This window comes from Paenibacillus wulumuqiensis (assembly GCF_000971965.1).
Classification (GTDB): Bacteria; Bacillota; Bacilli; order Paenibacillales; family Paenibacillaceae; genus Saccharibacillus; species Saccharibacillus wulumuqiensis.
On the sequence record NZ_KQ040795.1, the window covers coordinates 230,685 to 288,355 of the forward strand.

The 57,671-nt window shown below is 50.3% G+C and carries 48 protein-coding genes, 1 pseudogene and 1 riboswitch (2 of these 50 cut by a window edge); of the genes and pseudogenes, 16 read left to right on the top strand and 33 right to left on the bottom strand.

From position 1 onward, the window contains the following. Window positions 1-915 carry the start of a copper amine oxidase N-terminal domain-containing protein gene (locus tag WH45_RS07765; protein ID WP_052723672.1) on the bottom strand. The gene continues 1,812 nt to the left of window position 1, outside the view, so 915 of the gene's 2,727 nt are visible here — the first part of the coding sequence; its start codon is at window positions 913-915; its stop codon lies beyond the left edge, outside the window. A gap of 429 nt (window positions 916-1,344) precedes the next feature. Further along, entirely contained in the window at window positions 1,345-2,298 is a 954-nt protein-coding gene (locus tag WH45_RS07770; RefSeq protein ID WP_046213822.1) for a CorA family divalent cation transporter, read from the bottom strand. Window positions 2,299-2,530: 232 nt separating this feature from the next. On the opposite strand from WH45_RS07770, the gene WH45_RS07775 reads away from it, so the two are divergent. Together WH45_RS07775 and WH45_RS07780 are read left to right on the top strand one after the other, a co-directional pair. Next, entirely contained in the window at window positions 2,531-4,267 is a 1,737-nt protein-coding gene (locus tag WH45_RS07775) for a glycoside hydrolase family 13 protein (RefSeq protein WP_082096600.1), read from the top strand. A 289-nt stretch (window positions 4,268-4,556) separates the two neighbouring features. After that, window positions 4,557-6,281: a glycoside hydrolase family 13 protein gene (locus WH45_RS07780; RefSeq protein ID WP_046213823.1), complete on the top strand. Its 1,725-nt coding sequence runs from the start codon at window positions 4,557-4,559 to the stop codon at window positions 6,279-6,281. A gap of 224 nt (window positions 6,282-6,505) precedes the next feature. Here WH45_RS07780 and WH45_RS07785 read toward each other — a convergent pair whose 3' ends face one another. The 7 genes from WH45_RS07785 to WH45_RS07815 form a co-directional block, all read right to left on the bottom strand. After that, window positions 6,506-7,753: a DUF445 domain-containing protein gene (locus WH45_RS07785; RefSeq protein WP_046213824.1), complete on the bottom strand. Its 1,248-nt coding sequence runs from the start codon at window positions 7,751-7,753 to the stop codon at window positions 6,506-6,508. Between the two features lie 273 nt (window positions 7,754-8,026). Beyond that, window positions 8,027-9,226 (bottom strand): DUF418 domain-containing protein, encoded by a 1,200-nt coding sequence (locus WH45_RS07790; protein WP_046213825.1) that lies wholly within the window; start codon window positions 9,224-9,226, stop codon window positions 8,027-8,029. A gap of 162 nt (window positions 9,227-9,388) precedes the next feature. Further along, window positions 9,389-10,798 (bottom strand): sensor histidine kinase, encoded by a 1,410-nt coding sequence (locus tag WH45_RS07795; protein ID WP_046213826.1) that lies wholly within the window; start codon window positions 10,796-10,798, stop codon window positions 9,389-9,391. Beyond that, on the bottom strand, window positions 10,789-11,451 hold the full coding sequence (locus WH45_RS07800) for a response regulator transcription factor (protein ID WP_046213827.1): 663 nt from the start codon (window positions 11,449-11,451) through the stop codon (window positions 10,789-10,791). Before WH45_RS07800 ends, WH45_RS07795 begins: the two co-directional genes overlap by 10 nt. A 41-nt stretch (window positions 11,452-11,492) precedes the next feature. Beyond that, on the bottom strand, window positions 11,493-12,263 hold the full coding sequence (locus WH45_RS07805) for a lantibiotic immunity ABC transporter MutG family permease subunit (protein ID WP_052723673.1): 771 nt from the start codon (window positions 12,261-12,263) through the stop codon (window positions 11,493-11,495). A gap of 1 nt (window position 12,264) precedes the next feature. Next, window positions 12,265-13,017 (bottom strand): lantibiotic immunity ABC transporter MutE/EpiE family permease subunit, encoded by a 753-nt coding sequence (locus WH45_RS07810; RefSeq protein ID WP_046213828.1) that lies wholly within the window; start codon window positions 13,015-13,017, stop codon window positions 12,265-12,267. Next, complete coding sequence (locus tag WH45_RS07815; RefSeq protein ID WP_046213829.1) at window positions 13,014-13,730, bottom strand: lantibiotic protection ABC transporter ATP-binding protein; 717 nt, start codon at window positions 13,728-13,730, stop codon at window positions 13,014-13,016. The genes WH45_RS07810 and WH45_RS07815 overlap by 4 nt, the downstream gene beginning before the upstream one ends. 205 nt (window positions 13,731-13,935) lie before the next feature. On the opposite strand from WH45_RS07815, the gene WH45_RS07820 reads away from it, so the two are divergent. The 3 genes from WH45_RS07820 (at window position 13,936) to WH45_RS07830 (ending at window position 15,522) form a co-directional block, all read left to right on the top strand. After that, window positions 13,936-14,445, top strand: a complete 510-nt coding sequence (locus WH45_RS07820; protein WP_052723674.1) for an antibiotic biosynthesis monooxygenase family protein — start codon at window positions 13,936-13,938, stop codon at window positions 14,443-14,445. A 257-nt stretch (window positions 14,446-14,702) separates the two neighbouring features. Then, complete coding sequence (locus tag WH45_RS07825; RefSeq protein ID WP_046213895.1) at window positions 14,703-15,050, top strand: TM2 domain-containing protein; 348 nt, start codon at window positions 14,703-14,705, stop codon at window positions 15,048-15,050. A 7-nt stretch (window positions 15,051-15,057) separates the two neighbouring features. Next, on the top strand, window positions 15,058-15,522 hold the full coding sequence (locus WH45_RS07830; RefSeq protein ID WP_235338316.1) for a TM2 domain-containing protein: 465 nt from the start codon (window positions 15,058-15,060) through the stop codon (window positions 15,520-15,522). Between the two features lie 175 nt (window positions 15,523-15,697). On the opposite strand, the gene WH45_RS07835 is transcribed toward WH45_RS07830, so the two are convergent. The 3 genes from WH45_RS07835 to WH45_RS07845 are packed head-to-tail and all read right to left on the bottom strand — an operon-like array spanning window position 15,698 to window position 20,191. Next, window positions 15,698-17,554 (bottom strand): ABC transporter ATP-binding protein, encoded by a 1,857-nt coding sequence (locus WH45_RS07835; protein WP_046213831.1) that lies wholly within the window; start codon window positions 17,552-17,554, stop codon window positions 15,698-15,700. After that, window positions 17,535-19,454 (bottom strand): ABC transporter ATP-binding protein, encoded by a 1,920-nt coding sequence (locus tag WH45_RS07840; protein WP_046213832.1) that lies wholly within the window; start codon window positions 19,452-19,454, stop codon window positions 17,535-17,537. The genes WH45_RS07835 and WH45_RS07840 overlap by 20 nt, the downstream gene beginning before the upstream one ends. 35 nt (window positions 19,455-19,489) lie before the next feature. Further along, window positions 19,490-20,191, bottom strand: coding sequence for an FHA domain-containing protein (locus tag WH45_RS07845; protein ID WP_046213833.1), 702 nt, complete (start codon window positions 20,189-20,191; stop codon window positions 19,490-19,492). Between the two features lie 228 nt (window positions 20,192-20,419). Here WH45_RS07845 and WH45_RS07850 point away from each other — a divergent pair, with 228 nt between their 5' ends. Then, window positions 20,420-20,647, top strand: coding sequence for a hypothetical protein (locus WH45_RS07850; protein ID WP_046213834.1), 228 nt, complete (start codon window positions 20,420-20,422; stop codon window positions 20,645-20,647). Between the two features lie 62 nt (window positions 20,648-20,709). Here WH45_RS07850 and WH45_RS24210 read toward each other — a convergent pair. Together WH45_RS24210 and WH45_RS07855 are read right to left on the bottom strand one after the other, a co-directional pair. After that, window positions 20,710-20,868: pseudogene (locus tag WH45_RS24210) on the bottom strand (hypothetical protein); the annotation flags it as partial. A 24-nt stretch (window positions 20,869-20,892) separates the two neighbouring features. Beyond that, on the bottom strand, window positions 20,893-21,138 hold the full coding sequence (locus tag WH45_RS07855; protein WP_046213835.1) for a DUF6953 family protein: 246 nt from the start codon (window positions 21,136-21,138) through the stop codon (window positions 20,893-20,895). Window positions 21,139-21,325: 187 nt separating this feature from the next. Between WH45_RS07855 and WH45_RS07860 the strand changes: the two genes are divergently transcribed. Together WH45_RS07860 and WH45_RS07865 are read left to right on the top strand one after the other, a co-directional pair. After that, window positions 21,326-21,772: a DUF6376 family protein gene (locus WH45_RS07860; protein ID WP_046213836.1), complete on the top strand. Its 447-nt coding sequence runs from the start codon at window positions 21,326-21,328 to the stop codon at window positions 21,770-21,772. Between the two features lie 223 nt (window positions 21,773-21,995). Continuing rightward, window positions 21,996-22,550 carry a GNAT family N-acetyltransferase gene (locus tag WH45_RS07865; RefSeq protein ID WP_046213837.1) on the top strand — a complete coding sequence of 185 codons (555 nt, stop codon included), beginning with the start codon at window positions 21,996-21,998 and terminating at the stop codon, window positions 22,548-22,550. A 247-nt stretch (window positions 22,551-22,797) separates the two neighbouring features. Here WH45_RS07865 and WH45_RS07870 read toward each other — a convergent pair whose 3' ends face one another. The 5 genes from WH45_RS07870 to WH45_RS07890 form a co-directional block, all read right to left on the bottom strand. Then, on the bottom strand, window positions 22,798-23,133 hold the full coding sequence (locus WH45_RS07870; RefSeq protein ID WP_046213838.1) for a magnetosome magnetite crystal formation protein family: 336 nt from the start codon (window positions 23,131-23,133) through the stop codon (window positions 22,798-22,800). Window positions 23,134-23,455: 322 nt separating this feature from the next. Continuing rightward, a complete protein-coding gene (locus WH45_RS07875) occupies window positions 23,456-25,885 on the bottom strand; it encodes a LamG-like jellyroll fold domain-containing protein (protein ID WP_046213839.1) in 2,430 nt (809 codons plus the stop codon). 467 nt (window positions 25,886-26,352) lie between these two features. Next, entirely contained in the window at window positions 26,353-27,000 is a 648-nt protein-coding gene (locus tag WH45_RS07880; protein ID WP_046213840.1) for an HAD family hydrolase, read from the bottom strand. 109 nt (window positions 27,001-27,109) lie between these two features. Further along, window positions 27,110-28,195, bottom strand: coding sequence for a C40 family peptidase (locus WH45_RS07885; RefSeq protein ID WP_082096603.1), 1,086 nt, complete (start codon window positions 28,193-28,195; stop codon window positions 27,110-27,112). A gap of 132 nt (window positions 28,196-28,327) precedes the next feature. Further along, window positions 28,328-28,774 (bottom strand): hypothetical protein, encoded by a 447-nt coding sequence (locus WH45_RS07890; RefSeq protein ID WP_152663510.1) that lies wholly within the window; start codon window positions 28,772-28,774, stop codon window positions 28,328-28,330. 408 nt (window positions 28,775-29,182) lie between these two features. On the opposite strand from WH45_RS07890, the gene WH45_RS07895 reads away from it, so the two are divergent. After that, entirely contained in the window at window positions 29,183-30,028 is an 846-nt protein-coding gene (locus tag WH45_RS07895; protein ID WP_046213842.1) for an AraC family transcriptional regulator, read from the top strand. Between the two features lie 76 nt (window positions 30,029-30,104). Here the strand turns inward: WH45_RS07895 and WH45_RS07900 are convergent, their stop codons facing one another. After that, window positions 30,105-30,884, bottom strand: coding sequence for a helix-turn-helix transcriptional regulator (locus WH45_RS07900; protein ID WP_046213843.1), 780 nt, complete (start codon window positions 30,882-30,884; stop codon window positions 30,105-30,107). A 300-nt stretch (window positions 30,885-31,184) separates the two neighbouring features. On the opposite strand from WH45_RS07900, the gene pyk reads away from it, so the two are divergent. Beyond that, window positions 31,185-32,600 (top strand): pyruvate kinase, encoded by a 1,416-nt coding sequence (pyk, locus tag WH45_RS07905; protein WP_046213844.1) that lies wholly within the window; start codon window positions 31,185-31,187, stop codon window positions 32,598-32,600. Window positions 32,601-32,850: 250 nt separating this feature from the next. Beyond that, entirely contained in the window at window positions 32,851-33,195 is a 345-nt protein-coding gene (locus tag WH45_RS07910) for an MGMT family protein (RefSeq protein ID WP_046213845.1), read from the top strand. Window positions 33,196-33,458: 263 nt separating this feature from the next. Here WH45_RS07910 and WH45_RS07915 read toward each other — a convergent pair whose 3' ends face one another. Both WH45_RS07915 and WH45_RS07920 read right to left on the bottom strand, forming a co-directional pair. After that, complete coding sequence (locus tag WH45_RS07915) at window positions 33,459-33,794, bottom strand: cupin domain-containing protein (RefSeq protein WP_235338318.1); 336 nt, start codon at window positions 33,792-33,794, stop codon at window positions 33,459-33,461. A 363-nt stretch (window positions 33,795-34,157) separates the two neighbouring features. Then, window positions 34,158-34,946: an SDR family oxidoreductase gene (locus WH45_RS07920; RefSeq protein WP_046213846.1), complete on the bottom strand. Its 789-nt coding sequence runs from the start codon at window positions 34,944-34,946 to the stop codon at window positions 34,158-34,160. Between the two features lie 379 nt (window positions 34,947-35,325). Here WH45_RS07920 and WH45_RS07925 point away from each other — a divergent pair, with 379 nt between their 5' ends. Beyond that, window positions 35,326-36,435 carry an HD-GYP domain-containing protein gene (locus tag WH45_RS07925; RefSeq protein WP_046213847.1) on the top strand — a complete coding sequence of 370 codons (1,110 nt, stop codon included), beginning with the start codon at window positions 35,326-35,328 and terminating at the stop codon, window positions 36,433-36,435. Here WH45_RS07925 and WH45_RS07930 read toward each other — a convergent pair. Both WH45_RS07930 and WH45_RS07935 read right to left on the bottom strand, forming a co-directional pair. Next, a complete protein-coding gene (locus WH45_RS07930; protein ID WP_046213848.1) occupies window positions 36,432-39,878 on the bottom strand; it encodes a DEAD/DEAH box helicase in 3,447 nt (1,148 codons plus the stop codon). The genes WH45_RS07925 and WH45_RS07930 overlap by 4 nt on opposite strands. Window positions 39,879-39,952: 74 nt before the next feature. After that, on the bottom strand, window positions 39,953-40,516 hold the full coding sequence (locus WH45_RS07935) for an MOSC domain-containing protein (protein WP_046213849.1): 564 nt from the start codon (window positions 40,514-40,516) through the stop codon (window positions 39,953-39,955). Between the two features lie 337 nt (window positions 40,517-40,853). Here WH45_RS07935 and WH45_RS23570 point away from each other — a divergent pair, with 337 nt between their 5' ends. Further along, the gene (locus WH45_RS23570; protein ID WP_156075153.1) at window positions 40,854-40,994 is read left to right on the top strand and encodes a hypothetical protein; all 141 of its coding nucleotides are present in this window, start codon (window positions 40,854-40,856) and stop codon (window positions 40,992-40,994) included. A gap of 126 nt (window positions 40,995-41,120) precedes the next feature. Here WH45_RS23570 and WH45_RS07940 read toward each other — a convergent pair whose 3' ends face one another. Next, window positions 41,121-41,741 (bottom strand): VC0807 family protein, encoded by a 621-nt coding sequence (locus tag WH45_RS07940; RefSeq protein WP_046213850.1) that lies wholly within the window; start codon window positions 41,739-41,741, stop codon window positions 41,121-41,123. Between the two features lie 228 nt (window positions 41,742-41,969). Continuing rightward, window positions 41,970-42,074, top strand: a riboswitch (TPP riboswitch). A gap of 287 nt (window positions 42,075-42,361) precedes the next feature. Between WH45_RS07940 and thiC the strand changes: the two genes are divergently transcribed. After that, entirely contained in the window at window positions 42,362-44,104 is a 1,743-nt protein-coding gene (gene thiC, locus WH45_RS07950; RefSeq protein WP_152663511.1) for a phosphomethylpyrimidine synthase ThiC, read from the top strand. 296 nt (window positions 44,105-44,400) lie between these two features. Next, the gene (locus WH45_RS07955; RefSeq protein WP_046213898.1) at window positions 44,401-45,654 is read left to right on the top strand and encodes an alkaline phosphatase; all 1,254 of its coding nucleotides are present in this window, start codon (window positions 44,401-44,403) and stop codon (window positions 45,652-45,654) included. Between the two features lie 109 nt (window positions 45,655-45,763). On the opposite strand, the gene WH45_RS07960 is transcribed toward WH45_RS07955, so the two are convergent. From WH45_RS07960 to WH45_RS07995, 8 genes are all read right to left on the bottom strand, one after another. After that, a complete protein-coding gene (locus tag WH45_RS07960; protein WP_407668018.1) occupies window positions 45,764-46,768 on the bottom strand; it encodes a proline dehydrogenase family protein in 1,005 nt (334 codons plus the stop codon). Between the two features lie 85 nt (window positions 46,769-46,853). Beyond that, window positions 46,854-47,660, bottom strand: a complete 807-nt coding sequence (locus WH45_RS07965) for a helix-turn-helix transcriptional regulator (protein ID WP_046213853.1) — start codon at window positions 47,658-47,660, stop codon at window positions 46,854-46,856. A 158-nt stretch (window positions 47,661-47,818) separates the two neighbouring features. Continuing rightward, window positions 47,819-48,427: an esterase/lipase family protein gene (locus WH45_RS07970; RefSeq protein WP_082096607.1), complete on the bottom strand. Its 609-nt coding sequence runs from the start codon at window positions 48,425-48,427 to the stop codon at window positions 47,819-47,821. A 281-nt stretch (window positions 48,428-48,708) separates the two neighbouring features. Continuing rightward, the gene (locus WH45_RS07975; RefSeq protein WP_082096609.1) at window positions 48,709-51,807 is read right to left on the bottom strand and encodes a beta-galactosidase, LacZ type; all 3,099 of its coding nucleotides are present in this window, start codon (window positions 51,805-51,807) and stop codon (window positions 48,709-48,711) included. A gap of 313 nt (window positions 51,808-52,120) precedes the next feature. Then, window positions 52,121-52,945: a carbohydrate ABC transporter permease gene (locus WH45_RS07980; protein WP_046213854.1), complete on the bottom strand. Its 825-nt coding sequence runs from the start codon at window positions 52,943-52,945 to the stop codon at window positions 52,121-52,123. Beyond that, window positions 52,938-53,867 carry a carbohydrate ABC transporter permease gene (locus tag WH45_RS07985; protein WP_046213855.1) on the bottom strand — a complete coding sequence of 310 codons (930 nt, stop codon included), beginning with the start codon at window positions 53,865-53,867 and terminating at the stop codon, window positions 52,938-52,940. The genes WH45_RS07980 and WH45_RS07985 overlap by 8 nt, the downstream gene beginning before the upstream one ends. 150 nt (window positions 53,868-54,017) lie before the next feature. After that, a complete protein-coding gene (locus WH45_RS07990; RefSeq protein WP_046213856.1) occupies window positions 54,018-55,301 on the bottom strand; it encodes an ABC transporter substrate-binding protein in 1,284 nt (427 codons plus the stop codon). 576 nt (window positions 55,302-55,877) lie between these two features. Continuing rightward, on the bottom strand, window positions 55,878-56,774 hold the full coding sequence (locus tag WH45_RS07995; RefSeq protein ID WP_052723675.1) for a stalk domain-containing protein: 897 nt from the start codon (window positions 56,772-56,774) through the stop codon (window positions 55,878-55,880). Between the two features lie 384 nt (window positions 56,775-57,158). Here WH45_RS07995 and WH45_RS08000 point away from each other — a divergent pair, with 384 nt between their 5' ends. Next, on the top strand, window positions 57,159-57,671 hold the 5' end (the start) of the coding sequence (locus tag WH45_RS08000; RefSeq protein ID WP_046213857.1) for a hypothetical protein. The gene runs 954 nt beyond the window's last position; the window shows 513 of its 1,467 coding nt (coding positions 1-513); it begins with the start codon at window positions 57,159-57,161; its stop codon lies beyond the right edge, outside the window.

Consider the following 57,671-nt stretch of genomic DNA (forward strand, 5'->3'; position numbering starts at 1 on the left):
GCGTCCGTCTCCGTTATCCGCTACATCGCTCGCTTTCACATCGCCCGGCGTCGCGGATGCGGATACGGTGCTGCCCAGATTGGTTACAGTCTGTGCCATGGTCAGCGCACTCGTATAGCCCGGGTTGCCGACCGCGAGTACATAGACACGATAGCCGACATTTTTCTGGATCAGCGCGCCGTCTGTATCCCGTGATTGCGGAAGCAGTGTAATGGTATAATTGCTGCTGCCTTTGGGTACAACCTGATAGTTGGCTGCAGGCACCGCCTGTGCGGACGCCAGACTGAACGAATTCATATTGGTAGATTTGACGACCAGAATACGATACTGGCTAACAGCGGATACGCTCGCAGAAGCCGGGAAAGCAATCTGCAGATCGCTGCCGTTGCCCTGCTGTCCAATTACGCTGGCATTCACATAGGACACCGGCGATACGGAGCCTGTCGATGGAGCAGGCGTTACCGGTGTGGTTTTGGTCGGTGTATTGGTGGTAATGCTTACGGTCTGCGTGGCTTTATTCCAGCCGACTTTACTGCCCATTGCTTCAGTCACAAAACGCAGCGGTACCATAACTCTTCCTTTGATGACTTTGGCCGGTACATCCATGGCGGTCAATTTGTCATTGATCGTCGCACGGGTGGAGCCTACCGGCAGCACAACGGTGGTTGCGCCTTTGACTGCTGTGACGGTTTTGGTGCTTTGCTTCCACAGTACTTTGGCATTCAGTGCTTCAAAAACGCCTCGCAGTGGTACCATGGTCCGAGAGCCGGACATTACCGGTGCCTGGTCGGTGACCAGCGGAACCCCATTCACGGTAATCTTGATAGGTGCTGCTGCATCTGCAGAAGGTGTATGTACGCCTCCACTGACTACTAATGCTGCTGCCAACAGCGCTGAACTGATTTGCTTTTTCACTTTGTCATCCCCTTGTCCCCTGATTAACTGTACTTGTCCCATTATCCCTGCCTATATATTAGACAGCCCCTGTGCGGATAAAGTTACTCTCCCGTTTATCTTTTTATTAGGTACGGGTTACCATTTTTGTCTCATCCATGATGTCCTGTAACTTAAGACTCCCAACATTGTATCGCCTGGATTCTGGAAATTATTCCTGTATGTCTGCCCAGACTATATGTACGTTACCATCTAACAAATGACTGAACAACTCGATAAATGTTACAAATGGCAACAATTTATTCATTATCGGAACAAGCAATGCAATTGTTTACAGCCCAGATGGAATTTGGAAAATGAGCATGCCAACAGGACGCCTTGGCAAAAAGCGTCTGAGACAGCTGCACCGGCTCCTCTCCAAAAAGCAGTCCTGCCGGGTAGTAAAACGATTTATTTGCGCAGGTCCTTGTTCTGCTCACGGCTCATATCCATATTGAGAATATCGCCGGTCAGACCGGTACTGCGCAGCCACAGATAAGTAACCAGCGTAAGTCCGAAAATTAGACCCAGCGCACCTGCATATCCCCACTGCCAGTCCAGCTCGGGCATATTTTTGAAGTTCATGCCCCAGATGGCGCCGAGAGCCGTCATCGGTGTCAACAGCACGGTGAACACGGTCAGTGTCTTCATAATCGTATTGGAGCGGTAATTGGCAATATTATCATCGACCTTCAGCAGGGTATCAATCTCATGCTCGTAATTTTGCTGGAGCATCCGGATGCGCTTGAGATAGATGCGCAGAATCCGGTAAGTCTCCGAGTGGTCAATAATCTCGGGAAACGTCTCTTCCACACCGTACTCTATCTCCCGCAGAGCCACAGTATGCAGATTCCAGCGGGTCAGCTGATTGCGCAGATCGATAATTTCACGCAGCAGGCGGCTGCCGTTGCTTCTTCGCATCCGTTCTTCAATATCGATCAGATCCACCTCGATCTCATCCATCCGTGCGAACAATGCCCTGATAAAGGAATTCATAATAAATAAAAATCCCTCTACCGGTCTGGGCATCCCGCCAATATATGCTTCCCATTCCTGCGGCTCCACCTGATGCACCAGCCAGCTCGTATCGCCTACCGTCACCAACTTGTCACCGGAAATATAATAATGAAGCAGCCAGCTGTCATGAGGCTCGTCCGTTAATTTGGCTGTCAGCGTACCGCTCATCATGCGAGTGCCCTCCATATGCGAACTGGTCGAAATGTGATTGTGACGGCACATCAGACTGTCGGATGCCCATTTCCGGATACGTTCGTCAAAAGCGGGATGTTCAATCAAATGACTGCTATCCTCCAGACGGTACCACTTCCACCCTTGTTCAGATGGAATGACTTCAGCTTGTATCATGATAGCGTTCCCCTTCCCTGTAACTCTCCCTATTCTATTACCCCGAACCGACAGCAAGTGACTGACCAGGGTGGTGCACGTTTTTTCACTTATCTTTTCCCAGTTGCGGGATTTCTGTAAGCACTATGCGGGTATGTATTATAGACGTTGTCTACAATCCTATATTACACAATCGAGATTTTGTCCCTTATAAATATAGAAATCATTCTTGCGTTGGAACAGGAGAACTGTTATGAAGAAAATCATGAAACCGGAATTCTGGAAAGAAAGTGTAATTTACGAAATTTATCCGCGCAGCTTTATGGATAGCAGTGGTGATGGTATCGGCGATATTCAGGGCATCATTTCCCGGCTGGATTATCTTCACGATCTGGGCATCGATATTCTCTGGCTGACTCCGGTCTACCCGACCAGCAACGCGGATTATGGTTACGATATTACGGACTATTATGATATCAACCCGGAATACGGCACGCTGGACGACTGGAAGCAGCTGCTGCATGAAGTGCACCAGCGGGATATGCGACTGATCATGGATCTGGTCATTAATCATACCTCGGACGATCATCCCTGGTTCCAGGAATCCCGTTCTTCCCGGGACAATCCGTACCGGGATTATTATTTCTGGCGTGATCCGGCACCTGACGGCGGTCCGCCGAATAACTGGACTTCCTTTCTCGGGGATTCCATGTGGCAGCTGGATGAACAGACCAGTCAGTATTACCTACATTCCTACGGGGTCAAGCAGCCTGATCTGAACTGGGATAACCCCAAGGTTCGGCAGGAGATGCACAAGGCGATGCGCTACTGGCTCGATCTGGGCATCGACGGATACCGAATCGATGCGGTCAATGCCATTTCCAAGGATACCAGCTTCCCTGACGCGACAGATACCGGCAAGATGCAGGCCAATTCCGCGGAATTTTATAAAAATGGTCCTCATATTCACGAGTATCTGAATGAGATGTATAAAGAAGTATTCTCGCACTACGATATCTTCACTACGGGTGAAGCATCCGACGTCACCCTTGATGATGTCAAAGCCTATACCAACCCTGCCCGGGAGGAACTGAATATTATTCTGATGATTGAAGCGTCCAAAATATGCGATGATCCGCAGGATATGTGGAAAAGCAAACCATGGGAGCTGCATGAGCTCAAGGAAATCATCGCCAAATGGCAAAAGGATCTGTACGGCGAAGGGTGGATGGGCATCTACCTGAGCAACCACGATCACCCACGTCTCGTCTCCTATCTGGGCGACGAAGGGCAATATCGTGAGGAATCCGCCAAAATGCTGGGCATTTTCCTGCTCACTCTGCGCGGTACGCCGCACATCTACCAGGGAGACGAGATTGGCATGACCAATGCGGAGCATCTGCACAGTATCGAGGACGTGACCGAACAGCAAGCCCGGATGTATTACAAGAAGATGATCGAACAATACGACGAAGATCCGGAAGTCATCATGAAGCGAATCCGGGCCAAAGCCCGTGACAATGCCCGGACGCCGATGCAGTGGGATGACAGCGAATATGCAGGCTTCTCCGCTCATCAGCCGTGGATGCCGGTGAACTCCAATGCAGCAGAGATCAATGTGAAGGCAGAGCAGGACAATCCGGACTCTATCTTCCATCTGTACCGCAAGCTGATTCATATTCGCAAGGAAAGCTCTGCGCTGATGTACGGCAAGTACGAATGTATTATTTCCGATCACAAGCAGATCTTCGCCTATACCCGAGAGTGGAATGATGAGCACTGGATGATCATCCTGAACTTCTCCCGTTCGGAGGCGAAGCTGGAGCTTACCGAGCAGCTGTCTGGCAGACTGGAGAACGCCGAGCTGATTATCAGCACACATGGCGATCATTCCCGGCAGGCTGCCGAGGATGCGAGAGCCAACCGTACGGTTACCCTGCATCCGTATGAGTCGCTCGTATTCCGCGGTCTGTCCATTTTGGATAACTAATCGGAATCGGGGAAACCACAGCCATGTCTTTGCAGAAAATGTACCAAAAATCATATGTATAGAACCTGCTTGCTCCGGCAATGGCAGGTTCTTTGCTGTGTTCAATACGCACTGCAGTTCTGACGGGGAAGCTATCAGTGTGTTGCCGAGCCACAGTGATTTTAACCTGGTATTCAATCCATTATTTTCCTGAATCCCTGTATAATCCAGTACGAGCCCGGTTATGTATTAATAAGTACTTGCCTTGCCTAACAAGATCTTATTACTTCTGATGAATAGGAGAACTCATATGAACACAGTGATTAATCCGGAATACTGGAAAGAGAGTATCGTGTACGAAGTATACCTTCGCAGCTTTCAGGACAGCAATGGAGACGGCATTGGCGATATCCCGGGCGTGATCTCCAGACTGGATTACCTCAAGGAACTGGGGGTTGATGTGGTATGGATCTCGCCGGTCCACCCTTCCCCCAATGCGGATTACAGTTATGACATCAAGGATTTTTACAGCATTGATCCGGTCTTTGGCACACTGGACGACCTGAAGCAGCTCATTCACGAGGTCCATAAGCGGGATATGAAAATGATTATGGATATGATCATCAACCATACTTCGGATGAACATCCATGGTTCCTCGAATCCCGCTCCTCGGTAGATAGTCCATACCGGGATTACTACTTCTGGCGCGATCCGGCGCCGGATGGCGGGCCGCCGAGCAACTGGATCTCCTATCTGGGTGAATCGATGTGGGAATACGATGAGACCACCAAGCAGTACTACCTGCATTCCTATCACAAGAAAGAACCGGATCTGAACTGGGAGAACCCGAGAGTACGCCAGGAGATGAAGGACATCATGCATCACTGGCTTAAGCTAGGCATTGACGGCTACCAGATCGATGCGGTGAACAGTATCTCCAAGGATACCCGTTTCCCGAATACGGATGATACCGAGCGGCGGCAGGCTAACGCCGAGCAGTACTTCAAGGAAGGGCCGCGGGTGCATGAGTATTTGCATGAGCTGTATGAGGATGTATTTGCCCATTATTCCATCTTCACAGCCGGTGAGCCTTCGGGGATCGGTACCGATGAAGCTGCGCTGTATACCCACCCCGACCGCCAGGAACTGGATATGGTATTGATGATGGAAGCTTCCAAAATCGATACCGTCACCAATGATCTGTGGCAGTACCAGCCATGGACGCTGCAGGATCTCAAAAAAATCATGGGCGACTGGAACCGCAATCTGTATGGCAAAGGATGGATCGGCGTCTATCTGAGCAGCCATGACCACGCCCGGCTCGTCTCTTATCTGGGCGATGCCGATAAGTATCACAAGGAATCGGCCAAACTGCTGGCCATGTTCCTCATGACCATGCAGGGCACGCCCTACATTTACCAGGGTGACGAGATTGGCATGACCAATGCGCAGCATCTGCGGACGATCGACGACTTTACTGAGCAGCAGGCCAAAATCTATTACCGGCAAAGGGTTGAAGAACATGGTGACGACGAGCAGGAGATCATGCAGCGTATCTACACCAAGTCCAGAGACCATGCCCGTACGCCGGTGCAGTGGGAAGATGGACCAAATGGCGGCTTCTCTACCGGCGAGCCCTGGATGCCGGTTAATCCGAATACGCGGGAGATTAACGTCCGGCAGCAGCAGGATGATCCGGATTCCATCCTGAACTTTTACCGGGAGATCATCCGTATCCGCAAACAGCACAAGACGCTGGTGTATGGCAATTATGAAGACATTCTGCCGGAGGATGAGCAGATCTACGCCTATACCCGTGCAGGCAAAGAAGACCGCTGGCTGATCGTGCTGAACTTCTCCTCTTCCCCGGCCGACTTCCGGCTGCCGGATGCCGATTCGCTGGCCAATGCCGAACTGATGCTGCACACCCATCCGGACCGGGGCGCCGACCCGTCAGCTATTCTGTCCGGCAAGCAGGTGCAGCTGCAGCCTTACGAAGCGCTGCTGTTCTCCCAAAAGCACTCGTCGAAGTGAAGCGACAATATACACTAAATACACTGACGCGAGGCTGGACAGCCGTGGAGCAGATCTGTATTTGTAAATAGCCCTATTTGTGAATAAATAAGACGAGATTCCTTTTGATGATATAAATAAATGGCACAAAAAAGGCACTCCATGATGAGATGGAGTGCCTTTTGGTATCGACGAATGCGAATAGTCTTCGATGCTTGAATGTGTAATGAGTACAAAACCTGCCGTTATGCCACCAGCAGCTGCACAATGGTCAGAATCAGACCGACGATAAATCCACAGATCGCGCCATTGACGCGAATCCACTGCAGATCGTTGCCGACTTTCTCTTCCAGCATATGCACCAGTGTATCGTTGTCCATCTGATCGAGATTTTCTTTGACCAGCTGGCCGAGACGGTAATGGTTGCGTCCAACGACACTGATAATTCCCTGCAGCAGACGTTCTTCCCAGGCATCGATCTTCTCCTGGTCCTTGCTCAGATCACGGATAATCGAGCGGTACATGATAAACAGATGGCGTCCACCGCTGTCGCGTTCCCGTTCCAGCATACCGACGATCATGCCGCGCAGCTCTTCCAGACGTTCCATCATGAATACGTTGGCTGCATCGCCTTCAAGTGTAGCCCGCGTCCAATCCTTGATGCGGTCCCAGTTGTTCTCTTCATCTACCACCTGGAACATCTGCACACGCACTTCGCGCAAAATGGACTCCCGGTATTCGCTGTCTTCCTGCTGCAGATTGCTGACGGTAGACAGCAAAATATTTTGCAGAATTCCGCCCAGGCTCTCGGCATTCATCATACCGGCAAACGCCTGGAAAGCAAATCCTTTGAGTCCGCCCAGATTAATATTCTCGAGCTGTTCGCTGGCGATCTCGCCCAGCTTGTCGCGGCTCGCCGGACGTAGCGCCCATTCATGTACCTGCTTCAGGATATGATCCAGCGCTTTCTCATCGTATCGCTCAGTCAGCGCATGGGTGAGTACTTTGTTGCCTGCCGCCTGCAGATCTGCTTTCTGGGCATAATCGGCCAGACCCGTCGCAATAAACCGGGATACCGGCTCCAGCGGAATACGGCTGATCGGCGGAATGACCAGATCAATCAGCTCGCGCCGGATCGTTTTTTTACCCAATTGGCGTGTAATTGCAGAGACGGCAAAAGGGAACAATTTGAAATGACGAAGCTTGGCTTCAATACTTTCTTTGTTCAACAGCTCATTCTCCATCGCTGAGATCAGCGAACGGATAATTTTGTCCCGGTTACGGGTCAGTAAGGATGTATGCGGAATAGGCAGACCGAGCGGATGACGGAACAATGCGGTAACCGCGAACCAGTCCGCAATCCCCCCGACGAGTCCCGCCTCAAAGCCTCCCTGAATAATCTTGACCAGCAGGGTATCCGGCAAAAACAGCGTGATAATAAATCCAACCGCCATGATTGCCAGCGAGATCCCCGCCAAATATCTGGAATTCATAGATTTCCTCCTTCAGTGCTTCATCCGGAACATGGATTTATTACTTCCAATACCGTGTTCTCTAATCGGTTTATTTAGTATAGCATATCATTCAGCACTTGCATGCCAGCCTATCGAGACCCCATTTGAATGCAAAAATGCATGACAGGTCATTCGATATCTTCTCCGACTATTTGTCACTTTATATCATAATTAAAGTGTAACCCAAAAAAAGTAAAACGACTAATTTCTGCGCATATTTTGTACGAATCATTCGGTTGTCCAATTATCTTTTTAAGTATGCGGTCTCGAATCCGCTGTTTCGCTCCTGCGTCTGCGCATCTGCGGAATATTCCAGTAGGTTCCGGCGCGCCAGAGCCATTCGACAGGACCATATGCAAAATGCTGCAGCCACAGCTTGCTGAGCCCAATCTGAAGCGCAAAAAAGAAAAGTCCGATTGGAACCAGTGCCGCGAACGGAATTGGGGGGACAAAAGAAATTTTTCCCAGCAAAGCCATACTTCCTCCCACGAAAATGGAAGAGAACACTACCGATTGCAGCAAATAATTCGTCAGGCTCATTCGACCAATCCAGGCAAAAGGTTGGACCATCCAGGATAATCTGCCCGAAGAAGAAAGAAACAGGAAGATGAATACAAAACCAATCGAAACCGAGAATTCCCAGAAAAGAGAGAGGTTTAACCACTCGAAATTATATGGACTGAATATTTGATACTTTCCCCATATTCCGATAATTAATAAGGACACACCGATGATCCCGGTGAGAATACCATGTCTGAAATGAAATAATTTGGCACGATAAGCCGACATACCGAACAAGAAAAAACTCAAATGCTGCATGGCATTGCCGAATTCGAAGGAAAAATCGGGATGCAGCCATATTAACGGTTTTAGAAACCATGGGCTCTTTGCAGCAAGATAAGGAAAATACGTCCACAGTTCCATATCCATCCCATCCACAAATACAGAAACAGGTACAGGTGCAGGTTGAGATAGGGAGACGGCCAGCAATCCAAACAAAAACAGTGGCCAGGCTGACATGGATATAAAAAGCAAAAGCATCAACCCGTCCATAGCATACATGAACAAAATATCTCCATCCCATATCCATACATAATGAGCTGTTCCAATCAACAGCAGAATCAACATTCGTCTGAATAAAATCAAATAGGGATTGATGTGACGCTGAACTGCATGATCATACATAATGACCATTGTGATACCAAACATGAAAGCAAAAAGTGGACGTGAGCTATTGCCGAAAATAATGTAAATCACTTCAAAAAAACGATCGGACAATGAAAAACTGGAGTAAGTCCAGAACATGGTATCCTTATTTATGCCGCCGAGCCGATTCAGATTAACGAGAAAAATAGCCAAGAGCGCAAACCCTCTGAGCTGGTCGAGGGCAGTAATACGCCCGGTATGTAGATGAAGCTTTTGTAGATCAGACTTTAACAGTGAAGAAGACATTTCGGTAGACACTCCTTAACATGGTTGTAATTACCAACAAATAAATGGTTTACCAAATTCTATTTGCTTAACATTTCTAAATATTAGCTGCTTACACTTGTGTACATTCCTGTTAGCAATACGTCCTGACTGGCAGAGAAAAGCAGTCCCTGCCTTAACTGCCTAATCCGCTATACTATGATCCGCGTTAGTGCTGTCCACCGGCAGGCTCACTATGACTCTGCCGCCCTTGGTTGTCAGATCATTTTGCAGCTGCAGTGTACCTTGGTGCAGCTTGATTACATAGTCGGCAAACGTTAATCCCATACCGTAGTGACCGCTGGTTGTACGGCTTTTGTCGCCGCGGTAGAACAGCTCTGTTGCCTTTTCCAGCGCTTCTCGGGTAAAGCCGGGGCCGCTGTCTGTGATGGTGAAGGTGAGCTGCTGACCTGTATAGTGAATCGTGAGATCCATACCGGTGCCATCGGGAGTATGATCCAGTGCATTGGCAATAATATTCATCAGGGCCCGATGCAGCAGCTGCGGGTCCAGGTAAACGGCCACTTTGGAGCAGTCGATCTGCTGCTGTACCCGGATATCCCTGCTGCCTGCATATGCTTCGGTATCATCAAGCAGCTCCCCGATCCATTCCTCCAGCGAGACTGCCTTTTTATTCAAAGTCAGCATATTCTCTGCTCTGGACATCATAATCAGCATACGCATATGCTGCTCGATCTTGTCGCCTGCACTCAGAATATAACGTGTATACATCTGCTGCTCCTCATCCTGCTCCGATAGTGACAATAGCTCGGCATTGCCTTTGATAATCGTGACCGGAATCTTGATGTCATGAGCAAGCGCGGCAATTTGTTCCTGCTTGGTTTTTTCCGTCTTCCACTGGGTCTCCAGCGATTGCTTGAGGGCCTCCCTCATATCTATCAGCGAGTGGGCCACATCGTCAAATTCCTTGATTCCAAGCGGCTTCTCTGTAAAATCCAGATTCTGATTCTGAATATGATGCGTAATCCGGGTTAACGCCCCGAGACTGCTTCGGAGCCGGTTGGCAAAGATCGTAGTAATGATAAAACAAACAAGCAGTATGGCGACGACCAGCAGCACATTGCCGGTCAACTCATAGTTGGGGAAATGGGTTCGCAGGTACGGTGAACGGAACTGTGCACGCAAGTCGGACTGCAGCACACAGTCATCATTTTCCCGCTCAATCAGCGTATACACTTTCTGTCTGTAATAGGCAGAGGACTGTCCGCTGACCAGCTGAACAGCCAGCCGGATCTCTGCATCATCCATATTGCCATACAGCGGTGCACGGCTTTTTTTGTCCAACACTACATATTTGGAGCCTATCGGGAGCATGTCCGCACTAATCGAATCTGCTGTCTGCAGCCTGTCCCGCTCCTGCCTGATCATCTGCTCGCTATAGTTGGCCGGCAGCACCCAACCGGCCTGAATCGCCATCGAAGTCAGCAGCATATACAGGGCGAAAATAATAATGACGCTGCTGCCCAGAGAAGTCAGGTATTTAAATAGTTCACGGCGCAGCGTGGTTTTTCTTTTCTGACGAGTTATTGCCATCGGTACCCTACACCCCAGACTGTGGTAATCGGCATCACATCGTGTTCTTTGCATTTTTTGCGGATCGAGCGGATGAATTCGGTAATGGTGGAATGCAGGGCCTGACCATCCATACCGTACACCGCATCATAGATCTCTTCTCTCGTAAATACACGATTCCGGTTGCGCGCCAGATACTCGCATATTTTATATTCATTTTTGGTCAGAGGAAGAAGATTCTCCCCCAACCAGATCTGCTTCATGTCAAAATCAAAGTCAAGGCTGCCGATCTGCTGCCGGGAGGGGTGCTTCTCCCGTCGTTCCCGGCGCAGATGGGCATTCACCCTGGCGCTTAGCTCCCTGACGCCGAATGGCTTGGTCAGATAGTCATCCGCTCCGGTCAGCAGCCCTTCCACGATCGCTTCCTCTTCCGAGCGGGCCGTGAGGAAAAGAATCGGACAGTCCACGGCACTGCGAATCAACCGGCAAAATTCAAACCCGTCCAGCTGCGGCATCATCACATCAAGCAGTATCAGATCATATCCCTGCACATCCTCTACCGTCAGCTGATGGGCTTGATCCCGCACACTGACCAGATGCTGATCGCGCTGCAAAATATTGCGAATAAGCGCCAGAATATCACGATCATCATCGATCGCCAGTATTTTGAACATGATAATCCTCCTCTCTACTGTAATGAAGTATCCAGCGATTCTCATTCCGCATGTCTGCTGCCCTGCCAGCTGTGGAACCAGATCAGGCTCATTATGCCTATGACAGCGGTGGACAGGATGATCCATAACCAGCCGATCTGTACATCACCCTCCACATACGTTCTCATCTCGCCGGTGAGCGTACCTAGTCGAAGCAGTGCGGTACTGTCCACCATACGCACTCCCCATCCCCATGGGATGTAGTGCCAGACCGCATCGCCAACGCTCGTAATCATCAGTGCAGCAACGAGTGTACCCACGCCTCCGATGATCATACATGCCCCTATACCGAATGTAAAACCGGCCCATAAATGGATTATATAGAATATAACACTGCTGACCGATAGATAGACGGCTCCCCATAGGAAAGTATCATAAGGCAGCCGCTCCATCCTCAATACAAACGTCGCACCGACTCCCAGCAGCACAGCTGCCAGCAGAATCGCCAGGCTGCCGCTTCCCCATACAAACAGCAGCTTGCTCAGATAAGCCGTCTCTTTGACCGGGCTGCTCACCAGCATATTCTGAAACTGCCCGGCCTGCTCTTCCTGCATGCTTACCATCCCGCAGATGATACCGGACACCAGGGGCATAGCCACACCCAATATTTCCATATAGCCGGTATACAGGCTGACCAGCACCGGAGAACGCCCGTGTACATACAGCAGATAGACGATCGCCCATACGAGCGGCAGACCGATATGCATCCACAGAAATGGGGTATGTCTGGATTTGTAATAATCGGCATACAGGCAGCGCCATAATGCAGCCATCTCAGCTCACCTCCCGTTGTACAGCAGCAGTACGCCCCTGTCCGGCAAAAACAGATCCGGTCCATAGCAGTAGAATCAGAAAAAAACCTACAGAAAGCAGCAGTCCTGCAGGAATAACCGCCGCATTCCATAGCGGATCACCGGCAGTCAACGGTACACCGTTCGGATGCACTCCGATCACAGGACACATCATACGGATCGACCAGCTCCATGGATTGAGCCACCACCAACCCAGCGGTGCTGCATAGATACCCAGCACCAATCCCACCATCACATGGACCACCAATGTACCGATCCATCCCCATCTGCGTGACAGCCAGAGGCAAAATGGAATCTGCCATAAACTTCCCATCCACAGCAGCCCTACCGCCAGCAGCGTATGGGACAACCGGATAGCCGATGGAAAAATCAGCTGCAGAATGAATAACAGCATTTCAAAAACCAGCAGCATCAACAGCATATAGATAGCGATCACGAATACCTTGCCATACCAGATACGTGACAGCGATACCGGAAGCGAGAAAATCCGGTTATAATTGACTGCCCGCTGCTCCTTCTGGTGGGACAATCCGCATAACAGCGCCGCCGTTAACGGTATAAAGAAAATGGACCACCAGTTGAACGTATTGGTCACTATATAAATCGGGTTCATCAAAAAGGAAACGAGCAGATTGAGCACAGGAATAAGAAGTAGTAGTTTACGTAAAAAGGACCGTCTGAACTTGAGATGTTCGGAGCGCAGGCAGCGGATCATAATACCGCCTCCCTGTTCATACGGACAGACTGCACCACCTGCATAAATAACTGCTCCAGATCCTGTCCCGGATCAATCTCCCCCTGGTATCCCAGCTGCCCGTCGCTAATAATACCGATATGGTCTGCAATCAACTCCACTTCAGACAGGATATGGCTGGATAAAATCACGGTGATGCCCGCCTGGGGGAACGATCGAATCAGTTCTCGCAGGTCCTGGATACCAATCGGGTCCAGCCCATTGGTCGGTTCATCCAGAATAAGCAGCCGGGGATGGTTGAGCAGAGCCATAGCGATGCCGAGTCTCTGTTTCATCCCCATCGAGAATTGGCCGGCTTTTTTGCGGCCGGTGTTTTTCAAATCCACAATATCCAGTACTTCATGGATGCGTGTATCTTCAAGACCCAGCAGAATGCTTTGCACTTTCAGATTTTCGTAGGCGGTCAGATTCGTGTACAGCGGCGGTGATTCAATCAGCGCACCGATCTGGGCCAGATCCCTGCGGCTCCATGGATGTCCGTCAAAGAGAATCTCTCCGGAAGTTGGAGTCAGCAGACCGGTCAGCATTTTGAGGGTTGTCGATTTGCCTGCGCCATTGGGGCCGAGCAGACCGTACACACTGCCATACTTAACGTTCAGGGAGACATCCCGGACTACCGTTTCCCGGCCGAACTTGCGAGTCAGCTGCCGGGTAGCCAGCATATAATGATTCATATTCACCAATCCTTTATACTAGAATGATCATGCCGTCTTATCTGGGTAAGCCTGCTCTGGTTAGATGCCCGGTTAGCCTGTATAATCGCCGGGTATGTAGATAACAGGCTTGTTTTACAGTGATCTGTAAAGGTGGTATCTATGCTACATTGGAATTATCAAGTTTTTATCAGGATTCAGTCATTAACTGTGGAAGGGTGATTCGATGTACATTTATCTAAGCTCACGCAATATTCATGATCAATTTCCCGAGGCTGCCCATCTGCCAAATGCGGTGGAGATGCACCATAATGGCGAGACCCGCTATGTAATGGAGATTGACGAGATTCTGCCTGTTGATATTCCTTCTGAAAATACATTCCGCTATGAAATACTCGACAGCAGCGGCATTATTGGCGGCGGTTATGCCGTGCTCAACAATATCCCGGTGACCGCTGACGGACGGTCCGCTTTTGAAGCACGCTTTATGAATCGGGCACGTAAAGTGGAGGACGAACCGGGCTTTGTCGGCATTCGTGTACTGCGTCCGCTGGATGATGATACGTATGTGATTTTGACGCTTTGGGATGCAGAGGAGAACTTTACTGCCTGGCAGGAATCGCAGGCCTACAGTCACGCCCATCGCAAACGGAATACCGAAGAAGGCATTGATGTGCAGCAGCCTTCCATTTTCCCAAGACCTTCGTTTGTGAAGACATATGTAATCGAGAATTAACTAAATACTGAACCTACCTGCCAGAATCCGCAGAAGTATTGCTTTTGGATTCTGGTTTTTTTACGTCCATATAAATGAATAACGGCTCCGTTTCAGCGGCCAGACAAATATATATAGGTTGATTTTTACAAATTTGTTGTAACCTGATTCCAGCTCATCCCGTAGAAGATGGTAGATTATATTTCATATTGTTGTTAAAATGTCATTGTTATTGGAAGGCGCTACTACATTTAGAAATCGAGGGGTTACGTATGGGAATGAGTTATAACATGCAGCGCAAAAGTCAGTTGGACGCACGCGAACTGATGCTGCTCGAGTCGGAAGTAAAAACGTACGGCAAAAACATGGTTGTTGCCTATGTACTGTGGTACTTCCTTGGTATTTTTGGCGGTCACCGTTTCTACATGGGTAAAATCGGAACAGCGGTAACCCAGTTGATTCTGTCGCTGACAGGTGTAGGCATGATCGTAACAGGCGTATGGTGGGTTGTGGATGCATTCTTGCTGCATACCTGGGTAAAAGAACGCAATGCTTATGTAGAGAGCAATATCATCGATCAGATTCTAATTCAAAAGCCAATCTCGCCGCCAAGTTACAACTACTGATTCCGATATGCTGACAAGATACGAACTATCACCGCAGGAACTGATGCTGCTCAACTCGGAACTACGGCCCAGGGAGAAATCTCTGGCATTATCCTACCTGATGCTAATTGGCGGACATCTGGGGATACACCGTTTTTATCTGAGACGCACAGTCAGTGCAATTATCCAGCTTGTTTTATTCTTACTGGCGATGGCTGCTTATTTCGGCCTTGTATTCACTTCAGAGTTCAATAAAGATGCAAGCGGACTGTTTCTTGGTCTGACACTGCTAACCGGTTTTCCTTTGTTTGTCTGGATTGTGATTGATCTGTTCCTCATTCCGCGTATGGTACGCGACTGGAATCAGCAAGCTGAACATGATGTAATGCAACAGATCGAGTGGCTGAGACAGAATCCTCCACCAGCACGTGAACCTATGGCTTCTCCTACACCGGCTGTGCAGCCTACAGGATACCAGCCGCCGCAGTCTTAAGAATTGGCCACGATAGCAATAAGATCTGCAACGTACACACATAGAACATACCAAAAAGAACGCTCTGTCGATGACAGGGCGTTCTTTTATTTACATGAATATACAAACGACTACAATTACAGAATTACAGCTACAGGCATAATCATGAGCATCCAATATGCTCTAGTTCAGCAGGTCAGGAAGAGACCTTCAGTTGACTATGGAACAGATCGCTGTAGAATCCCCCCTGCTCCAGCAGCTGCTCGTGGGAACCCTTTTCCATAATCTGTCCGTCACGCAGGACCAGAATCTGATCGGCCGAACGGATTGTGTTCAGGCGGTGGGCAATGACAAAACTGGTCCGGCCTTCCATCAGGCGCTGTAGCCCCTCCTGAATTCGGATCTCGGTGACGGTATCGATGCTGCTCGTGGCTTCATCGAGAACCAGGATCGCCGGGTCCGCCAGCATGGCGCGCGCAATCGTGAGCAGCTGACGCTGTCCCTGGCTGATGCCGCCACCGTCACGGCCCAGATGATGCTGGTAGCCATCCGGCAGACGACAGATAAAGCTGTCTGCATTGGCCATCACCGCTGCCTGCTCCACCTCTTGATCTGTCGCTTCCAGCCGTCCATAACGGATATTATCCATAATTGTGCCTTCGAACAGAAAGGAATCCTGCAGCACAAAGGCCATATGTTCACGCAGACTCGCCCGGCGCAGCTGCTTGATGTCCTGTCCATCGACTGTAATGATACCTTCATCCGCATCATAGAAACGCGAAATCAGCTGAATCAGTGTCGTCTTACCGGCACCGGTCGGTCCGACGAGAGCAATCATCTCACCCGGCTCTGCCCGGAAGGAAATATGCTGCAGGGTACTTCGTCCCTCTCCGGCATCATAGCCAAAGGACACATCACAGAACTCCACTTCTCCGCGGATCTGCTTCACTTCAACCGCCTGCTGCTCATCGGATTCTTCCACATCTTCATCCATAATCTCGAATACCCGCTCGGCTCCGGCAATCGCGGACAGCAGCGTATTCCACTGGTTCGCCAGATCATTCAGCGGGCGGGTGAATTGACGGGCATATTCCACGAAAATGACAATCACTCCAACCGTAATCGCGCCGCGAATCGCCAGCAGTCCTCCTGCGCCCGCGATCAGGGCAAAGCTCAGATTATTGAGTCCATTCATCAGCTTGGGAATAAATCCTGAGATCGTCTGCGCCCAGAATCCGGAGAATCGTATCTTGTCATTGCGCTCGCCAAACTCGCCAACAACCCGCTGCTCCTGAGCAAATGCCTTGATAATCTTCTCCCCGGACAGCGTCTCCTCAATATAACCGTTCAGCTCCCCCAGATTGCGCTGCCGTTCCCGGAACAGCGGACCGGTGCGCCGGGTAATCCAGCGCATCCCCAGTGCCATCAGCGGCACGACGACAAAGGTCAGCAGGGTCAGCAGTGGACTCAGCCACAGCATTACCCCCAGCGTCCCGATCAGCGTCAGCACACTGGAGAAAATCTGGATCGCCGAGCTGTTCAGTGTGGAGCTGACATTCTCGATATCATTGGTTACCCGGCTCATCAGCTCCCCCTGCTGCCTTTTCCCGAAGAACGGAATTGGCAGCCGGTGCAAATGCGAGAACAGATCCGACCGCATTCGGTAGACCGTCTCCTGGGCAATCTCGATCATCCATACGTTCTGCAGCCAGGAGGTGAGCGAGTTGAGAAGGTATACAACCGCCAAGCCCGCGAGGAACCAGATCCACTGCCTGCCTGCATTTTGTTCCAGAAAATCATCGATCGCTACGCCGACCAGATACGGTCCGAGCAGAGTTAATGCCGAAGTCAGCAGTACCATGAACAGCACGAGAAACAGCTTGGCCCGGCGATGGGACAAATAGTTCCAGATGCGTGCAAGCGTGCCTTTCCAGTCTTTGGCCCGCCGCCTTTTGCCTGCTGCGGGAGTGCGCTGGGGAGTATCACCCGGCTCCTCGGCCGCCACTGCCGGTGGTCTGGGGATACGAAAAGGATCAGTGAATACTTTCCACACGGCCGGGTTCCTCCTCTCCAAATTGGGATGCATAGATTTGGCGGTACAGCTCCGACTCCTGCAGCAGCTGTTCATGATTGCCCTGGGCAATCAGCTGTCCGTCACCGAGCAGCAGTACTCGGTCCGCCCGGATCGTCGAGCTGATCTTCTGGGTGATCAGAATGGTCGTGCAGGACAGACTGCTGATACTCTCCAGCAGCATCGATTCCGTGCGTACATCGAGCGCGCTCGTACTGTCATCCAGCAGCAGAATCTGCGGGCGGCGTACCAGTGCTCTGGCGATAGAGAGACGCTGCTTCTGTCCGCCGGACAGATTCACGCCCCGCTGACCAAGCAGCGTATCATATCCATTCGGCAGCTTGGCGATCGTCTCATGAATCTGGGCCATCCGCGCTGCCGCCTCAATCTCTTCCATGCTGGCATGCTCGGAGCCCCAGGCGATATTGTCACGAATCGTGCCGCTGAACAGTACAATCTCCTGCGGTACATAGCCGATCATGCCGCGCAGCTGCTCATCACTCATTGCCTGAATATCTTGTTCCTGCAAATAAATATGCCCACTGTTCGCTTCATACAATCGCAGGATCAGCTGTATGAGCGAGGATTTGCCCGAACCGGTCGCGCCCATAATTGCAGTCATGCGGCCGGATCTCGCGGTAAAGGAAATGTCCGTCAGAATCGGCGTCTCCACACCCGGATATTTAAAGGAGACCTGACTGAATACAATCCCCCGCTGCTGCTCTGGTACTGGATAATCGTTCGTATGAAGAGCGGGACCGGGCGCAGCAGCTTCTTTATTTTCAGTGATGATTCTATCCTGCCGTCCTGTTGCTGCAGCTCCGTTATGCTGTGATACGCTGATATCCTGCCCTGATGCAGCATCTTTATGATTATTATGACTGACCGCAGTCGATGCATCCGGTGATGAAGATGCCGACATCCGGCTGCTCAATTCTTCCTCCGATGCATTCATCACTTCCTCCATCCGCTCTGCCGACGCTCTCGCTCTGGAAAAGGAAGCCACGATCATCGAGAACGCGGATAACGCTCCCATCGTACGCATCGAATAATTGATAATCGCCACCACTTCACCGACCGAGGCACTGCCGGACATAATATCACGATGTCCAAACCACAGCACCGCGATAATGCTGGCATTCATAATAAACAGAATAAACGGCATCGTCGTCTCGGTCAGCCGCAGCGCAGCTACCGTATCAGTCATCAGCTCACCACTGTGCTGCTCAAACCGCTTGCGCTCATGATGCTTGCGTACGAACACGCGGATCAACCGCATACCGGTCAGATTTTCCTGCATTACATTGTTGACCTTGTCCAGACGCCGCTGTACGAGCTGGAACCTGGCGGCAGCTCGCTTCATTACCGCGATAACGAACAATAGCAGCACCGGGATACCCACCACCAGCAGCAGACCCAGCTTCACATTGACGATCAGCGCCATCACGCTGCTGCCGACGACCAGCAGCGGCATCCGCAGCATAAAGCGCAGACCCATGAACAGCATATCCTGCAAAATGGTCACATCATTGGTCAGACGGGTGATCAGCGACGACGAAGAGAACCGGCTGAACAGCGCATACGAGAAGGACTGTACCCTTTTATAAAGCGCTTCCCGAAGATCATAGCCAAGCCCCTGACTCGCATACGAGGCATAGAAGGAGCTGAAGATCCCGGCGATAAAAGCGATAACCGTGCCACCCACCAGGATGCCGCCCCACAGCAGTACTGTGGACGCATCCTTCTGGCTGACACCATCGTCAATAATTTTGGAGATGAGAAAGGGCTGCAGCAGTTCCAGCGCCAGCTCGATGAACATCATGAGCAGCGCCAGCACAGCGGCAACCCGGTACTTTTTGAGAAAGGCAAACATAAGCGACATGTGCATCCCCCTTGTGACAGATATACCCTACAGCATCAGGATGGAGATACGGTGTCGATCTCTTCATTCTGGGACTGCTTCTTCATATATACCCCTTTTTTGTATACTGACTTGATGACAAAGTGATCACCGAGCTTTTTATTCGTCCGGTAAATGAGTGAATTCACTTCGTCCACCCCCACCAGTTCGGCATCTTCCACGCACCGCTCCGGCCAGACTTCACGTACAATCTGCTCCCGGGTCACAAAGTGATCGAGGCAGTTATACAGCATCTTGAACAGCTGGTATTCCTTTTTGGACAGGGTAATGCTGTCGCCGCTCACCTGAATATTTTGCAAATAATCATTCAGCCGGATCTCATGCTCCAGCAGATCGCTGATTCGGTATTCACGCGTCTCTTCAAAGTCGACGCCGCGCTCCAGACGCAGACCGACCAGCCCGTTGACCAGGGTCAGCTGGTCTCCGTCCGCAACAGGATACTTGCGGTAAGGCTGCAGACGCTGGCCGTTCAGCTCGGTGCCGTTTTTGCTGCCCAGATCTTCGATGTATACTTCATTGTGCTGGCGGGTAATCCGGCAGTGCTGCTTGGATACCAGCTGGTTATATAGCGGCAGATCCAGCCGGGTCGTACCGGTATGCCTGCCGATCATTATTTCTTTTTGACTTTCCACATAAACAAACGAACCATGGCCTTCCTGGCCGGCCGTGTCGACAATCAATTTAATCATGTCCGGCATGTTAATCTCTCACTTTCGGGTATTTTGCCAAAGCATTTCTTCCTGCAGCTGATCGCAGAGACAGTGACAATTTCATCAGATTCATTTCATTGTTTGCTTGCCGTGTGGCTTTTATAGTGTATAGATAGAGAGACTGCGTACCACAATCATGGTCAGAACCATCGGCCAACTTTCTTTTCATTATACTATACAATTTGTGGAATATATTTCAAAGTGGAGACTGTAAACATGAAACCGAGACAAATACTTATCTATGGACTGCTTTCTTTTCTGATTGCCAGCAGCATGGCGCTGTATGTATATCTGGATCACAGGCTTGTTCCTCAGGATAGCGGTACAGGCAGCGGTGTACAGCAGCTGCATATTCAGGATCTGGACGATCTGCACCAGCTGATGATGGACAAAACCGATCCGTCTGCGGAAGCATCCCGTCAACCGTTGCTGTTGCGCAATTAGTAGACATTTAGACATAACGATTTCCCGGAAGGCTGCAGCCTGCTTGCTGGGCACGATGCATTTCATACATTCACTGCATTCACTGCATTCACTGCATTCACTGCATTCACTGCATTCACTGCATTCACTGCATTCAAGCTTATTATAAAAAAAGCGCCTGCTTCATGCAGACGCTTTTTGCTGTACCTGATGCCGCAGTTCCGGCAGTTATTGTTCATTTCCGGATAAAAGGAGAATTGACTCTCCTATGTCCATGCCCAGAAAAATCCGTCACGATCCCAGGCAACCCGGCCGCCGTGAGATTTGCGGAATGCTTTTTTGATTTCCTTGTCCAGTGAAATATTGCCGCTCTCGCTGGTAAACAGGTACTGCTCCCCATATTCGGCGCGTACATGGGCGATGGCATCCTCCTGCTTTAACATGCCCTGCTGGCGAATCTGGTCGACCATCCACTGTGCGATCTGCTGCTCTGTTGTTACTGTAGGCTCCATATGGTCTTCCTTTCCGTGCTAATTGCTTAGCGATATGCTGTCATTCAAATGTGTAACCTATACGATACAGCCGGTTTGCTGCTCCAGCAGCCTGCTTCCGGCGGGATGGCTGTGCACGATTTTGTGAAACCATAGGTTCTCCCTAACAGTAGTATACTGTAACCATCCGAAAAGGAGTGCATTCCCCATGAAAAAATATATTTTGCCCATGCTGCTGCTCGTCGGATTACTGTCCGGCTGTTCGGCACTGGATCAGGTCAATCAGTCCGTGAACTATGTAAGCGAGGTAACCGCATATATTAATGATACTTCCCAGCTGTCCCAGCAGCTGCCCGATCTGGCGCAGCAGGCGATCACCAACCCGGATGCCCGCCAGACGCTGATCCAGGAGCTGCAAAATGCCCAATCCCAGATCAGCCAATTCCAGAACCTGGAGGTACCTGGATTTGCACAGGAGCTGCATCAGCAGCTGTCCGGCTACACCGATACACTCAGCACGGAAGTGAATGGTCTGATCGATCAGGCTCAGGCCGGCAAGCTGACTCCCGAGACGCTGAACAACTCCCCTATTTTCCAGACGATCGACCAGATCACCGGACTGCTCAACCAGTTCCAGCAGCTGGGTAATAATTAACGATACTTGATCAACCGAACGAATAGTATTAATGACATTTATTAATATCATCATCCATCAGCATGATCAGGGCCACGAGGATCTTTTCTTTTATTCCAACAAGAAAGATACTCGCGGCCAGCTGATGGGGCTATATGATGAATATAGATATAGGTGAGGATATATATAATAGAGGTTAGGTAAAGTACTATCATACATAATTACCGGATAAGGAGGTACCTTTATGAAGCTAGAGACATCACGCTTGTGGATCAGGGAACTGGTCATGGACGACTGGACGGCTGTCCATACCTACGCTTCGGACCTACAAGTGACCCGCCATACGATATGGGGACCCAATACAGAGCAAGATACGCTGGATTACGTGGAATCGATACTGCGCGAGCAGCAGCAGGAACCTCGTACCGTCTATGAAATGGCGGTGATCCGTAAAGAAAACTCGCAGCTCATCGGTGGCTGCGGACTGCATCTGTCTTCTCCCGGACAGGCAGAAATCGGGTACTGCTATCATCCGGACTGCTGGGGTCAGGGTTATGCTTCGGAAGCTGCCCAGGCCATGCTGGAATATGGATTTGGTCAGCTGGACCTACACCGGATCTATGCCAGATGTCGCCCGGAGAATACAGGCTCGGCCAAAGTCATGCAAAAAATCGGCATGACCTATGAAGGACATCTGCGGGGACATATGTATTACAAGCAGCAGTGGCGGGACTCCTATCAGTATTCCATTTTGCAGCAGGAATTCCGTGCGAGAACATCCGGGCAGCGTTCATTGTAAGAGATCTTTTTCTACCTTATAGCCAGTAGGATTCTAATCGCACCGTATAGATTCCCAGGGATATACATGCTCTCAAAAGAAATGCAAAAAGCTTCTCTATCCGTTCATACGGACAGAGAAGCTTTTTAATTGCTCAGCGTTCCATTATGCTCAAAAATGACACGCATCCGAACAACATTCCCAGACTGCAAATCCGTGTCCCCTTTACAAAAAGGTTGGGGTTCGCCAATCAGGCGTTCTCCTCAATTTACTTGATCAACTGAACATTACCAAACAACGGCAGCGGCTTGCGCTGTCCGTTGGCTGCATTGATAATGCCGATGATCATAAAGGCAAGAATCGCAAGGAAGACGAAAGGATACAATAATCCTCCGATAATTGGAATGATCTGCACTACGACCTGGGCGGCTACCGCCACGATAAACAGAACAAGCCCCTGATTGGCATGATACATGGCGAATGATGAATTACGCGCTGCCAGCAGCGGGATAAAGAACAGAATATACGCCAGAATCGCCATTACCTTGTTGGCTTGTACATCGTTCGGATCTTCCTGTGGATACGGATCTTGAAAATTGGACATGGACATTACCTCTCTAATCGTTATATTGTCAGTTCATGATTAGCGGCAGGTATGTAAGATTGAACGTGCTGTTATGTAGTTTGCCGTATCTTGAAATTCAACCAGATTATAACACTGCCGGATAGGTTTGAGTAGGCAGAATTATACATATATGAATATTGTACATGCTGCAGTATATACCTGGCCAAAAAGCCAAAGAGCTGTCCCTTAACATACGGGATAGCTCTTTGGCTTTTTATCTCTTTTATTATTTTGTTTTTTGCTACCCATTTCAGTCTATTGCCTTTGTGCACTGTACTGCACAGCACTATGCCGGATGAATTTACTTCGCCAGTCCGGCGATTTCGTCTGCGCTCAGTGCCTTGTTGTAGATACGCACATCGTCGAGGCTGCCTTTCAGATAGGCATCTGCAGCGAAGCGGCTTTTGCCCAGATAGGCTTCACGGGTCATCAGGTTCTGCGGATTGAAGGTTATCTTGTCATTGCTGCCGGCCAGCTGTCCATTCAGGTACAATTTGCCGGTATCGCCCGCGAGAGTCACTGCGACATGTACCCACTTGCCCTGCGGCAGGGTCGAGCCGGTCACGATGCTCTGGTCGATATTATTCTGGTGGATTGTGAACTGCATTCCTGTTCCCTGTGACGGCGTCAGGAACATGAAGCTATTCATACCATTTCCAAAGTCCATAATCCGCTGCCAGGCTGCGCCGCCATCCCATTTAATCCAGGTAGCAAACGTAAAGTCTTCGCCATCTGTCACGGTTCCCGGCAGCTGCACATAATCATCCCGGCCATCCAGCGTAATCATGCCGCCTGTGCCGTACACATTCCGGGTTACGCCGTTCATCAGCGTACCGTCATAGTGATTGTAGGTGCTGTCGATCACGGTCGTACCGGAATTCTCATCGAACTTGTAGTGGCTCAGCAGCGGACCGCGTCCTTGCTCCAGCACCGTCACTTTGAAATTTTTGTTCTTTTTGGAGCCGCCTTTGGTGATCGTCGCAATCAGGGTTACCTTGGCATTGCCTTCACCGGCTGCCGGGCGGGTGACCTGTCCGGTGTTGGAGATTATATCCGGCTTGGTCGAACGCCAGCTGATCTGTGAACCGCGTGTTCCTTGCAGCGGCAGATCCAGATTATAAAAGACGGCACTCGTATCGCCCAGGCTCAGATCTTCATCCACCCCGGAGACGATCTGCTTGTCTTTGAGCACTTCACGCTGGCTGCCCCATACCCCTACACCCGAGGAAGAGAGCGCGGTCAATGTCAGCACCGTTTTGCCGGTATCCGCATTGGTCTCATGCAGGAATACGCCGGTATATTTCACACCATTAACCGTGAAAATGCCGGTATTCTTGCCCTGCAGCTCCCAGGTTCCACTAATATCGCCGGTAATGGTGCCGTCTGCATTCAGCTGGGCGGAGACGGAACGGTGAATGTCTGCGCTGATATTTTTATCCTGTGTAATCCATTGGTAGCTGCCGGCAATCTCGCTTTTGCTGACCGTAGCGAGCGGCTGCTGTTCACCGGCATAGCGATATGGAGCAACGACCGGCCAGCCGTCTTTGTTCATGAACATCTCGTGGGTGCGTACTTCATGTGCCTCGCCGCGTCCCGGGAAGCGGGAATGGAAGATCAGGAAATAACGTCCGGTCTGTTCATCGTAATAGGCAGAGTTATGGCCCGGTGATACGGCGCCCGCTCCGGTGCCTTCGCCAGGATCGCCGATCTCGCGGTTGAACTGGTAGTTGCCGATAATTTTGACACCATATGGCTCGATGGAATCGTCATCGAACAGCGGCTTGGTCGGATCTGCCTTGACGTTGGTCATATTGTTGCCTGCGGCATCGTAGAAAGGTCCATCCGGCGTCTTGGAGCGAACGACGCGCAGATTGTAGCCGCCAGTCGCGTCCAGACCGCCAAAGGACAGGTACATGTAGTAATAATCGGTATCCGGGCTGTACATCATGTACGCGCCTTCAATTCGGCTGTGATTGCCGCCGATCAGCTTTTTGCCATAGCCCTGTCCAGGCAGCGGTTTGCCGGTAGCCGGGTCCATCTGCATAACGAAGATGCCGCCGGAGTACGATCCGTATACCATCCACAGCTTGCCGTTTTTATCCAGGAACACATCGGGATCTACCGCATTCGGATGAATCTGTGCATTATAGATGGTGCCATCCTCGCTCTTCTGATCCCACATGCCGGATTTCAGGAAAATGCCTTTGTCCTTGTAGGGACCTTCGATTCTGTCCGCTACCGCAATACCCATGGCCGAGCGCGGGGAGTCCCCTTTGCAGGCGTTGTAGTACATGTAGAATTTGCCGTCAGCCAGCTGGATCACATCTGCCGCCCAGAGTGTATCCGATTGGGCCCAGTCCAGCGCCTCGCGCAGTTCGGTCGTTACGTTCGGGATCAGCGGATTGCCGTCGGCTACTCCGGAAGAGATCATGTCCCAGTTCATCAGATCTTTGGATTTGGCAGAAGCCAGATGAGATCCGAATATGTAGAAGGTATCGCCGACTTTGATCACAGATGGATCATGTACGGAAGCTTCCTTGTACGTTGGCACTGCTGTACGGCTGGCCTGGAGCGAGTTCATCTGCTGCTGGATGTAATCGGTGGACATTACCTGCACCGGCGCCTTGGGCTGATCGGCTCCGGCTGCGGCGGAGATGCTCCCCGGTAGTAATAATGCGGTTCCCAGCGCGAGCAGGCTGGTTTTTTGCCATAACAGTTTTTTTGATTTCATCATTTTCTTCCTCTCTGTATATGAATAAAGTGATACAGGGATCGATGGTTGGGTAACCAGCATCCACTACATCGTTAATGAATATGTTTATTTTTACAATATAAAGCGCTTGCATAAATGCTTGCAATAGTAAGAGATAGCGCTTACAAACATCATAATTCACAACTATGGAATTAAGCAAGAAATATATTCACATATCTATGTATAATAAACGTTTTTGTTAAATAAATATTTATATTATAGTTCCATAAAGTTATATGCATACATGCTCTAATGCTGCTGGATTGCTGCCGATTATCTATACACCCTTCCTTTTTTTCGTCAAAAAAAGCCCGGCCATATTCCTTGATGGCGGGCTTTGTAGGTGCTGTATCCAGTATATCCATGCTGCTCAGCAGTGTATTTAGCGTAATCTTTCTTCATGCTTATTTATGCCTTTGTCTGCCAGTCTGCAGCCTGTGGGACTTCTAATTCTGCACTTCCTGCTGGAGATAGTCCGTTAACTGTGGGACTGTTGTAAACAGATGATCCGGCTGTGCCTCCCTGAGAGCCTGCTCGTCTGCCGCCCCGGCCCAGCATGCGGAAGCAATGGGAATACCCACTTCACGTGCAGCCTGTATATCACCAGGCTTGTCTCCAATGTACAATGCTTGCTCTGCTGGAATATCGAGCTGCTTTAGTACATTCCGGATACCCTCAGGCTTGATCTCTTTCTCGGCAATGCCATTTTCTATCCATTCAAAATAGGATGCAATACCAAATTGATGCAGCGTATAATCGCTCGTCGGCTGGCTTTTTCCCGTTACCATGGCAATATGAATTCCCTGTTCCCTCGCCCAGGACAGCAGCTCACGGATACCTTCAAACGGGGCCGGGCAGATCGCGTCATGCATTTCCTTGTAACACTGGATATAGTCATGCAGCGCCTCTTCGCGGTGATCCTGCAGCAGAGCGCGCACAATCCCTTCTTCCGACGGGCCAAATGCATCCATAATCTCCTGATCGCTGATCTTCCTGCCGGCCCATGGTTCAACCGCCTGATGGAATGCTTCCAGACAGAGCGGCTCGGTATTGCCAATCGTTCCATCCAGATCAAAAATAAGGCATGTAATCATGTATTGACCTCCTTAGACTGTAGAAGTACATTACCCTGATTACATGCCTGGTATGACAGTAATGATGTATACAATTATATATATTTCCTGTATTTCCAATCGATAGTCATTATTTCAGATAGCGGCGGGCACCGGCAAATTCCTTTTTGTAGGCAGGTGTATCGATCGGGATAATCTCCACCGTCTTGCCTGCTTTTGGAGAATGCATCATTTGGCCATTGCCGATATACATGGACACATGGTGCACACTGCCCTTGCCGTTATTATGGGCAAAAAACATCAGATCACCCGGCTGCATCTCGCTCCAGCCCACTTTGGTGCCTTCCTTGATCTGGGCTGACGCATCCCGCGGCAGATCAATGCCATGGAATCCATATATGGTGGAAGTAAATCCGGAACAGTCGAATCCATAAGCCGATACGCCCGCCCACAGATAAGGCAGTCCGAGGAACTGTCGACCGGTCTCCACAAGCTCCGCTCCCGTTGGGGTTGGAATATCGGATAATTGATCATACACATCGGCATCCTGCTTGCGCAGCCAGGCGGTGCCATTATCCGGCGTATGCACTTGCAGCCAGCTGCCTTCGGTAGCTACCACCGGCAGACGGGTATTGAAGCTCAGCGTCAACAAGCTTTTCTTGCGGTCTGTATCGTACAACTTGGCTGTTTTGGCATTGACTATGGCTGTCGGGCACTTGCTGTAGGCAGCGCCGGTCGTCGTTGTCAGAATCTGATTGCGTGGCAGCCAGCCCGGATAGCCGTACTTGCTGCGCGGGGTGGATTGCCCGATAACAGCTACATACGCCCAGTCACCCTGGACTTTGAGCAGACGCACTTCCTGTCCGTACAGTGCCTGTGTCTCCAGCTTGCCGGTCAGCCAGCGGCGCTGGTCAGCGGTCGACATGGCTGCTGTCCATTTCTCCATGTTCACCGGATTGGTCAGCGAAGGGGCGTCCAGCTTGCGCGCCAGTCCCGGCTCTGTCCATAAAGTAGCTACCGCCACATTTACATAATGCTTGCGTGCCTTCTGATTCACTGTGCAATCCTCTCCAGCTGCGGAATTCGGTCCGGATGCGGCCGACGCAATCTGGCCTGCTGTCCATGCTGTCAGCATAAGCAGACAGGCAGTGAGCAGCAGCACTGTACCGGCCCATCCGCCCGAACGTCTGATCATCGTGTTCTGTTTTGTATTCATCCAGTAATCTCCTTTGGATCATAAAGGTAGATTATACAGGCAGCAAACGCTGGTATAATCCAGATTCCATTTTTTGTACTATTTTAGCATATTCCAGCTGGCAGCAGACGTCATTTCACAATAAAAAATCTCTTATTTGCGCCGCAGTTCTTCTTCCAGATCCTCATCAAAACGGATGCACTGAATCAGCTGAAATACCGCGGCCAGACCGAGAGCTCCCCAGATCCCCGACGTATCGACGCCCGGCTGAATCTCGGACAGTGTATACAGCAGAATCGTATTGCGCACAATCGCGATCACCTGGGTCTGCCAGAACGTCAGGCTGCGCCGCAGCAGCGGATAGACATACTCTACCGTAGCCGGCTGTACATAAATGGCCAGTAAAAATAAACCCGCCACCGTCCAGACCGAATAGATCAGTGCACTGTCCCGTCCGTCAAACCGGATCAGGTTCACCAGCGAACCGAGATAGAAAAAAGCATACGCGGCAAAGGAAGCCCCGGCTACCACAACGACCAGTCCGAGTGAGATCATTATCGCCATTGACAGACGGTCGAACAGACTGGAAGGACGAAACATCTTTTCCAGCGGATCGACAGGTTGACTGGCTTCAGCGTTCCGCCGCGGAGAGCGGACGAATTTGAAATAGCAAAACATGCAGATCAGCATGAATACAATTACACAGGTGATTAGCAGGTTCTTCTCGATATGCTTCCGCTCCCTTCTGATAATAGTCCAATGCTGATCGGATCACGGAATAATATGTGTTTCATACTATCATAAACCCCTTTTTCTTTCCTCTATACCGGCAAATCATCTGCAGCTGAATCTGCAGGCTGATCCATGTGCTGCCGCAGCACTGTTCCTTTATCATAACTGCATGTCATAATACAAGCATATTTGTCCTCTATACGCTTCTAAATCAGCAAATAACCTGTCATAATATAAGTATATACATACTATCCGCGAGGAGAGGAATCTACAGCTATGCCGCTTAATCATACCATCTATACGCATTCCGATGCTCATCAGCCGCTTGATCTGAATCTGCTTTTTTTCGGCAAGGAAGAGTGTATTCCCGGCCATGCTTGGGGCCCTGGCATACGAGACGCTTATATCCTGCATTATATCCATGGAGGAACAGGCATTTTGCGAATGGGCGATGCCGAATATCGGCTGGGCGAAGGTCAGGGATTTCTGATTCTGCCGGAGACGGTGGTGCAGTATGAGGCGGATCGTGATGATCCCTGGGTGTACTCATGGATCGGCTTTCGCGGCCTGCAGGCACTGTCGCTGATGGAACGAGCGCAGCTCACGACGTCCAGTCCGGTCTATACCATGCATGACGTACCTATATTCAGCCGCTTCTACGAGCTGCTGCTGGAGACAGCCAACCAGTCTGCCGGAGATATCCAGGCACAGGGTATTCTGTACCAGCTCATGTACACGCTGATCGCCCGCCTGCCGGTCCAGCCTGCTGCATCCAATCATTCCCGCCCCAAGGAAATGCATATTCGTCAGGCGATCGAGTATATCGATAACAGCTACAGCCAGAAGATCAGCGTACAGGATATTTCGCAGGCGGCAGGCCTCGACCGCACCTATCTATCCAGCCTGTTCAAAGCCCGGTTCGGCATGTCCCTGCAGGCGTTCCTGCTGGAATACCGGATGAACCGCGCCGTGGAGCTGCTTCATCATACCGATCTGTCAGTCAGCGAGATATCCCGTTCGGTCGGATACGAAGACCCGTTCCTGTTCTCCAAAATGTTCAAAAAAATCAAAGGCGCTTCACCGCGCAGACTGCGCGAGGAACTGCTACAGACCAGCCCCTGATAGCCATCCGCTGACGGAACGGACGGATCATATGCTATTACGCTTCGTATGCTCCGTTATTCTGCCGCCCTGCCGCCTACAGCGCAGAAGGACGATCATTCATCATCTCCGCAGGCGGCACGCCCATTTTGCGCTTGAAAATCCGGTAAAAGTAGGACACTTCCTGATAACCGAGAAATTCGGCGATCTCCGTAATGGTCAGCTGGGATTCGGTCAGCATGTACACCGCCCGCTTCATCCGCTGATCATGCACATATTCGCTGATCGTCTGGCCGGTTACATTTTTGAACAGGGTCGCTGCGTAATTGGGCGTCCGCTGAATCAGCTCGCCCAGATGCTCCTTGGTAATGCGGCGGCTGTAATTTTGCTGGATATATCGCTTCATCGTATCCACTAATCGGTGCTTGTCCTCCCGGATCACACCACGATCATATTCCCGGTTCAGCTCCACCAGCAGCTGGATCATCAGAGAATCCACCAGCAGCCGGTAATACGGAGGCTTGTCCCGCCACTGGGCTGCAATATGCTGGAGACGGTCATGATACAGATCATAGCCGCCCGGCTTCATCTGTACCGTATCGCTTCCCCGCAGCAGCGGCAGTGCTGCATCCTGCTGCACGCTGAAGCGTACCACCTGCTTGGTGTGCACACGGGTCGGGACGCTTTTACCATAATAGGCGGATTCAGGCGGGATGAGCAGCAGATCCCCTTTTTCCAAAATAGTCTTCTGTCCGCTGACCCAGTACACACAATTGCCGTATGTAATCAGACTAAGACAGTATTCGTTTTGATCCAGATACTGCTCTTCATACCAGTCCATCTGATGCTGCTCCTGCACATCCAGCACGTTCAGCATATGAGGCACCTCCTTTGCTTTTGACCTGATTTCTTCTGTATGTGGAGGATTGGCAGGTGCTTTCCCTGTCTTTTTTCATAAACTGCGTTTTATTCTTGTCCTCAAATCATACTATACTTCACTCATTGTACAATAGTTCATAGCGACCTGTGTATATTACAGCTACAATGAATTATATACTACAGGTTGCCGGATAAAGATCCTTCATGCTTGGCAGGACAGGGTAATAGATTCCGACAGCCACTAATTTCAACAGGGCTGAAGAATATACCAGCCTGCATACTTAAGGAGGATTATCGAATGTTAAGAACCAAGATTATCTGTACAATGGGACCCGCTTGTGACTCAATTGAGATGCTGAAGGAAATGATCAAGGCCGGCATGACCGTAGCGCGCCTGAATATGGCTCATGGTGAGCTGGAAGACCATGTGATGCGTATTCGTAACGTACGCCAGGCAGCAGCCGAACTGAATACCTTTGTACCGATCATGATGGATATCAAGGGACCGGAAGTACGCATCGGCAAATTAAAAGAAGCTTCCTTTGAGCTGCGTACAGGCAATCAGCTGATTCTCACGACTGAAGAAATTCTCGGTGATGCAGAGCGGATCGGCGTTAACTATCCGCAGCTGAACCAGGACGTTCATGCAGGCGATCGCATTCTGCTGGATGATGGTCTGATTGATCTGACTGTACGTGAAGTACGTGACAGCGAGATTGTCTGTGAGATCGTCAGCGGCGGCACGATCAAGCCTCGTAAAGGTGTCAATCTGCCGGGTATTCATACTTCCCTGCCGGGCGTTACCGAGCGTGACGTGATGCATATCCACTTTGGACTGGAGCAGAACATCGAGATGATCGCCGCTTCCTTTGTCCGCAAAGGGGATGATATTCGCGAGATCCGTGATATTCTGGCGAAAAACAATGCCGAAGACGTACAGATCTACTCCAAAATCGAGAATGCCGAAGGTATGGAAAATCTCGATGATATTATCGAAGCTTCCGACGGTATCATGGTTGCCCGTGGTGATCTGGGCGTAGAAGTGCCAATCCAGGACGTACCCGCTCTGCAAAAAGAAATGATCGATAAATGTAACGTAGCCGGCAAACCGGTTATCGTCGCTACCCATATGCTGGAATCCATGCAAGTGAACCCGCGTCCGACCCGTTCCGAAGTGAGTGACGTGGCCAATGCGGTGCTGCAGGGTGCAGACGTTATCATGCTGTCCGGGGAATCCGCTGCGGGTAAATATCCGGTACAGTCCGTACAGACGATGGCTGCCGTAGCCAAACGTGCCGAGAGCATGCTGGATTACCAGGAACAGTTCTCCCGCAAAAGAGCGCTGCAATCCACCAATATTACCGAAGTGATCAGCCAGGGCGCGGTAAGTGCATCCCTGGAACTGAACGCCAAAGCAATCATCATTTCCACGGAAAGCGGCTTTACCGCGCGCATGATCTCCAAATACCGCCCAAGCGCTCCGATCATCGCCGTGACGCATAATGATGCGGTACTGAACAAAATGTGCCTGCTGTCCGGCGTCATTCCGGTCAAAGGCGAAGCGGTATCCAGCACGGATGAGATGTTCGAATCGGCGATCCGTAATGCCGTAACAACAGGTCATATCTGTGCAGGCGATATCGTCGTTCTGTCTGCCGGTGTACCGATCGGTCAATCCGGTAATACCAACCTGCTCAAAATCCAGCAGGTATAATCAGTTCCATCTGTTCTTTATTGTTTCTACACATGTACCCAAACAAAAATAAGCCTCCGGATAGATCATTTGCGATGATCCATCCGGAGGCTTTTTCCATTTTGCAAATATTTTATTATACAGTTGGGCACATCTCCTGATGTGTTTCATAAAAATGATATAATCGAACAGATAACTTTTGTGCGAATTTGGCAAGGATGAGAAGCAAGAGAAACGTCGTATTTCCGTATTTGGAATGAGGAGGTGCCGCATGCAGCCGTTTACCAGACAAGCAATAGAAGTAATTCTTGCCATTCCCGAAGGCAAAGTGATGACATATGGACAGGTAGCCGCTGCCGCCGGCAGTCCGCGTGCCGCCAGACAGGTCGTTCGGATACTGCACTCCATGAGCCGCAAACATCATCTGCCCTGGCATCGTGTCGTCAACAAGTATGGAGAGATTGCCATCCAGGAGGATGAAGCGAACTTTATGCAGCGTACCCTGCTGGAAGAGGAAGGCGTGACATTCAACCTGCAGCAGCGGATTGATCTGTCAACATACGGTTATACCCCGGTGGAACAGGAAACTACTGATCCCGTCAGGGAAGATGAGTAACTGTTCTATACGAACCCGGTAATGAATAACAAAATAAAGGTTATACGTGATCAGAGCTGTAGCTTATAACAATAAGCGATTGTTAAGCTGCAAACTGTAAATTGCAAGAATCTGCGTTAGCACAGCTGAGAGCGCAAAAAAGCGGTTCGCCTGTACGATATCCTGTCTGCACTGCAGCAGAATATCCCCAAAGCCAACCGCTGATCCAACAACAATGTGGGTTTTACAACTCTCCCAACTATCACTTTATGTCCAAAATGAACTTACACCGTTCTAACAATATCCTCACGCACGGGAGTAAACGTATCCAGCAGAACGCCCGGTGCCAGTGCACGTGCAGAATGTACTGCCCCTGCCGGAATATTCAGCGCCTTGCCTGCATTCAGTTCATACGCTTTACCGTCAATCACAAAGCGGAACAGACCTTTCATGCAGTAGGTCATCTGCTCATGCGGATGGGAATGCTCAGCGCTCTGTGCGCCAGCCTCAAAGTGAACTTCCATCATCATCAGGGAAGCGCCCGGTTCAAATACCTTACGCCGTACTCCCGGCTCCACCAGTTCCCAGATCCCAATATTGCTCAAGCTTGTGTTTATCATTTCTTACATCTCCTCCTCTTTGTTATTAATTTGTTCATTTACTCAACAGCAGATGTTATATTGATAAGCTCCGATTCATGTGATACATATTGTACCACTTTTTTGAAACAAAGAAACAGTGTATCATTTCACAAATAATAAAATAAATAACTAGTTACTTTTTACCATTATTATTGGAAAAAGTCGATTTTTAGCGGTTGTAAGACCAAAAAAAGACCAGAATTCGAATTTTCCGGTCTTTTTTATAACACATTATCCCACAAATATGACACACTATTGTCACATTCAATTTAAAATAAAAGGCTGATTGAGCTCTATGCCGATTAACGAATTTTACTGTATGCCAAATAGCACCAGCTGCAGTTAATAAGCGCGGATCGTGCCGCCATCCACTAGCAGCGATTGTCCGGTCACATACGTATTGGCAAAAGAACCATAAAAAGCAACCATCCGGCCAAATTCCTCCGGTGTTCCCAGCCGACCAAGCGGAATCTGCTGCAGTGATTCGGCCTGAATGTCCTCAACCGGCCTCTGCTCATTTCCGGCACGTCTCTGATCCAGCTCCATAATACGATCAGTCGCAATTCGGCCGGGAGCGACCGTGTTGATCAGAATACCGGCTGATGCATACTCCGAGGCCAGACTTTTGGTCAATGCCTGAATACCGGCACGGAATACATTGGAGAGAATCAGTCCGTCGATCGGCTGCTTGACCGAGGAAGAAGCGATATTCACGATACGTCCACCGCCTGCAGCCTGAAGTGAGGGGACAGCTGCTCGAATCAGCCGGATCGTGCTGAGCAGATTCAGTTCAAAAGCACTCTGCCAGCTGTGGTCACTCATATCTCCAAAGTTACCGGCTGGCGGCCCTCCTGCATTGGTTACCAGCACATCGAGCCGACCATATGCCTCCAGTGCGCTTTGGATCCCCTGCTCGATCTGTTCCGGATTGCCGACATCCATGCAAACCGTGTTCACGCGCTGGCTGGTGACCGACTTAATCTCCTCTGCCGCTTCTGCCAGATGGTCCAGACTGCGGCTCGCAATCGTCACCAGTGCCCCTTCCCTGGCAAACTCCAGTGCACTTGCCCTTCCCAATCCCTTGCTGCCTGCTGCTACAAATACCGATTTTCCATGTAAGCCGAGTTCCATTGTTCTTCCTCCTGTTCCTGCAGTGGATGATAGTGATTTTTTTGCAAATCGTATTTTGTAGAATTCGCTTTGAAAAGCAAGCGTTTTCTGATAATTCATTATGAAAATGAGAACATACGAGCGTTTAATCGTGATGATTTCCATTCGCCTATCTAAACTTCCAATACTAGCTCTGTCGTATTTTACAAATCCGGCCTATAATTATTATAAATTTGTGAAGAAATGACGATATACTTTATATACTGTCCGCATATATGCCCCTACTTTTGCACTCATCCACATACATAGTCATTCTACGGCAGTTTATACGGAAGTGAATCATGTGGCCAGTGCCGATCTTATGAGTGGCTAACTCCAGAACAGATGGAAGTGACAAATATTGAGGCTATTACCAATCACCTCGCTCCAGCCCGGGATGCGACTCGCAAAGAAAATATATAACGAGGATGGCGTCGTTCTGCTCTCCGAAGGCGTAGAACTGACCTCTGGCATTATTCGCAAGTTATATAAACATGGACTGGACTATATCTATATCCAGGATAAAGATACGGATGATGTAATTGTCCAAGATATTGTCTCCCAGGATACAAAGCGTCAAGCACTGCGCGAGATCCGCACCCATTTCCGCAGCCTCGCCGATCCTGGTGTACAGAAATCGACCTACCCGATCATCGGCAAGTCATTTTCCGGCATTATTGATACGATCATCAGTGAGCTCAGTGCGGACCCGGAAGTTATGGTTATGCTGATGAGCATGCACACCAAGGATAACTATTTGTATTATCACTCGCTCAATGTATGCATCTACACGCTTCTGCTGGGCAAAGTGCACGGTTATTCCCATAAGGAAATGAAGGTGCTGGGCATCGGCTCTCTGCTCCATGATGTGGGCAAAGCGTATATTCCAAATGAAGTGCTGTTCAAGCCGGGCAGACTGACAGATGCGGAATATAATATCATCAAACTTCACACCGAGTACGGTTACAAAATGCTAAAAGACGAGCCCGGCATCCCGCTGCTGGCAGCTCACTGCGCATACCAGCATCATGAACGACTGAACGGCAGCGGCTATCCGCGTGGTCTGCGTGAACACGAGATTCATGAATATGCCAAATGGATCGGTATTGCCGATTCCTATGATGCACTGACGACCAGCCGGGTCTACCGGGCAGCCATGCTGCCGCACGAAGCGCTGGAAGTGCTTTATTCCGGCTCCGGCAGTCTGTACGACAAGGATATGCTGGCGGTATTCAAAAGCCGGATCGCCATTTATCCGATTGGTCTGACCGTTACCCTCAGCAATGGCTTCAAAGGGGTAGTCGTTCATATTCACTCTGCGATTCCGCAGCGTCCCATCGTACGAATACTGTACAACGAAGCCGGTGAGCGGATCATGGCCCCCTTTGATATGGATCTATTGGCTCACCATACCGTTATGGTCACAGCGGTGGAAGGCATGAACGCCCATATGCCTGCACCTACCACCTAAATCATCAGCAGTTCCCGGATATCTTGCTCGGTCAGCATCGGTTTGACTTCCTGACCGGGTTGGATAATTTCGTCGATCAGATCTTTTTTGGTCTGCTGCAGTTCCAGCATCTTCTCCTCTACCGTCCCTCTGGCTACCATACGAATGACCTGAACCCGATTCTGCTGCCCCATCCGGTGTGCCCGGTCGGCAGCCTGTTCCTCTACAGCCGGATTCCACCACAGGTCATACAATATGACCGTATCCGCACCTGTGAGATTCAGTCCTGTTCCTCCTGCCTTAAGCGAAATCAGAAATACATCCTGTTCCCCTTCATTGAATCTTCGGCACAGCTCTACCCGTTCCGCCGAAGGCGTCGAACCATCCAGATAGAAATACGGCACATTATACTGCCCCAGCTCCTCACGAATCCGGGACAGCATCCCGGTGAACTGGGAAAATACAAGCATTCGCTTGCCGGCATCCCTGCAATCATTAATAATCTCCAGCAGCTGCTCCAGCTTGGCGGAGCCTCCCTGATAATCTTCCACAAACAAGCCGGGATGACAGCAGATCTGGCGCAGACGGGTCAGACCGGCCAGAATACGGATCTGATACTCGGCAAAATTTTTCTCGTACAGATGTTCCAGCGTATCCTGCTGCAGCTGGGCAAGATAGGCGGCATATATCTTTTTCTGCTCCGGCAGCAGTTCGGACACATGGGTCGTCTCCAGCTTGTCCGGCAGTTCCTTTAGCACATCCGACTTCATGCGCCGCAGTACAAACGGACGAATCCGCTTGGCAATCGTACGAGCCTCCAGATCGGCAAATTCCTTGCGCGTCCCAAGCAGGCCCGGCATAATCACATGCATGATTGACCACAGCTCATAGACCGAATTCTCGATCGGTGTGCCGGTCAGGGCAAATCGGTGACGTGCGTTAATCTGCTTGACGGCTCTGGCGGTCTGGGTGAGCGCATTTTTGAACGATTGGGCTTCATCCAGAATCATTGTATGATAGGACCCTTGCCCGGCATATTCCACGTCCCGGCGCAGCAGCGGATAGGAGGTAATAATCACATCTACCGATAGCCCCGCACTGCCTGAGCGCTGTATCTCCTGCCACTGCCGCTCGCGTTGAGCCCGGTTGCCATCGATAATGGCAGTGCGGATATCGGGTGTAAATCGGCGAAATTCGTACTGCCAGTTATACGTCAGCGAAGCGGGAGCCACGACGATCGCCGGCTGGCCGCTGCTGCGAATATCCGATAACACGGAAGCGATAAAGGTAATACTCTGCAGCGTCTTGCCCAGCCCCATATCATCTGCCAGAATCCCACCGAATCCATAGTGGGCCAGCGTACGCAGCCACTGATAGCCATACTGTTGATAATCCCGCAGAATCGGTGCCAGCAGCGGTGGCACCGGAACATCATACAGATCGGGATTGCGAATATTTTCCAGCAGCTTTCTTACCGAGCGGTCAAACCGGACCACTTCGTTCTGATCCTGGGCATCCAGCGCCTCCAGCCCGTGAATGAGCGGTATACGGAACAATACACCATCTTCCAGCGCCTGATCATCGGCAGGCAGTGCCATTCCTGTTTTGCGGATAAAATCAGCCACCTGGCGGAACTGCTCGTCTTCGAGCGGCAGAAATGCCCCTGTTGGCAGCCGGTAATATCGGCGCTGTTCCTGCAGCGATTTGAGCACCTGCACAATCGCCGACTCCGGAATGCCATCCAGCTCAAACCTGAACTCCAGCCAGTCATGCCTCGAATCCGTATGTACCGTCATTCGCGGCGGCGCCAGTGGGTCCTGAATCCGTGATTTCACGACAGACGTGGCATAGACCTGAACGAGCTTTTCCAGCCGGGGAACGATATGATACAAGAATTCATACTCCGCTTCCTCATCGGTCAGAAAATATCCCCCCTCGGTGGCAGCAAAAGAACCTTCATCCATCAGCTGGAGGATCTGCTCTTCCCGTTCACCGTCACGCAGCAGAATCCGTTCGTCTTCCTGTGCAGGCGTAGGACTGAGCGGATTAATAATGACATCCCCATACTGGAATTCTAGACCTGCCAGCAGCCGGTCACGAACACGATCCAGGTAAAGTCTGGCCTGCAGCGGTGTCTGTACGACCACTTCGGATACCCGCCGGGTCATCTGCACATTGCCAAGCCGCGTCAATCCAGGGATAACCTGCTGTACGAGCGGCTCCAGTTGCTCCTGCGGAATAATGAGCCGGTGCTGATGATGATCCGAGGCAGCCAGCAGCTGCTGCAGTCCGCTCAGCCGGTGACAATCTTCTTCTTTTAGCGAGATCAATTCACCGTTATGGATCACCATCCCGTAGGATTCGAGCACAATCATCTGCTGAACGCCTTCCATGCGCAGCTGATACATGCGCGGATTCTGTTTTGGTTTTCTGCGGCTGGCGGAGGAAGATTGCTGCGGATATGCATCTTCATCTCCATCGTCCTTTTCCAGAAGATCCAGTTCAAAATAGAGCGGCAGTGGTCCCATATGGTGGGTGATACCGGCAAAGGTCTGTCCCTGATACTCCAGCCGTGCCACCGGTGTGCGGATCAGTGCCTGCAGCAGATTCGGCCAGTGGGAGACCGGGATCATCAATATGCGCTGGTTATGCTGCACTGCTGCTGCCGGCATGGCAGTTTTACTGCCCATACGTTTGCCGGTCAAACGGTCTGGCGGCAGCTCCGGCTGCTCATCCCGCTGAATCAGCAGCAGCTGCCGGATGACTTCATCATCTTCCCGGCTGAAGCTGTGCAGCTCCGGATCATAGGTGAATCGACTCGAGAGTACATAGCTCGTACGGCTGCGTACACATTCCAGCAATTCCTGAATATGCTGCACCACATACGGCCTTTTCAATCCTGCTTTCATTTCCAGACCAAGCCGGTATTGTCCATTGCCATAGGCCACCGGTCTGCATATCCATTCGATGGTCAATGCCGTGCGGGTCTCAAAATAATTCCTTCTTCCGCCGGGTCGCTTCGGCGGGCTCGTAAACAGGCTTAGCAGTTCGGCGGCCAGCTGCTGCTCCCGGTCTGCGGCAGCTGGATGAACCGGCAATTCGGGCAGATCATGACCGGCAGCCGGTGTGCTGCTGTCTGTACCTGCGGCCAGTACCGGCGGCAGACCCAGCTCGCCCGACTCGTAGACATGGATCATCACGGCGGCTACATGCTGGCAGTAGGCGGTATACGAAGCCAACGATGGACAGGTACAATGCGCATGTGCCTTACCGGCTTCATCAAAATGCAGACGCACCTGCTCCTGCTGATTCGCCCGGATCTGTACGCTCGCTTCATACTGCCTCCGGTGGTCATCATAGCGGGTAAAAGCGACCTTGCCTGCGCGGTAATAAGCCATTCCTTTACTGTAGGAAGTTTTGCCGCACCACAGCTGAATGGATGGCAGATTGAATTCAGTACTCATAAGTATGCTCCTATCCGGCTGTATCGTTCAGCCTTTTTTTACCTTGCAGCTATTAGGATCGGCATCTGCATAGATCACAGATGCGCCGTTACGATCTGTATCGTATCGTCCTGACGGATTAGGCCTTCCCGCTCTACCGAACAAACGATGCCGCGGCGCTTCTTGGCGGCAGGCATGAACTTTGAAGCGAGTCCCGGCTGTTCCAGCAGGCTCTCGATCATTTTGGCAGGCTTGCGACAGGGTACATTTTCCCCTTCACAGATCAGTCCGGTCCCATCCGGGAACAGCAGCCGTGCACCGGCAGGCAGCAGGGTGAGCTGCTCCAGCCCGCGAATGATCAGATTGGCACCGAGCCACTCCGGTCGTATCTCCGGCAGCCCCATACGCTGCGCAATTTCCAGACATTCCTCATACGAGACGATGCTGATCTGGCGGCGGTTGGCAATCATCGTCCCGCGCTTGTATATTTTCTGGCGGGCATCGGCGCGGCGCAGAAGTCCATAATGCCGGTCGCCGGGTATGCCTGCCAGCTCTATCTGAATCTCCGGTACTTGCCGGGTGAGAAAGCTGCCCTTGGTATCGGCAATCAATACACTTTCGACCGTAATCGGTTGAATCGGTTGTTCCGGTTCACTCATGTAATTTCTCCTTTGGTCCTGGCAGTAAAAGCACAGCTTATCGCTTACTCGATTATGCCATATCCGGCAGCGCATTCACCAGACGCAGCAGATTGTACAGCCCGAAATAGATGTCCGCGCAGTAAAAAGACCCCTGAATAAACGGGTCTGAACGGGTTCCTCGCATTACCGATGCACGCTTTAATTTCAATTTCCGGCAACGAACCATTATTTTCCACGTATGTAAATTGAGGTTGTAATCAGGATTTCCCTACAGCAATGGCTTAAGTAAGAATCATATGCGCTTTGTAATCGGTATGAAGAAGCGTTTACTTTTAGTGAAAGGAGGAAATTCATAATGGATACCCAGGTAAAGCAATCCGATAACGCATGGTCACGTGCCAACTGGGCTGAAGCTGGCGTTGATCTGGTCCTCCACTTTCCGGGAATGGTTTACCGTTTTACTGTTTGTATACTGGCCTGTATGTTTGGCAGTTGATTAAGAGGAGACTGGCAGATAACAATCAGCCATCTGTAAAAGAAAAAAGACTCAGCACAGGCATCTTGCCAGCGCAGAGTCTTTTTTTATTCATTTCCGGGGCTCTTTCAAAACCGTTATCGCCTATCAGGATACGCTTTGCTTCATCTGCCGGAGTCTTACAGCCGATCGGCGGCGGTACACGATTGTCAGCAGAATCGCCAGGCCGATAAATCCGTACGATACGACACTGGACAGCGCCAGTACGGTAGCGGTACTCCATTCATAAATCATGACTATTTTCGTCAGTGCCTCCAGCACCAGCAGCACTCCCCAGATCAGCGTCATATTGCGCATAACCGTTCGGAAATACGGATACTGCCAGTTCTTTTCCCCATTCACTTTCGGTGTAAACCGGCTCACCATATGGTAAATCAACGGTCTCTTCATCAGCAGGGAACCGAGAAATAGCACCCCCACTCCCGCCGTAATAAAGGACTCTCGCATCAGCAGCAATTTCTCGCTGCCTCCCAGCAGAACCATTACCAGCGAGAGGACAAAGGTGAACAGCATGATGCCTCCGAATACATCCAGTTTGCGATACCGGTACAGGTGAATCAGATTATCCAGCAGCGGTACCACAGTTGCAATCGATAGCGCGGTCAGGCTGCTCATATGCGGCTTTAACAAAATATAAATTACCCACGGAATCAACCCGTTGATAATCAGAGTCATGATAATATATTTGCGGCTGGACCATGTAGGCATACACTCATCTCCCGGAATGAAATTATGAACTTTGACTGCTTATACCAGCTATGTATGTACTAAATTATATATTTAAAATTACGTATAAACATCCGTCGTTCAGCGCAGATGCTCTACGTCTGCAGACTGAATAGGCGGGACCTGCGTCTTACTTTCAGCTCTGTATACATTTGTTACCTGAAAAGTATTAAATTTGACAAATCCGGCCAATCCGGCATATAGTCTTACTGTATCCACTAGGGGCGCCTGTACGGGCTGAGATAAAGCATCTGCTTTGGTCCCTTTGAACCTGATCTGGGTTATGCCAGCGTAGGAAAGTGGTTGAGACTTCGTTGATACGACGATACGGTTTCTGCCGCTTCCTGCCCGGAGGCGGCTTTGTGCTGTCTGCGAGCAGGAAGTGTGAAGGAGCGGTCGTTACTCTGCACAGATACATAGCAGCAGGCCGATGGGAATAGACGATTGCCGGTTTGACGAACTTATGGCTGCCGTTCTCTGATTCCTCGCTGTACCGCAGATTGTCAGCACCGAAGCCCATCCTGTATACTCCTGCTGCTTTCTCCCTGTATTAGTGTGTCTCCTGGCGGATATCCACATTCGCGAGGAGGTTTTTTTGCATTATGGCTATTTATCAGACACCATTACCCGGCAGCCGCAAAGTATATATTCAGGGATCACGGGCAGACATTCAGGTACCGGTACGCGAGATTGCTTTATCCGATAGTGAGATACGCGGAGAAGTTGTACCCAATGCTCCGCTTCATGTCTATGATTCCAGCGGGCCCTATACGGATACCGGGCAGTCCGTTGATATTCGTCAGGGACTGGTGCCGCTGCGCCAGGGCTGGATCGAGGAACGCTGCGATACGCTGCGGTATGAAGGCAGACAGGTACTGCCCCAGGATAACGGATTTCTGGACAGTGAACGGGCAGTTCGGCAGGGCGCCGAAATATTCCCTCAGGCTCACCGCCAGCCTGCGGCGGCTATCCCCGGCGGCAATGTCACCCAGCTGCATTATGCCCGCCAGGGAATCATTACGCCGGAGATGGAGTTTATCGCCCTGCGTGAAGGCATGGAGCCGGAGTTCGTCCGTGCCGAAGTCGCTGCCGGACGAGCAGTAATCCCGGCCAACATTAACCATCCGGAGAGTGAGCCGATGATTATTGGCCGCCATTTTCATGTGAAAATCAACGCCAATATCGGCAACTCGGCTGTCGCCTCCTCTATCGAGGAAGAAGTGGAAAAGATGACCTGGGCGATCCGCTGGGGTGCCGATACGATCATGGACCTGTCCACCGGCAAAAATATTCATACCACAAGGGAGTGGATTATCCGTAATTCCCCTGTGCCCGTCGGTACGGTTCCCATTTATCAGGCACTGGAAAAGGTCAACGGCCGGGCTGAGGATCTGAGCTGGGAAGTCTTCCGCGATACGCTGATTGAGCAGGCCGAGCAGGGGGTCGATTACTTTACGATTCATGCCGGTGTACTGCTGCGTTATATCCCACTGACGGCCAATCGGGTGACAGGCATTGTCAGCCGCGGCGGCTCGATTATGGCGGCATGGTGTCTTGCGCATCATCAGGAGAATTTTCTGTATACCCATTTTGAGGAGATTTGCGAGATTATGAAGAGGTATGACATTACCTTTTCCCTTGGTGACGGGCTGCGTCCGGGTTCGATTGCCGATGCCAATGATGAAGCCCAGTTTGCCGAGCTGGATACACTCGGGGAGCTGACCCATATCGCCTGGAAACATGATGTGCAGGTAATGATCGAGGGGCCAGGTCATGTGCCGATTCATCTGATCAAGGAAAATATGGACCGTCAGCTGGAAGTGTGCGACGAAGCGCCATTTTATACACTGGGTCCGTTAACGACAGATATTGCTCCCGGCTACGACCATATTACTTCGGCGATCGGAGCGGCGATGATCGGCTGGTACGGAACCGCCATGCTCTGCTATGTTACGCCCAAGGAACATCTCGGCCTGCCCAATCGGGAAGACGTCAAGGAAGGCGTCATCGCCTACAAAATCGCCGCCCATGCCGCCGACCTCGCCAAAGGTCATCCACAGGCACGCAAACGGGATGATGCACTGTCGCGAGCGAGGTTCGAATTCCGCTGGCGTGATCAGTTCCACCTCTCGCTCGATCCGGAGCGGGCCATGAGCTATCATGATGAGACCCTTCCGGCCGAAGGCGCCAAAAGCGCCCATTTCTGCTCCATGTGCGGACCCAAATTCTGCAGCATGAAGATTACCCACGATATCCGTGACCAGTACGGCTCTGCCGAAGTGGAACAGGCCATGCAGGAGAAATCCCAGGAATTCAAGGCTGGCGGCAGCCGCATTTACAGCTAATCCGTACTACTGACAACCATGAAATCAAGTATAAATATGGGAAAAGCATAGCGAATTCATGGTAAATCACTATCGCATCAATACCCGGAAGGGCCACTGGCTGCAGTGCTCCTTTCGGGTTTATTCACATACTGGCATCATTCATTTTCTTATTCCCCATACATTTCTGCCGAATACAAATATGCAATTTTATATTGCGTTTACAAAATAAGGTTTTTCATATGACAAATGGGATATATGATCAATGTATCATATGAATACATATTAGGAGTGTGACAATCTTGAATACCTTTTCCATGAAAAAAGCGGCCCTGTCCCTGGGCGCAGCCGCTGTATTAAGTGTGCCCCTGTTCACCAGCGGCTTCACCACTGCCGATGCTGCATCCACCATCGCAGCCAAAAAAGTAACGGCTCCCAAAAACGTGATCCTGTTTATCGGAGACGGTATGGGCGAAGCAAGCCGCAATGCTATCCGCTATGCCACTGTCGGCAAAAACGGCACCCTGGAAATGGACAAAATGCCGGTATCCGGACTCGTACGCACCAGCTCCAGTGACAGTCTCGTAACAGACTCTGCCGCAGCTGCAACCGCGATTGCGACCGGTGTCAAAACGTACAACGGCGCGATCGGCATGGATGCCAAGAAGAAGCCGGTCACTACCGTTATGGAACTGGCCAAAAAAGCAGGCATGTCCACTGGCGTCGTAACGACCAGCCAGGTCACGGATGCGACAGGGGCAGCTTTTGGCGCTCATGTAGAGAACCGTTCCGCACAGAGCGATATCGCCAAGCAGTACATTGAGAACAGCAAAATCGACGTTCTGCTCGGCGGAGGCGAAGATTTCTGGTATCCAAAAGGCACAGCTGGTGCTCATCCGGATGCTCCGGCTGAAGATCCATCCGAAGGCAGCAAAGGTACCCAGGGCAATCTGGTCGACCGTGCCAAAAAACTGGGCTATGACTATGTCACTGATACCGCCGAGATGAAAGCTTCCAAAGGCAGCAAACTGCTCGGTCTGTTCGCCAACGAAGAGATGTTCCAGGCGCATAATGAACTGGGCAACAAATATAATCCAACCGTATCCCTGCCGGATATGACCACCAAAGCACTGGACGTATTGTCCAAAAACGATAAAGGGTTCTTCCTGATGGTCGAGGAAGAAGGCACCGACGAGATGGCCCATGACAACGATGCTGCTCTGACCATCAAAGCCGGCCAGCAGCTGGATAAAGCCGTCAAAGTCGCCAAAGACTATGCCAAAAAGCACCCTGACACGCTCGTACTTGTTACCGCTGACCATGAGACAGGCGGTATGGTGATCGAGGAAGTCGACGCTGATGATGAGTCCGGTGACGGCGAATCCAAGGAAGACGGCCCGTTCACTATCGCCGGTTCCAAAGAGCAATTCTATGTGGACTGGACAACAGGCGGCCACAGTGCAGTAGACGTGGCACTGACAGCGATGGGTCCGGGTTCCGAAGAGTTCACCGGCAACTACCAGAACACAGCAATTCACGACAAACTGGTCAAATTGCTGAAGCTCAAGTAATCTCCATTTTCAGCAACAGGCATGGTTTATTCACCCTTGCCGCATAAAAAAGCAGGCTGTCCCTTATCGGGAAACAGCCTGCTTTTTTGCTGATCCCAAGTCGGACCACCTATGCCTTTTCCATATACTGCTGTATAAATTCCGGCTGTTCCTCGCTGACCATATCGATGACAGCCTGGAACAGATTCGGCGGATATTCCGCAATCCGGTGACACAGATACAGATACCATTCATGACCATAGGTCAGGTAAATGCGTACCGGATGACCGTCATCCAGCAGACGACGGCTGAGATCTGGGCGAATGCCATACAGCAGCTCATATTCCACATGGCTATCCGTTTCGCGTCTCATCTCCAGCATCTGCTCGATCAGCGCTTCATCATGTGTGGCCACCGATACCCGGCAGCCCTGCTTGACCGCATATTCTACCAATTCCATATAACGTGTATCCAGCTCCTGCGAACGCGGCAGGGAGATGGATGACGGCTCCTGGTAGGCACCTTTAACGATACGTACACGAGCACCGGCAGGCAGACTCGTGATAGCGTCTTCCGGTGTCCGGTGCAGCTGGGCCTGCAGCGTAATGCCGATATTCTCCGGATACTGACGGACTGCACGGGTATACACCGACAGAATTTGGTCTGTTTTGGCAGACTCCTCCATGCTGATGAAGAGCTCCACCCCCACCGATTCTGCCTGTCCAGCCAGCTCCAATAGATGCTGTAGCGTCATTTCCGTATCCAGCAGCAGCCCGATATGCGACAGGTCAAAGGATACCCGGGTTCCATGGCTATCCGATCCTGCTTCACGGATCAGTATGGACAGTTCCTGTACCGCCTGCTTACACTCTTCTGCACCCTGCGTATTTTCTCCAATATATTCGAGCGAGACGGCATAGCCGGCAGCTTCCAGCCGCCTTGCGGTATGCAGTGCCTGCGAGCGGTTTTCTCCGGTCACATAGCGATCCGCCGCTTTTCTCAGCAGCCGGTTCATGACCGGATCATGATCGATATACTCCTTGATATCCTGTCTGCGGGCAACAGATTTCAGTGCATCGGACAGCTGTGTTTCTATCGATTCATTGTACAGCGATAGATTCATTGTATTCATCATGTACCTTCCCTTCTCCTGATCTGTTGCCAGCATACAGGAGCAGCGTCTACAGGGATTGTACAAAATTGCTGTCTTCCATATAAATCTACACCGACAAACTGTATTTGCCCGGCGTCACACCGACCATTCGGGTGAACAGACGTGTCAGATGACTCTGATCGTAAAAACCAGCTTCTACCGCAATATCGGCGATTGGCCGCTGGCGGGCCAGTTCGGTTTTGGCATAGTTAACACGCAGTACATTCTGATACCGATGCGGCGGCAGATGATTCCACTGCTTGAACAGGCGAATCAGATGAAACCGGCTGATTCCCACCTCCTGCTCCAGCTGGGCCAGCGTGATTTTCTCATTGAAATGGGCCTTCAGATAGTCCCGAATCCGCCCTATGTATTTATGGTCTCCATCGGATGAATGTCTATGACGCACATCACCGGGCTCCTGGCCTGCCAGTGTCTGCATCAGTTCGATCAATGCGCTCTCTACAACCAGCGCACTTTCCTGCTGCCGGAGCTGCTGCATGATCAGGCGGATCTGCCGGCGGCAGGCTTCATTTTTGCCGGCAGACAGCAGATACGGAATATGGATAGCCTCTCTTTCTCGCTGTCCCAGCCCCTGCAGCCATTCCGGCTGGATGAACAGCATTCGGTACTGCCAATTCATTCCCTTTTCCGGATGGCAGGCATGCAGCATCTGCGGCGGAAAACTGATCACACGTCCTTGTTCCACCATCATTGAGGTCCCATCGCACCAGGCATTCGTCCGCCCCTGCTCGATCAACCCGATCGAATATTCCTCATGAAAATGTCGGTGATATGCCAGCTCATCAGCCAGACACTGCTTGGCTTCCAGAAAAGGCAGATCCGGGTGACGGTAAAATATCATATCGGCCATGTTACGCACCTCCTTTGTCGAATAGTATGGATAGCAAAAAGCCGCCAGTCAAGGAGTTTCCCTGACCAGCGGCTGCGCTGGAACATTACCATACTTTGCGATATGAAATGCTCTTTATTTGATTGACCAATCATTTACCTGTTATCTGTCCGGCTGTCCTACTCTTGCAGAGCATTCAGTACCAGACTGTTCACATAGGAGTTGAAGATCAGACCTACATGGTAGACACCGGAAATACGGATATTATTCGCACCATCGACGATGGAGAGGTAGTTGCTGACGATCTGATCGTTGATGCTGTAGATCGAAGTCATATCAATACCGGCAGGTGCAGTACCTGTAGTCAGACGGTTAGCACCGCCCAGCGTAATCAGCTTGTCGACTTTATCTCCACCGCCATAGTTCAGGATATAGTAGAGGCTGTTGGCACCGCCCATGCTGTGAGCGATAATGTTTACTTTGGTGCTGCCTGTTCTGGCGAGGATATCATCGACCATACGGCGGATCGCCGGAGCATTCATTGCCTGTGTACCATTCTTGCTTGGCAGATCGATGGAGTACAGTTCATCCTGCGTCCAGCCCTGGCTCAGCAGATAGCTTTTGATGTACATAAAGTTGCTTGAAGATCCGCCCAATCCATGGACAAAGAGAACCGGTGTGTGTGTCGTTGCTGCGGAAGCCTGGGAAGTAAATACCGGCAGGCAGAAAATAGTGGACAGCATGGCTGCCAGCATTGTGAATTTGATTGTAGTCATCAAGTTACGCATATTTGTTCATTCTCCCATTCTGTGTAATTTGAATAATTATGTAATATTTTACATTTTAGATTCTTATAATCACCTCTATCATATTTAGGAATTAATTATACTACTCAACTATAAGTTAAAATTTTATATTTGTCAATTGATGTAATATATAGGATTTAAGGCTGTTTTTTACTACATTTCTATACTTCATATGACAACGTGCAAATAATATTATATCTATGAAAAAGCTGCTGAAGCCATTGCTCCTGCTTCAGCAGCTTTGCATATTCATACAGTTTTACTTACAGGGATGGCTGAAGACTACGAATGGTAAATTCAAATTCCAGCTCCTGATCCGCAGGAATCTGGTACTCTTCATGTACCGGTGCTCCCCAGCTGTCATCACCGCCGACACCCATTTGCTTGCCGGCTACGGTAATGACCGTGTAATGAACTTCCGGCAGCTCGTACACATGCGCTGCACTCTCCAACTCCAGCGCCGTATACGGGGAAATATTGCATTCCACCGGTGCAGTTGCCGGTGAAGTCAGGCGCAGACCATGCTGATCATCATTCATAATATCGACCCGGCGCACACCTGTACGGTTGCCGGATTCCTGAGGTACCACATACCCGGATACATTGTCAGCTGCATCATTGCGGAAATGTCCGAGTCTCGCGCCAAAGGCACGATCGATATAATTCTCATCCGGTCCCATTGCATACCAGTCCAGATGATGGTAATCCGCCGGAATTTTGAATGAGAGGGCCACGATCGGCAGATTCGGCAGTCCGGCTGCTCCGGTATAACGCGATTTCACATGCAGACTTCCATCCGGATAGACCGTATAGGCAGTTGTCATACGCACATCGGTATGGATGCTGAACATATACTGGAATGTCACTGTGACATGATCCTGTTTCTGCTGCAGCTCCACACGGGTACAGCGGCGTGCCAGACTCGCGGCCAGCCATGCTCCGGAAGTATAGCCCTGAGCCGTTCCCTTGTCATTGTCTGTTGTCGCACGCCAGAACATCGGTACCGGCGGAGCCGAGATATACTCGCGGCTGCCATAACGCAGGGACGTCAGGCTTCCTGCTCCCTTGGAGAACATAATGCTGTAGCCGTCACCATGTACACCGATATTTACATCCCCCTCAGCTACACGCATCATTCCGGCAGAGACAGGTTCTTCCCGCTCGCCTTCCACCACGAATACATACTCGCCAAAGGAAACTTCATAGCCGGCTTGTGCCCATAGCTCGTCCTGCTTCAGTACGAGTGAGGCATGGATCGCGTACTCACCCGGCTGTCCCGAGACATCCGGCAGTTTCATATCCACATAACCTTCCTGACCGGCAGCCACCTGTACATCGACAGTCATCTCATACATCTGTACGCCATTACGGTTCAGACGATAGAGCAGCTGATAAGCGTCCGTTCCTTCGAACAGATTCTCATTGACCACTTTGACGCCGCCCTGATCCGGCACCAACTTGATATTCTGGTAAAGGAATTTGACTTCCTGCATTTTTGGGGATACCTGGCGGTCGGCATAGACGATACCGTCCGTACAGAATCCATAGTCGGTTGCACGGTCATCATAATCTCCGCCATAGGCCAGATATTCTACACCATAGCGGTTTTTCTTCATTACGGCCTGGTCGATATAATCCCAGATAAATCCGCCCTGGTACATCTCGTACTTGTTCTCAAGCTCCGTGTATTTGTGCATGCCGCCAACCGAGTTGCCCATCGCATGCATGTATTCACAGCTGATATACGGCTTGGACGGATTGCTGTTCAGATATTCTTCGATATCTGCCGGTTTGGCATACATCCGGCTCTCCATATCACTGGTCGCATCATAATCACGGTTGTGGAATACCCCTTCATAATGCACGAGACGGGTCGGGTCCTTTGCCCGGAAATAGTCTGCCACATTCAGAATCACCTGACCGGCATACGATTCATTGCCGCAGGACCAGATCAGGATCGATGGATGGTTCTTGTCCCGCTCGACCATCGAGATCGCACGATCCATAACAATATCCTGCCATTCCGGCAGATTGCCCGGTATATTCCAGGACGGCTCTACAGCGCCCATCTTCTGCCAGGAGCCGTGTGTCTCCAGGTTCATCTCGTCGATCAGGTAAATGCCATACTCATCGCATAGCTCATACCAGCGCGTCTGATTCGGATAATGTGACGTACGCACCGCATTCATATTGTTCTGCTTGATCGTACGAATATCCCACAGCATATCTTCCTCGGTCACCGCACGTCCGGTACGGCAGTTGAATTCATGGCGGTTGACCCCTTTGAAGACAATACGCTTGCCGTTTAGACACATCACCCTGTTGATCATCTCAAAGCGGCGGAAGCCCACACCCTGCGGAATCACTTCAACCACTTCACCGGCAGCATTGTAGACGGTGATATAGAGCGTGTACAGATATGGATTTTCTGCGCTCCATGCATTCACTCCCTGTAATTCAGCCGCGAAGGAAGCCTGAGCTGCTCCATTATGCTCTGTAAATGTACTTTCGCCCGAGCAGACGACCTGTCCCGCACGATCATGCAGCTCCAGAAGGACCCGTGTTCCAGCAGACGATTGTCCTTTTTCCAGATTCAGCTTCACATTCAGTTGTCCCTGTGTATAGCTGTCATCCAGTCCGGCATTTACATGCAGATCACGCACATGCACTTCCGGCACGGTATACAGATACACTTCACGGAAAATACCGGAGAAGCGCCAGAAATCCTGATCTTCCAGCCATGCGCCTGTACTACGCTGATACACTTCCACAGCCAGCTTGTTCTTACCGGTCTGTATGTACGGCGTCAGATCAAAGTCCGACGGCGTAAAGCTGTCTTCGCTGTAACCGACAAACTGCCCGTTCAGCCATACGTAAAAGGCCGACTCGACCCCCTGGAAGGAAATATATACAGGCTGTCCGTCTTGCATATTTTCCGGCAAATAAAAATTCTTTACATAGCTGCCGACCGGATTGGACTCCTGCGAGATCATCGGCGGACGCAGATTCTCCTGACCGTCCCATGGATACATCGTGTTCACGTATTGCATCTGTCCATATCCTTGTGTCTGAATATGCCCTGGCACCTGGATATCTCCCCAGCCTGCACAGGCAAAGTCCTGCTCATAGAATCCCTGCGGGCGGCTTGCCGGATTCACCGCATAGTTGAACTTCCAGCTGCCATTCAGACTATGGCGCCAATTCATCGCTCCGCGCGCTTGCGCTTCTGCCAGTGTCGCATAATATTTATGATCCGAATACGCTCCCAGGCGGTTTACTGCAAATACACTCGTATCACTCAGCCAATCGAGGGAAGGAGATATTACTTTGTCCTGCATCCATTTCGCTTCCGTCTTACTCATTACAATCACTCCATTCGTTTCATTTCGGTCATTTTTTATTATATGTTTCCGAGTCATGTCTTATTAACATAATAAAATCCCACTATAATATATTCCGTATTCTTATGTTTATTGCAGGTCGCATCCTTTACTTCCTCTTTCACCCGCCGGGAGAGCTCATGCTTTCAATACGCTCATATTTAAGGACCGGATCGTTTCCCTTTCAAAGGAATTTCAACATATCCGGTCCTTTATGGCGATACTTCAGCCCTCTCCATGGCACGAAGCGGGTGAAGCACCCTACCAGGTTGTTTTTGATAGCATCAGCCAAATTTTATTTGACCGACCCTACCATACCTGCGACAAAGTGTTTCTGCATCAGGAAGAATACAATCGCTGTCGGCAGCGTAGAGATGACGATAGCGATCATGATTACACCGTAATCCGGTGAGTAACTCGATCCCAGATTAGAGATCAGCAGCGGAATCGTCTGGTTCTCCGGTGTCTGCAGGATAACGAGCGGCCACAGATAGTTGTTCCAGCTCGACATAAAGGTAATGATCGCAGCGGCTGCATAGGACGTTTTCATCGTTGGCATATACACCCGGAAGAACAGTCCCAGTTCGCTCAGACCGTCCATGCGTCCGGCTTCCAGCAGATCTTTCGGAAACATCTTGGTGCTTTGACGGAAAAAGAAGATCAGGAACGCCGTTGTCATCGTTGGAATAACGACAGCAGCCGGTGTATCAATACCGATAAAAGGAATAAAGTTGGTCACCTGTCCAAACATCCGATACAGCGGCACCATCAGGGCTGCGAACGGAATCATCATGGACAGCAGCAGGATATTGAACAAAATGTCTTTCGCTCTACTGCGGTATACTTCAAATCCATAACCGGCCAGCGAAGCGATCAGCATCGCCAGAATGGTTGTGGAGACAGCGATCTTGGCCGAATTCCACATCGCATTCCAGATGTCCACCGATTCGGTCAGCTTGGCCAGGTTATCAATCAGATGGGCGCCGGGCAGCAGTTTGCCGCCGGTCACTTCCACAGACAGGTTGGTCGAGCTGACAATCATCCAGAAGAACGGGAAGATCGAGACAAATGCAGCGACGATCAGAAACAGATACGTAAACGTTAATTTTGTTTTAGCCATTGCGCTCACCTGCCACTTTAAACTGGATGAAGGAAAGAACGATAATCATGATAACGATGGAATACGATACGGTAGCCGCATAACCAAAGTCCGGTGAATATTCAAAGGACAGATTGTAGATGTACTGCGAGATACTGGTCGTCGCATTACCCGGTCCACCTTTGGTAATATTCACGACTTCATCAAACAGCTGCAGCGTACCGATCGTGGAAGTGATCGATGTGAACAGGATGATCGGCTTCAGCAGCGGTACCGTAATGCTGAAGAACTGACGAATCGCGGAAGCACCATCAATACGGGCCGCTTCGTAAATGGAACTGTCGATATTTTGCAGGCCGGACAGATAGAAGATCATGTTATATCCGGTCCAGCGCCAGGTAATTGCGATAATAATCGTTACTTTCGCCCAGAATGGATCGGTGATCCAGTCGATCGGCGTATTGGTCAGATGCAGGTTCAGCAGCATTGCATTTACCAGTCCGTCCGAAGAGAACAGGTATTTGAACACAACCGCATACGCAACCAGCGATGTAATACACGGCAGGAAGATCGCCGTACGGAAAAAGCCTTTGAATTTCAGGTTTTTGTCATTCAGCAGCACAGAGATGAACAAGGCCAGAATGACCATCAGCGGAACCTGGAAAATCAGATAAATGAATGTATTTTTGACAGCTGTCAGGAACATACTGTCTGTGAACAGACGCGTGTAGTTCGCCAAGCCGTTAAATTTCAAATTCATGCCTGTTCCTGTCTGGAAGGACAGAATCAGTGCCTGGAGCATTGGATAGAAAAAGAAGATAAAAATAAGTAATGCGGCTACGCCCACGAACATCCAGCCCGTGATGCCTTCTTTTACACGATTGCCCATTCGGGAACGGGTCGCTTTTTTGCTTGGATTCAAAGCAGGTTCTGCTGTCTTCATATCGTCTCATCTCCTTCATATCGCCGGTTTGCTTTTTCTGTATGGGTTGCTCGCCTGCGGGTTGTACACACCTATCCATAAGGAAAAATAAAACCTTGAACGTTTAAGCCCAAGGTTTTATCTCCTGATTCATTCATGCCTGTTGATGAATTATTTCAGCTGGGCTTCAGCCTGTGCCTGTACATCGTTCATCATGGTATCCACATCTTTGCTGCCGCTCAGGTAGTTTTGTACTTCTACCGTCATGATATCCTCGATAGCGTACGTATGCAGACCGTAATTGACGTTTGGTACTTCGGTTGTCCATTTTGCAAAGTCAGCATATACTTTTTGTCCACCGAAGAACTCGTCCGGCTTGTCATACGCTTCGTTATCGGCAGATGTTTTCAGTGTGCCGATAATACCGATTTTGGTCAGCATATCCTGGTACAGATCTTTGTCCGAACCGAATGTGGATTTCAGGAAGTCTGCTGCAGTATCCTGCCCGTCTACATTCATCACATACCAGGAAGCACCGCCGATGTTGGAGGCATGTACAGAGTTAGGTACATCTTTGAGTACCGGGAATGGAACGACTGCCCATTTGCCGGATTGGGAAGCTTCAGCCTTGATGGATGGAGTGATCCAGTTACCTGTAGGTACGGAAGCCACCGCGCCGCTGTTGAATGCAGCCAGGAACTGGCTCCAGTCGGAATTGGCTTTGACAATGTTGGCATCATACATGGCTTTGTAGGTTTCCAGCGCTTTTTTCAGAGCTGCATTGCCGGCGATATTAGGTGTAGTGCCGTCTTCTTTCAGGTACCAGCTGCCTGCAGACTGGATCATGGAGCGGATCAGGCCGAGGTCATTTGGATCCTGTGTCAGCATGTCTTTGCCAGTTGCCGCTTTTACTTTTTTACCGATTTCGATAAATTGATCCCAGTCGATATCCTGCAGATCAGCGACTTTGTAGCCCGCTTGTTCCAGGTAATCCGTACGTACATACAGACCGGTTACACCGGAATCGAAAGGTACGCCGTATTGTTTGCTCTGGTAGCTGGTAGGACCCGCTTTGTAATCGGCAAAGTCAGCAGCCTTGATGGAAGCGGACATATCACGGAAAGCATCTGGATACGCTTGCAGGAATCCCTGGGAGCGATAATCCTCGATCAGTACAATGTTTGGCAGACCTTTCGTTGTACCGGAATTAAGGCCGGTGTTCAACTTTTGCACGATATCCGCCTGCGCATTTTCCACGATGTTGATCTTTACATCAGGATGTGCCGCCATATATTTCTCTTTTGCCAGATTGAGTGCGGCAATGTTAAAGTTTGGATCCCATGCCCAGACCGTGATTTCTTTTTTGCCCGGGTCAGAGCTTGCATTACCACCACCGCCGGAACATGCAGATAATAACAGTACGCTTGCCAGTAAAAGAAACATCAATTTTTTCATTCTGTTCAACCCCTGCTCTTTGTATGATATGCATCTGTATACCATCCGCTCCGTAAAGTCGAACGCGCTGGTATGGAAGCATTACGCTTTTCGTGCAATGCCTGAACACTGTGTCTGGTCGTCTTGAAAGCGCTTGCTTGTTTATGGATTTATCTTATCATTCCATTCTGTTGGCTTGTTAGGAATATCTTTGTACGGATTTGTCATATTGTTGGTTCTCTCCAAAATGATAGCGTTATCATTTGTACTTTATTTGGATTTTGGTAAAATTTAAAGATTCTCGCTGCTTGCGAATGCAAACGGATACATTTCAGCAAATACACTGTACCCGCATATGGCCAGCTTCCTTATTCTGTATCTATCCAATACCTTCTCTTCATCTGCCTTATCTGGTTTATCACAAAAAAAAGCCGGATACAGGAGTATAACTTCCTGTATCCGGCTGTTCGGACAAATGTAATAAGAGACCTGTTCAGGTTCATGTACATGGCTGTATGGATTCCACATCATATTAATAATTATGCTGCTGTGGATGCTTGATGCTGTGAATTGTGGTCTGAAGCTTGGATTCTGAACTTACTTTTTGATTTCTCCGGTAATATTGCCGAATCGTCCCGGTGTCTGATTGCTGCCCGCGCCTGTAGCTGGTGCAGCGGGAGTGATATATCCGGAACGTGTCGCTCCGCTGACCGGCAGAGTATCATAAAAGGCTACCCGACCTGTCACGGTTGGCGTAGTGCCTGTCTGGGATGCAATTTCGTACGGCAGGAAGAAGATTGGTGAGGTGGACGTCTGATTCATATTCAGCTTGGCGGTCCATGCCAGCTCACTGTGATTATCCTGCATTTCATAATAAGAAATAACATCCCCACGTTGTTCAAAGAACGGGAAAGATTGTCCTTCCGGGAAATAGTAGGTGTATCCCGCATTGCTATCGTCCGACGGCGCATAGCTCTTCAGCTTGCTGATTCGCGGCATACTCACAGCTGCCTCGCGTCCCAGCGCCAGATCACTTCCGTTGGCCTGCTGGATCAGCTGCGGCGGCGTCTTGGCTACATAGACCGTACGGCTCGCCGGATTCCAGCTCACTGCCGCCTTTGCCGCTTCTGCCAGAAAGCGCAGCGGCACCATCGCACGTCCGCTCCGCAGCGTTGGTGCAACCGGCAGATTAACGGTACGGTCACCGATGGTGGCTGTCGTCTGCCCAATCACCAGCTTGATAACCGTACCATCCTGGCTGACAGTGACCGTCTGGGTTGTATTGTTCCAAATCGTTGAATTACCTGGTATGTACTGCAGGGCTTTGATCGGTATCATCGTGGTCCCTTTTTCCACGTACGGCTCTACGCCGGCATAGACTGTTGAATTATTAACGACAACCTGAATATCGGGAACAGCGGCCTGTACGGTCCCGGCTCCTATACTGAGAGCAACTACCACTGATAATGCCAGTCTGGAAAATGCTTTGATCATATCTGATTCCTCCATTGATCATCATACCGTCCGATGTACATTATTAAACCAAACCTGTTTCAATTCCACATGCCATATTCATCTTACCATCTTTCGCGCTCCAACTACTAATTAAGCGAACTCCCGAACCCTTTTCGGCTTATTGCACCTCTATAGTGGATTACTATCACGTTGTTTGTCTGATTAACCACTTTGTAACCTTTTTTCTCGCTCTCCTCATTAAGATGAATGGGTAAAAGCGATAAATGTCAAAATCACCATATCCACCATTTTCATTTAATGTAAAGCAGCCGATATATTATAGTATGTTATCAGCTGTATTCTCCTGCTTGGGTCGCCTTATCAGACCAGGACAAGAGGAAACAATATGAAAGGAATTAACCCATGAGACTCATGAAAGTAATAAGCCTGTTACTGCTTGTACTCGTTGTATCCGGATGCAGCCAGATTGCTTCCCCTGGCGAACTTTTGCATGCACCCAATCGTACCAATAAAGAACAGGCACTTTTCCAGGCCGTATTGCCCTTTCTTCCCAACGGCTATCAGCTGACCATACCCTCTTCTTTTGATCAGGGCAGCGCGATTCGTCTGGTAGATCTGGACGGAGACGGACATCAGGAACTGATGACTTTTTACAAAACCGTCATGTCACCTTATGAGATTAATATTTTAATTTTGCATCAGAAGAATGGAAGCTGGCAAAAGGCAGACCTCATTACCCAGTATGGAATAAGCATTGACTATGTAAATGTAACACCGGTGACAGATCGGAAGGTTCCCAATCTGCTGCTTGGTTTCACTGTAGGCGACGAGAGTCTTCCAAAAGAGCTGCGTGTTTACTCATTTCACAACCTAAAGGCAGCTCCAATCTTTGAACAGACCTACCATAAGATTGCT

What these genes read in the sequence shown, in the direction of transcription:
- WH45_RS07825 (WP_046213895.1), top strand. Translation starts at nt 14,703, where the DNA reads ATGAGTTATAACATGCAGCGCAAAAGTCAGTTGGACGCACGCGAACTG.
- WH45_RS07985 (WP_046213855.1), bottom strand. Translation starts at nt 53,867, where the DNA reads ATGAAGACAGCAGAACCTGCTTTGAATCCAAGCAAAAAAGCGACCCGT.
- WH45_RS07770 (WP_046213822.1), bottom strand. Translation starts at nt 2,298, where the DNA reads ATGATACAAGCTGAAGTCATTCCATCTGAACAAGGGTGGAAGTGGTAC.
- WH45_RS07850 (WP_046213834.1), top strand. Translation starts at nt 20,420, where the DNA reads ATGAAACCGAGACAAATACTTATCTATGGACTGCTTTCTTTTCTGATT.
- WH45_RS07970 (WP_082096607.1), bottom strand. Translation starts at nt 48,427, where the DNA reads ATGCGTAACTTGATGACTACAATCAAATTCACAATGCTGGCAGCCATG.
- WH45_RS07800 (WP_046213827.1), bottom strand. Translation starts at nt 11,451, where the DNA reads ATGTTCAAAATACTGGCGATCGATGATGATCGTGATATTCTGGCGCTT.
- WH45_RS07855 (WP_046213835.1), bottom strand. Translation starts at nt 21,138, where the DNA reads ATGGAGCCTACAGTAACAACAGAGCAGCAGATCGCACAGTGGATGGTC.
- WH45_RS07910 (WP_046213845.1), top strand. Translation starts at nt 32,851, where the DNA reads ATGCAGCCGTTTACCAGACAAGCAATAGAAGTAATTCTTGCCATTCCC.
- WH45_RS07780 (WP_046213823.1), top strand. Translation starts at nt 4,557, where the DNA reads ATGAACACAGTGATTAATCCGGAATACTGGAAAGAGAGTATCGTGTAC.
- WH45_RS07975 (WP_082096609.1), bottom strand. Translation starts at nt 51,807, where the DNA reads ATGAGTAAGACGGAAGCGAAATGGATGCAGGACAAAGTAATATCTCCT.
- WH45_RS07965 (WP_046213853.1), bottom strand. Translation starts at nt 47,660, where the DNA reads ATGGCCGATATGATATTTTACCGTCACCCGGATCTGCCTTTTCTGGAA.
- WH45_RS07790 (WP_046213825.1), bottom strand. Translation starts at nt 9,226, where the DNA reads ATGTCTTCTTCACTGTTAAAGTCTGATCTACAAAAGCTTCATCTACAT.
- WH45_RS07900 (WP_046213843.1), bottom strand. Translation starts at nt 30,884, where the DNA reads ATGCTGAACGTGCTGGATGTGCAGGAGCAGCATCAGATGGACTGGTAT.
- WH45_RS07915 (WP_235338318.1), bottom strand. Translation starts at nt 33,794, where the DNA reads ATGATAAACACAAGCTTGAGCAATATTGGGATCTGGGAACTGGTGGAG.
- WH45_RS07820 (WP_052723674.1), top strand. Translation starts at nt 13,936, where the DNA reads ATGTACATTTATCTAAGCTCACGCAATATTCATGATCAATTTCCCGAG.
- thiC (WP_152663511.1), top strand. Translation starts at nt 42,362, where the DNA reads ATGGCTATTTATCAGACACCATTACCCGGCAGCCGCAAAGTATATATT.
- WH45_RS07880 (WP_046213840.1), bottom strand. Translation starts at nt 27,000, where the DNA reads ATGATTACATGCCTTATTTTTGATCTGGATGGAACGATTGGCAATACC.
- WH45_RS07990 (WP_046213856.1), bottom strand. Translation starts at nt 55,301, where the DNA reads ATGAAAAAATTGATGTTTCTTTTACTGGCAAGCGTACTGTTATTATCT.
- WH45_RS07830 (WP_235338316.1), top strand. Translation starts at nt 15,058, where the DNA reads ATGCTGACAAGATACGAACTATCACCGCAGGAACTGATGCTGCTCAAC.
- WH45_RS07895 (WP_046213842.1), top strand. Translation starts at nt 29,183, where the DNA reads ATGCCGCTTAATCATACCATCTATACGCATTCCGATGCTCATCAGCCG.
- WH45_RS07885 (WP_082096603.1), bottom strand. Translation starts at nt 28,195, where the DNA reads ATGAATACAAAACAGAACACGATGATCAGACGTTCGGGCGGATGGGCC.
- WH45_RS07810 (WP_046213828.1), bottom strand. Translation starts at nt 13,017, where the DNA reads ATGATCCGCTGCCTGCGCTCCGAACATCTCAAGTTCAGACGGTCCTTT.
- WH45_RS07795 (WP_046213826.1), bottom strand. Translation starts at nt 10,798, where the DNA reads ATGGCAATAACTCGTCAGAAAAGAAAAACCACGCTGCGCCGTGAACTA.
- WH45_RS07845 (WP_046213833.1), bottom strand. Translation starts at nt 20,191, where the DNA reads ATGCCGGACATGATTAAATTGATTGTCGACACGGCCGGCCAGGAAGGC.
- WH45_RS07930 (WP_046213848.1), bottom strand. Translation starts at nt 39,878, where the DNA reads ATGAGTACTGAATTCAATCTGCCATCCATTCAGCTGTGGTGCGGCAAA.
- WH45_RS07865 (WP_046213837.1), top strand. Translation starts at nt 21,996, where the DNA reads ATGAAGCTAGAGACATCACGCTTGTGGATCAGGGAACTGGTCATGGAC.
- WH45_RS07860 (WP_046213836.1), top strand. Translation starts at nt 21,326, where the DNA reads ATGAAAAAATATATTTTGCCCATGCTGCTGCTCGTCGGATTACTGTCC.
- WH45_RS23570 (WP_156075153.1), top strand. Translation starts at nt 40,854, where the DNA reads ATGGATACCCAGGTAAAGCAATCCGATAACGCATGGTCACGTGCCAAC.
- WH45_RS07875 (WP_046213839.1), bottom strand. Translation starts at nt 25,885, where the DNA reads ATGAAATCAAAAAAACTGTTATGGCAAAAAACCAGCCTGCTCGCGCTG.
- WH45_RS07935 (WP_046213849.1), bottom strand. Translation starts at nt 40,516, where the DNA reads ATGAGTGAACCGGAACAACCGATTCAACCGATTACGGTCGAAAGTGTA.
- WH45_RS07840 (WP_046213832.1), bottom strand. Translation starts at nt 19,454, where the DNA reads ATGTCGCTTATGTTTGCCTTTCTCAAAAAGTACCGGGTTGCCGCTGTG.
- WH45_RS07980 (WP_046213854.1), bottom strand. Translation starts at nt 52,945, where the DNA reads ATGGCTAAAACAAAATTAACGTTTACGTATCTGTTTCTGATCGTCGCT.
- WH45_RS07940 (WP_046213850.1), bottom strand. Translation starts at nt 41,741, where the DNA reads ATGCCTACATGGTCCAGCCGCAAATATATTATCATGACTCTGATTATC.
- WH45_RS07805 (WP_052723673.1), bottom strand. Translation starts at nt 12,263, where the DNA reads ATGGCTGCATTATGGCGCTGCCTGTATGCCGATTATTACAAATCCAGA.
- WH45_RS07775 (WP_082096600.1), top strand. Translation starts at nt 2,531, where the DNA reads ATGAAGAAAATCATGAAACCGGAATTCTGGAAAGAAAGTGTAATTTAC.
- WH45_RS07960 (WP_407668018.1), bottom strand. Translation starts at nt 46,768, where the DNA reads ATGATGAATACAATGAATCTATCGCTGTACAATGAATCGATAGAAACA.
- pyk (WP_046213844.1), top strand. Translation starts at nt 31,185, where the DNA reads ATGTTAAGAACCAAGATTATCTGTACAATGGGACCCGCTTGTGACTCA.
- WH45_RS07870 (WP_046213838.1), bottom strand. Translation starts at nt 23,133, where the DNA reads ATGTCCAATTTTCAAGATCCGTATCCACAGGAAGATCCGAACGATGTA.
- WH45_RS07955 (WP_046213898.1), top strand. Translation starts at nt 44,401, where the DNA reads ATGAAAAAAGCGGCCCTGTCCCTGGGCGCAGCCGCTGTATTAAGTGTG.
- WH45_RS07995 (WP_052723675.1), bottom strand. Translation starts at nt 56,774, where the DNA reads ATGATCAAAGCATTTTCCAGACTGGCATTATCAGTGGTAGTTGCTCTC.
- WH45_RS07890 (WP_152663510.1), bottom strand. Translation starts at nt 28,774, where the DNA reads ATGTTTCGTCCTTCCAGTCTGTTCGACCGTCTGTCAATGGCGATAATG.
- WH45_RS07920 (WP_046213846.1), bottom strand. Translation starts at nt 34,946, where the DNA reads ATGGAACTCGGCTTACATGGAAAATCGGTATTTGTAGCAGCAGGCAGC.
- WH45_RS07785 (WP_046213824.1), bottom strand. Translation starts at nt 7,753, where the DNA reads ATGAATTCCAGATATTTGGCGGGGATCTCGCTGGCAATCATGGCGGTT.
- WH45_RS07815 (WP_046213829.1), bottom strand. Translation starts at nt 13,730, where the DNA reads ATGAATCATTATATGCTGGCTACCCGGCAGCTGACTCGCAAGTTCGGC.